Origin of the sequence: Mycobacterium lehmannii (assembly GCF_002245535.1) — a bacterium.
Lineage (GTDB): Bacteria > Actinomycetota > Actinomycetes > Mycobacteriales > Mycobacteriaceae > Mycobacterium > Mycobacterium lehmannii.
Window position 1 is genome coordinate 169,084 of sequence record NZ_NKCN01000007.1, and the last position, 43,926, is coordinate 213,009.

The 43,926-nt window shown below is 67.0% G+C and carries 42 protein-coding genes and 3 tRNA genes (1 of these 45 only partly in view); 23 read left to right on the top strand and 22 right to left on the bottom strand.

The annotated features are described in order from the left end of the window. On the bottom strand, positions 1-398 hold the beginning of the coding sequence (locus tag CEX87_RS10790) for a hypothetical protein (RefSeq protein ID WP_233151337.1). It extends 1,441 nt beyond the left edge of the window; 398 of the gene's 1,839 nt are visible here — the first part of the coding sequence; it begins with the start codon at positions 396-398; its stop codon lies off the left edge, out of view. Positions 399-589: 191 nt separating this feature from the next. Between CEX87_RS10790 and CEX87_RS10795 the strand changes: the two genes are divergently transcribed. From CEX87_RS10795 to CEX87_RS10805, 4 genes are all read left to right on the top strand, one after another. Beyond that, complete coding sequence (locus CEX87_RS10795; protein ID WP_094287084.1) at positions 590-2,011, top strand: Fis family transcriptional regulator; 1,422 nt, start codon at positions 590-592, stop codon at positions 2,009-2,011. Between the two features lie 23 nt (positions 2,012-2,034). Next, complete coding sequence (locus CEX87_RS10800; RefSeq protein ID WP_233151338.1) at positions 2,035-2,343, top strand: hypothetical protein; 309 nt, start codon at positions 2,035-2,037, stop codon at positions 2,341-2,343. After that, positions 2,340-2,483 (top strand): hypothetical protein, encoded by a 144-nt coding sequence (locus CEX87_RS27515; protein WP_233151339.1) that lies wholly within the window; start codon positions 2,340-2,342, stop codon positions 2,481-2,483. Before CEX87_RS10800 ends, CEX87_RS27515 begins: the two co-directional genes overlap by 4 nt. A 114-nt stretch (positions 2,484-2,597) precedes the next feature. After that, positions 2,598-3,194 carry a hypothetical protein gene (locus tag CEX87_RS10805; protein WP_099962229.1) on the top strand — a complete coding sequence of 199 codons (597 nt, stop codon included), beginning with the start codon at positions 2,598-2,600 and terminating at the stop codon, positions 3,192-3,194. 114 nt (positions 3,195-3,308) lie between these two features. Here CEX87_RS10805 and CEX87_RS10810 read toward each other — a convergent pair. After that, positions 3,309-3,391 (bottom strand) — tRNA-Leu (locus CEX87_RS10810). A gap of 249 nt (positions 3,392-3,640) precedes the next feature. Between CEX87_RS10810 and CEX87_RS10815 the strand changes: the two genes are divergently transcribed. The 7 genes from CEX87_RS10815 (at position 3,641) to pknB (ending at position 13,427) form a co-directional block, all read left to right on the top strand. Further along, complete coding sequence (locus tag CEX87_RS10815) at positions 3,641-5,110, top strand: FhaA domain-containing protein (protein ID WP_094287103.1); 1,470 nt, start codon at positions 3,641-3,643, stop codon at positions 5,108-5,110. A gap of 127 nt (positions 5,111-5,237) precedes the next feature. Continuing rightward, positions 5,238-5,705, top strand: coding sequence for an FHA domain-containing protein FhaB/FipA (locus CEX87_RS10820; RefSeq protein ID WP_064394676.1), 468 nt, complete (start codon positions 5,238-5,240; stop codon positions 5,703-5,705). Continuing rightward, positions 5,702-7,282 carry a PP2C family protein-serine/threonine phosphatase gene (locus CEX87_RS10825; protein WP_064424887.1) on the top strand — a complete coding sequence of 527 codons (1,581 nt, stop codon included), beginning with the start codon at positions 5,702-5,704 and terminating at the stop codon, positions 7,280-7,282. The genes CEX87_RS10820 and CEX87_RS10825 overlap by 4 nt, the downstream gene beginning before the upstream one ends. Then, positions 7,279-8,691 (top strand): FtsW/RodA/SpoVE family cell cycle protein, encoded by a 1,413-nt coding sequence (locus CEX87_RS10830; RefSeq protein ID WP_064417717.1) that lies wholly within the window; start codon positions 7,279-7,281, stop codon positions 8,689-8,691. The genes CEX87_RS10825 and CEX87_RS10830 overlap by 4 nt, the downstream gene beginning before the upstream one ends. After that, positions 8,688-10,163: a D,D-transpeptidase PbpA gene (gene pbpA, locus CEX87_RS10835; protein ID WP_064417718.1), complete on the top strand. Its 1,476-nt coding sequence runs from the start codon at positions 8,688-8,690 to the stop codon at positions 10,161-10,163. Before CEX87_RS10830 ends, pbpA begins: the two co-directional genes overlap by 4 nt. A gap of 46 nt (positions 10,164-10,209) precedes the next feature. Beyond that, a complete protein-coding gene (locus CEX87_RS10840; protein WP_094287086.1) occupies positions 10,210-11,553 on the top strand; it encodes a protein kinase domain-containing protein in 1,344 nt (447 codons plus the stop codon). Then, positions 11,550-13,427, top strand: a complete 1,878-nt coding sequence (gene pknB, locus CEX87_RS10845) for a Stk1 family PASTA domain-containing Ser/Thr kinase (RefSeq protein ID WP_064417720.1) — start codon at positions 11,550-11,552, stop codon at positions 13,425-13,427. The genes CEX87_RS10840 and pknB overlap by 4 nt, the downstream gene beginning before the upstream one ends. Here pknB and CEX87_RS10850 read toward each other — a convergent pair. Next, positions 13,405-14,091, bottom strand: a complete 687-nt coding sequence (locus CEX87_RS10850) for an aminodeoxychorismate/anthranilate synthase component II (protein WP_094287105.1) — start codon at positions 14,089-14,091, stop codon at positions 13,405-13,407. The genes pknB and CEX87_RS10850 overlap by 23 nt on opposite strands. A 76-nt stretch (positions 14,092-14,167) precedes the next feature. Further along, positions 14,168-14,953: a DUF881 domain-containing protein gene (locus tag CEX87_RS10855; protein ID WP_082693595.1), complete on the bottom strand. Its 786-nt coding sequence runs from the start codon at positions 14,951-14,953 to the stop codon at positions 14,168-14,170. 94 nt (positions 14,954-15,047) lie between these two features. On the opposite strand from CEX87_RS10855, the gene crgA reads away from it, so the two are divergent. Both crgA and CEX87_RS10865 read left to right on the top strand, forming a co-directional pair. Then, positions 15,048-15,311: a cell division protein CrgA gene (gene crgA / locus CEX87_RS10860; protein ID WP_064394683.1), complete on the top strand. Its 264-nt coding sequence runs from the start codon at positions 15,048-15,050 to the stop codon at positions 15,309-15,311. Positions 15,312-15,465: 154 nt separating this feature from the next. Beyond that, positions 15,466-15,891 (top strand): PH domain-containing protein, encoded by a 426-nt coding sequence (locus CEX87_RS10865; protein WP_064417721.1) that lies wholly within the window; start codon positions 15,466-15,468, stop codon positions 15,889-15,891. A gap of 96 nt (positions 15,892-15,987) precedes the next feature. Here CEX87_RS10865 and CEX87_RS10870 read toward each other — a convergent pair whose 3' ends face one another. Further along, positions 15,988-16,515, bottom strand: coding sequence for a peptidylprolyl isomerase (locus tag CEX87_RS10870; RefSeq protein WP_064346142.1), 528 nt, complete (start codon positions 16,513-16,515; stop codon positions 15,988-15,990). A gap of 106 nt (positions 16,516-16,621) precedes the next feature. Between CEX87_RS10870 and cwsA the strand changes: the two genes are divergently transcribed. After that, entirely contained in the window at positions 16,622-17,062 is a 441-nt protein-coding gene (gene cwsA, locus CEX87_RS10875; protein WP_064394685.1) for a cell wall synthesis protein CwsA, read from the top strand. A 28-nt stretch (positions 17,063-17,090) separates the two neighbouring features. On the opposite strand, the gene CEX87_RS10880 is transcribed toward cwsA, so the two are convergent. The 11 genes from CEX87_RS10880 to dnaA form a co-directional block, all read right to left on the bottom strand. After that, a tRNA-Ala gene (locus tag CEX87_RS10880) sits at positions 17,091-17,163 on the bottom strand. Then, complete coding sequence (locus tag CEX87_RS27830; protein ID WP_109395601.1) at positions 17,154-17,282, bottom strand: hypothetical protein; 129 nt, start codon at positions 17,280-17,282, stop codon at positions 17,154-17,156. Before CEX87_RS27830 ends, CEX87_RS10880 begins: the two co-directional genes overlap by 10 nt. 16 nt (positions 17,283-17,298) lie before the next feature. Further along, positions 17,299-17,372: transfer RNA gene (locus CEX87_RS10885), tRNA-Ile, on the bottom strand. A gap of 117 nt (positions 17,373-17,489) precedes the next feature. Further along, complete coding sequence (locus tag CEX87_RS10890; protein ID WP_064417735.1) at positions 17,490-18,395, bottom strand: DUF3566 domain-containing protein; 906 nt, start codon at positions 18,393-18,395, stop codon at positions 17,490-17,492. A 30-nt stretch (positions 18,396-18,425) separates the two neighbouring features. Next, complete coding sequence (gene gyrA, locus CEX87_RS10895) at positions 18,426-20,933, bottom strand: DNA gyrase subunit A (protein ID WP_094287087.1); 2,508 nt, start codon at positions 20,931-20,933, stop codon at positions 18,426-18,428. 45 nt (positions 20,934-20,978) lie between these two features. After that, positions 20,979-23,015: a DNA topoisomerase (ATP-hydrolyzing) subunit B gene (gyrB, locus tag CEX87_RS10900; RefSeq protein WP_064394688.1), complete on the bottom strand. Its 2,037-nt coding sequence runs from the start codon at positions 23,013-23,015 to the stop codon at positions 20,979-20,981. A gap of 233 nt (positions 23,016-23,248) precedes the next feature. Beyond that, positions 23,249-23,803, bottom strand: coding sequence for a DUF721 family protein (locus CEX87_RS10905; RefSeq protein ID WP_064394689.1), 555 nt, complete (start codon positions 23,801-23,803; stop codon positions 23,249-23,251). After that, complete coding sequence (gene recF, locus CEX87_RS10910; RefSeq protein ID WP_064424880.1) at positions 23,800-24,960, bottom strand: DNA replication/repair protein RecF; 1,161 nt, start codon at positions 24,958-24,960, stop codon at positions 23,800-23,802. Before recF ends, CEX87_RS10905 begins: the two co-directional genes overlap by 4 nt. An 11-nt stretch (positions 24,961-24,971) precedes the next feature. After that, positions 24,972-25,901, bottom strand: coding sequence for a phosphogluconate dehydrogenase (NAD(+)-dependent, decarboxylating) (gnd, locus tag CEX87_RS10915; RefSeq protein ID WP_269845538.1), 930 nt, complete (start codon positions 25,899-25,901; stop codon positions 24,972-24,974). 5 nt (positions 25,902-25,906) lie between these two features. After that, positions 25,907-27,106, bottom strand: coding sequence for a DNA polymerase III subunit beta (gene dnaN, locus CEX87_RS10920; RefSeq protein WP_064417739.1), 1,200 nt, complete (start codon positions 27,104-27,106; stop codon positions 25,907-25,909). 551 nt (positions 27,107-27,657) lie between these two features. Further along, positions 27,658-29,142 (bottom strand): chromosomal replication initiator protein DnaA, encoded by a 1,485-nt coding sequence (dnaA, locus tag CEX87_RS10925; protein ID WP_064394693.1) that lies wholly within the window; start codon positions 29,140-29,142, stop codon positions 27,658-27,660. A gap of 553 nt (positions 29,143-29,695) precedes the next feature. Here dnaA and rpmH point away from each other — a divergent pair. The 9 genes from rpmH (at position 29,696) to CEX87_RS10970 (ending at position 36,241) form a co-directional block, all read left to right on the top strand. Then, the gene (gene rpmH / locus CEX87_RS10930; RefSeq protein WP_064346175.1) at positions 29,696-29,839 is read left to right on the top strand and encodes a 50S ribosomal protein L34; all 144 of its coding nucleotides are present in this window, start codon (positions 29,696-29,698) and stop codon (positions 29,837-29,839) included. Between the two features lie 33 nt (positions 29,840-29,872). Further along, positions 29,873-30,232, top strand: coding sequence for a ribonuclease P protein component (gene rnpA, locus CEX87_RS10935; RefSeq protein ID WP_064394711.1), 360 nt, complete (start codon positions 29,873-29,875; stop codon positions 30,230-30,232). Next, positions 30,229-30,591: a membrane protein insertion efficiency factor YidD gene (gene yidD, locus CEX87_RS10940; RefSeq protein WP_082693593.1), complete on the top strand. Its 363-nt coding sequence runs from the start codon at positions 30,229-30,231 to the stop codon at positions 30,589-30,591. The genes rnpA and yidD overlap by 4 nt, the downstream gene beginning before the upstream one ends. Positions 30,592-30,634: 43 nt before the next feature. Beyond that, positions 30,635-31,690 carry a membrane protein insertase YidC gene (yidC, locus tag CEX87_RS10945; protein WP_416171901.1) on the top strand — a complete coding sequence of 352 codons (1,056 nt, stop codon included), beginning with the start codon at positions 30,635-30,637 and terminating at the stop codon, positions 31,688-31,690. Positions 31,691-31,724: 34 nt separating this feature from the next. Next, the gene (locus tag CEX87_RS10950; protein ID WP_064394695.1) at positions 31,725-32,270 is read left to right on the top strand and encodes a Jag family protein; all 546 of its coding nucleotides are present in this window, start codon (positions 31,725-31,727) and stop codon (positions 32,268-32,270) included. A 59-nt stretch (positions 32,271-32,329) separates the two neighbouring features. Beyond that, a complete protein-coding gene (gene rsmG, locus CEX87_RS10955) occupies positions 32,330-33,019 on the top strand; it encodes a 16S rRNA (guanine(527)-N(7))-methyltransferase RsmG (RefSeq protein ID WP_198957200.1) in 690 nt (229 codons plus the stop codon). Further along, positions 33,016-34,092 carry a ParA family protein gene (locus tag CEX87_RS10960; RefSeq protein ID WP_233151340.1) on the top strand — a complete coding sequence of 359 codons (1,077 nt, stop codon included), beginning with the start codon at positions 33,016-33,018 and terminating at the stop codon, positions 34,090-34,092. The genes rsmG and CEX87_RS10960 overlap by 4 nt, the downstream gene beginning before the upstream one ends. A 58-nt stretch (positions 34,093-34,150) precedes the next feature. After that, complete coding sequence (locus CEX87_RS10965; protein ID WP_064394697.1) at positions 34,151-35,134, top strand: ParB/RepB/Spo0J family partition protein; 984 nt, start codon at positions 34,151-34,153, stop codon at positions 35,132-35,134. A 207-nt stretch (positions 35,135-35,341) separates the two neighbouring features. Beyond that, positions 35,342-36,241: a hypothetical protein gene (locus tag CEX87_RS10970; RefSeq protein WP_064394698.1), complete on the top strand. Its 900-nt coding sequence runs from the start codon at positions 35,342-35,344 to the stop codon at positions 36,239-36,241. On the opposite strand, the gene CEX87_RS10975 is transcribed toward CEX87_RS10970, so the two are convergent. From CEX87_RS10975 to murJ, 6 genes are all read right to left on the bottom strand, one after another. Continuing rightward, a complete protein-coding gene (locus CEX87_RS10975; protein ID WP_064394699.1) occupies positions 36,136-37,332 on the bottom strand; it encodes an N-acetylmuramoyl-L-alanine amidase in 1,197 nt (398 codons plus the stop codon). The genes CEX87_RS10970 and CEX87_RS10975 overlap by 106 nt on opposite strands. Positions 37,333-37,486: 154 nt before the next feature. Further along, positions 37,487-37,822: a thioredoxin gene (trxA, locus tag CEX87_RS10980; protein WP_064394700.1), complete on the bottom strand. Its 336-nt coding sequence runs from the start codon at positions 37,820-37,822 to the stop codon at positions 37,487-37,489. A gap of 13 nt (positions 37,823-37,835) precedes the next feature. Further along, the gene (trxB, locus tag CEX87_RS10985) at positions 37,836-38,807 is read right to left on the bottom strand and encodes a thioredoxin-disulfide reductase (protein ID WP_064394701.1); all 972 of its coding nucleotides are present in this window, start codon (positions 38,805-38,807) and stop codon (positions 37,836-37,838) included. 90 nt (positions 38,808-38,897) lie between these two features. Next, positions 38,898-39,515 carry a hypothetical protein gene (locus tag CEX87_RS10990; protein ID WP_094287089.1) on the bottom strand — a complete coding sequence of 206 codons (618 nt, stop codon included), beginning with the start codon at positions 39,513-39,515 and terminating at the stop codon, positions 38,898-38,900. Positions 39,516-39,572: 57 nt separating this feature from the next. Beyond that, complete coding sequence (gene sigM / locus CEX87_RS10995; protein WP_094287090.1) at positions 39,573-40,145, bottom strand: RNA polymerase sigma factor SigM; 573 nt, start codon at positions 40,143-40,145, stop codon at positions 39,573-39,575. Between the two features lie 87 nt (positions 40,146-40,232). Beyond that, positions 40,233-43,862 carry a murein biosynthesis integral membrane protein MurJ gene (gene murJ / locus CEX87_RS11000; RefSeq protein ID WP_094287091.1) on the bottom strand — a complete coding sequence of 1,210 codons (3,630 nt, stop codon included), beginning with the start codon at positions 43,860-43,862 and terminating at the stop codon, positions 40,233-40,235. Positions 43,863-43,926 lie beyond the last annotated feature (64 nt).

Sequence of the window (43,926 nt, forward strand, 5' to 3'; positions counted from 1 at the left end):
TCGACGTACTCTAACGTCGCCGCGGCCGGCTCGATAGACTGGATCTCACTGCACACACAGCTGTCCTCCGGGTCGAACTCCGCGGCCAGCCGGGACCTGTCCGCCAGGGTGGTGCCGGCGAGTTCCGCCCCGGTGAGCGCGCGCCACGCCAGCAGCACGACAAGCACCTCGATGTCCACGTCATCGGGGACGGCGATGGCGGCGACGTCGTAGTCGGCGTCGGCGTTCTTGCCGCGGCCAGTGCGTTTGAGGTAGTCCACCACTTCGCCGGGTGCGAAGCGCTCAATGCCATCGATATGACCGACCGGGCTGGGAAACGGCACCCATTCGCCGCGAACGCGTGGGCGGTTACGCCACATGCTAACGACGGGGCGCTGTACGTTGGCGAGGTCGGCCAACGTCCTGCAACGTCAGCGAACGCATGGCTGGCCTCCCTTCATCCGGTCCCACGGTAGGCAATGGGTCCACGTCGAGCAATTGCGCTTACTGATAAGCGGCCTTATCAGTGATTCTCATTGTCGGCTTTCGGTCTGGCTGTGAATCTCGATGGCATCCGCCGCATCCGCGGCCCGACCTACAAGGAGCACCCATGACCGACCACAATGGCGCCCACCTGGGCCCCGACCAGAACACCCTCGTGATCCACCAGCTGACGGTCCAGGACAAGGACGTCGCCCGGGAGGCGCAGCGCTGGACCACCGGCGAGCGCGGCGACATCGTCGACGATCCGCAGGCTCTCGCTGATGCAGACCTGTCCAGCTTCGTCACCGAAGCCGTCAAGATTGGCGCCCACGCGCTGTCGGCCACCGGTCAGTCCCAGGACTCGCGCGCCATCGAGCGAATGATCAAGGAGGTCGGCGAGAAGACCGCGGCGACCTCGACCCAGACCGCCGAACTCACCGCGACCGCCGTCAAGGACGCCGGCAAAACCGTGACCAAAGCCGCCGAGGACGCCAAGAAGGCGATCATCGAAGCCGACCAGACCAGCCGCAAAGAGTTCACCGAGTCGGTCGCTGCCGCCAAGAACGCACTGACCGCCGAAGTGCGCAAGATCTTCGCCGGTGACAGCCCAGAGCTGCTGGAAAAGCTTGCGCCGCTGCTGGAGAAGTTCAGCACCGAACTCGACGCGAAGAGCTCCGCGAGCATCACCGAGGTCGTCACCAAGGCAGTCAAGCAGTTCGACCCCACCGACCCGACCTCACCGATGGCCAAGCACACCGCGGGCTTGGAACTCCGTCAGCAACAGCTGACCGAATTGATGGGCAAGAACCACGAATCGCTCATGCAGAAGATCGACGAGATTGGCACCGCGCTCAAAGTTCAGGAGGCCCGCACCACGTTGAGCAAGGTCACCCCGATCAAGGGCGACACCTTCGAAACCCAGGTCAATGCCGTGCTGTCCGGCATCGCTACCGGACTGGGCGATGAATACACCGACACCCGCGCGATCGTCGGGCACCTGCCACGCTCCAAGAAGGGCGACGGATTGCTCACGGTCGACGGTGGCACTGCCCGCGTGGTGATCGAAATGACGGACTCGGCCCGCGGGGGTTGGGCCGAGTACCTGGACGAGGCCGAGCGCAACCGCCACGCGGCGGCGTCGCTCGGCCTCGTCCGAACCCCCGAGCAGAACGCGGGTCAGTCGATTCGCGTCATCGGTTCACGACGCATCGTGCTTGCGTTCGACCCGACGACCGATGACGGCGACCTGATCCGCACCGTGCTCATGCTGCTGCGAGCCGCGGCGATTGCGGCGAGTACCCGCCGCGGTGCCGAGCAGCTGTCCACCGCCGAGGAGAAGATCTCCGAGGCCGTCGCGCAACTGGACCGCATCGATGACATCAAGAAGGCCGCCGGCTCCATCCACAAGAACGCCGAGAAGATCGAAACGGGCTGCACCGCAGTCACGTCCGGAATCAATCGGCTGCTCTCCGAGGCGCTGGCCGCGTTGGCCGACGCGCAAGCCGTCGGCGACGGTATCGCCGACACGTCCGGCGACACCGCCGCCTGATCCCCTCAACCCGAAGGATGAACATGACGCACATCGCACTGAAGGCTGTTCTCGTCGCTCCATTCCTCGCCGCCGGGCTCTCGGGCTGCGTTGCGCCCGACCAGGCCACCTCCACGCGAAGTAGCGGGTCGGCGGCGTCATGGCCCGAAGTCACGACGACGCCGCCTACATCGGTGGCGGCACCGCCCACCGCTGCCGACTTCATCATCGAGGTGATTGTGACCGAGCAGAAGTGCTTCGGGTCCGCCGGCTGTAACTATCGCTACACGGTCAATCCGCAGTACATCAGCGCCCAGCCGTTGCCGGAGAAGACCACCGTGGTTTCACCGTGACAGGTGGCGAACAGGATCAGGTCGGCAACTTCACCATCGACTCGGACGGCACAGCCACCTTCGATCGTGAGACCTCGATCTCCGGCGAAGAGAACGCCGACTTGCAGGCAGGCGTCACGCAAGTCATTCCCGGCCGATGACCGAAATTTTTGCGCGGGAAGAGATGCAAGGCGGGTACCCGCCGGCCGGCGTCGCCAACCCGTAAGTGACCCTCATGGGCGCCTTTGTCAGTGGTGGCATGGAGACTCAGGACCGTGAACGACCACATGCTCTTTCGACCACCGCCCGCGCCGGAGCTGACGGGAGACGAGCGCTTCAAAGGACTCGACCGCAGCGTGAGGGAGTTCTGGTCATACGCTGCCAGAGACCTTCGCTCCAACGTCCTTCGAGGCGTTCTTGCGGAATGGCTCGTAGCGAAAGCCGTCGGCGCGGCGGAACCCCGGCCTGAATGGGATGATTTCGACGTCCTCACTCCCGCCGGCACTCGCGTTGAAGTCAAGTCTTCGGCTTACCTCCAAGCGTGGACGCAGCGCCGGCTGTCGACCATCGCCTTCAGCGGCCTCAACGCCGCGAAGTGGGACGCAGAGCTGGGGCGTTCAGATCAGCGAACGTTCAATGCCGACGTGTACGTCTTCTGCGTCCAAACTGCGCGTTCACATGGTGCCTACGATCCGCTGGACGTTTCACAGTGGGACTTCTACGTCCTGCCGCGGTCCAGCGTTGAGTCGATTGGTCAAAGGAGCATCGGGTTGGCGCGGATCCAAAGTGAGGCGCAACAAGTCGCTTTCGACGGCCTTCGCAGCGCAATTGATGAGGCCGCGCAGGCCCCAATCCGGGACTTACGCGAGTAAATCCCGTCGCCGCTGGCTGCGCAGCCGTCATGACGAACAACCCACCAAACACAAAGGTCACGACCTCTTCGAGTTCGTGACCTTTATGCCTGCGGTTCGTAGAACCGCTCCTTGTGGGCGAAGGGGGACTTGAACCCCCACGTCCCGAAGGACACTGGCACCTGAAGCCAGCGCGTCTGCCATTCCGCCACTCGCCCCAACAACCGGGGGAGCCTATCACGCACAACACCCGGCTCCCCAACCGTACCGGCTGGCCCCCTGGTACGTTCGGTCGATCGTGATCGAGCGCGCTGAACTGCGGTGATTCGATTCTCAGAGTTCTGTTGGTCCCGCTGTCCAGCGCTCGGCCGATAACATGCACATGAACAATGTGGCCAGGCGACACGCTGGCTCCCGTCGCGGTGAGCAGGGCCGACGGACGACAACCGAGTGAGGCGGGCGGTGACATGGGTCTAGTCGACCGCTTCGAGCGCAAGCTCGAGTCAACGGTCGGCGATGCCTTCGCCCGGGTGTTCGGCGGTTCGATCGTCCCGCAGGAAGTCGAGGCGATGCTTCGGCGGGAGGCCGACACCGGCGGACGCGAAGTGCTCGGCGGTCAGGTTTTGGCACCAAACGACTACGTCATTACCCTCAGTGTGCCTGACTATCAGAAGGTGAGCGCCGACCCAGACCTCACGTCAGCGACTTTTGCCAAGCACTTGGAGGGATACATCCGTGAGCAGGGGTGGCAAACGTATGGTGATGTGGTCGTCAGGTTCGAACAATCACCCACCCTGCACACCGGACAGTTTCGCGCGCGTGGAGCGGTCAATCCCGACACGACCACTGGCGAACCCGCACCACCACACCATGTACGTGCGTCCAGCGCAGAATCAGGAGTACCACCGATGAGCGACAACCCGACCTACCGCGGCGGCCAGGGGCCGGGGAGGCCCGCCGACGAGTACTACGACCGTCCGCAAGACCGTCCGCAAGAACGTCCCCAAGACGATCGCTACGGCCGCCCGGACGACCGTGGCCCCTATCCCCCGCCCGAGCAGGGCGGCTACCCGCCGCAGGGCGATCCCTACGCCCCGCGCCAGGGCGGCTACCCCGACCAGGGCGGCTACCCGGATCAGGGCGGCTACCCGGACCAAGGTGGCTACCCTGACCAGGGCGGCTACCCCGACCAGGGCTACCCGCCGCCGTCATACGAGCAGCGCCCGCCCGCCGGTTACGGCCCGCCGCCGCAGGGCGGCTACCCGGACCAGGGTTACCGCCAGGCCCCGGGTGGCTACGGTCCCCTGCAGGGCGGCCAGCCCGGCTACGGCGCACCCGGGCCCGACTACGACTACGGGCGTCCCCCGGCTCCCGGCCGCCACGAGGAGGGCGGCTACGGCCGTCCCGCCTATCCGGATCAGGGCGGCTACCCGGACCAGGGTGGCTATCCCGACCACGGCGGCTACGGCGGACAGCCGTACGGGCGGCAGGACCAGGGCTACGGCGCTCCGCCGGACTACGGCCGCTACGGCGACGCCCCCGCAGGCGGCTACGCCGAACCGGGCTACTCCGAACCCGCAGGCGGCGGCTACGACTACGGTCAGCCGGCCGGCTACGGCGGCTACGGCCAGGCCGACTACGGCACGGGTGCCGCGACCGTCACGCTGCAGCTCGACGACGGCAGTGGTCGCACCTATCAGCTGCGCGAGGGCACCAACGTGATCGGCCGTGGCCAGGACGCACAGTTCCGGCTGCCCGACACCGGAGTGTCCCGGCGGCATCTGGAGATCCGTTGGGACGGTCAGGTCGCGCTGTTGTCCGACCTGAACTCCACCAACGGGACCACCGTCAACAACGCGCCCGTCCAGGAGTGGCAGCTCGCGGACGGCGACGTGATCCGGCTGGGCCACTCCGAGATCATCGTCCGCGTGCACTGAGCGCCCGCCGGGGCGGAGAAGCTGTCGCTTCCCCCTCATGTCGGTAACCGTCCAAGTATCGTGACGGTGCCGAGGCTGGCTGCGGTGCCGAGGCGGCTGAACGGGATGGAGACGGAGAGGACGTCAGATGCAGGGGTTGGTACTGCAACTGACGCGCGTCGGATTCCTGTTGCTGCTATGGCTGTTCATCTGGTCGGTGCTGCGAATCCTGCGGACGGATCTCTACGCCCCCACCGGGGCCGTCATGGTGCGGCGCGGGCTGCCGCTGCGCGCCTCGCTGCTACCCAACCGTGCCCGCCGTAACGTGGCCCGTCATCTGGTGGTCATCGAGGGTGCGCTGGCCGGCACCCGCATCACTCTCGGCAGTCAGCCGGTCCTGATCGGGCGGGCCGACGACTCGACGTTGGTCCTGACCGACGACTACGCCTCGACGCGCCACGCGAGGCTGTCGCCTCGAGGTTCGGAATGGTACGTCGAGGACCTAGGATCGACCAACGGCACATACCTCGACAGGGCGAAGGTGACGACGGCGGTACGCGTTCCGATAGGCACGCCGGTTCGGATCGGCAAGACGGTAATCGAGCTGCGCCCGTGACCCTGGTGCTTCGATATGCCGCGCGCAGCGACCGCGGCCTGGTTCGGGCGAACAACGAGGATTCGGTGTACGCCGGCGCCCGCCTGCTGGCGCTGGCCGACGGTATGGGTGGGCACGCCGCCGGCGAAGTGGCCTCTCAGCTGGTGATCGCCGCCCTGGCCCACCTCGACGATGACGAACCCGGCGGCGACCTGCTGAGCAAGCTCGACGCCGCGGTGCGCGAGGGCAACTCCGCGATCGCCGCGCACGTGGAGGCCGACCCCGAGCTCGAGGGCATGGGCACCACGTTGACCGCAATCCTGTTCGCGGGCAACCGGCTTGGCTTGGTGCACATCGGTGACTCGCGCGGCTACATGCTGCGCGACGGGGAGCTCACCCAGATCACCAAAGACGACACGTTCGTCCAGACGCTCGTCGACGAGGGCCGCATCACCGCCGAGGAGGCGCACAGCCATCCGCAGCGGTCGTTGATCATGCGCGCGCTGACCGGCCACGAGGTCGAGCCCACGCTCATCATGCGGGAGGCGCGCGCAGGCGACCGCTATCTGCTGTGCTCCGACGGCCTGTCTGACCCGGTCAGCCACGAGACCATCCTCGAAGCGCTGCAGATCTCCGATGTCGCCGAAAGTGCCGACCGGCTCATCGAATTGGCGCTGCGCGGCGGCGGTCCCGACAACGTCACCGTCGTGGTTGCCGATGTCATCGACAACAACGCCTACGACTACGGGCAGACCCAGCCGATCATCGCCGGTGCGGTATCGGGTGATGATGACCAACCACCACCCAACACCGCGGCCGGTCGCGCGTCGGCGTTCAACCCGCGACGCAACGAAGCCAAGCGCGCGCTACCGGAACCGGAGGAACCGCCGCGACCGCCCAAGTCGCGGCGGCGAATGTTCATCGCCGCCGCCCTCGTGGTACTGGTCGTTTTGGCCGGACTGGCCGTCGGTCGCGAGATCATCCGCAGCAACTTCTACGTCACCGCCCATGACGACGTCGTCTCGATCATGCGAGGTGTGCCCGGATCGATCCTCGGCTATCCGCTGCAGGAGCCGTACCGAAAGGGCTGCCTGACCGAACGCAACGGGCTGACCCTCATCAGTCCCGGCCAGGAACCGCGCGACTGTCAGCCATTTCGGGTCAGCGACCTCAAACCGTCCGAACAGCGGCAGGTCATCTCCGGTCTGCCGACCGGGTCGGAGGATCAGGCGATCACCCAGATCAACCAGTTGGCGCGCGATTCTCTGCTGCCGATCTGCACGCCGCCGCCACCACCGGCGCCGCGCACGACTGCGCCGCACAGTCCGGGGCCGCCGAATTCACCTGGCCTGCCGAACAATCCGCCCCCTCGTGGTGAGGATGGCACCCCGGCACCCGAGACCCCCCGAACGGTGACGCCGCCGCCTCCGACACCGAAACCGCCACCTGCGCCGGAGTCTCCGCGGGCCGAACCGGGCACACCGCCGCCGCCCGAATCTCCGGAGTCGCCGGCTCCCAAACCGCCGCCACCCCCGACCGTCACCGCGCTGCCGCCTCCGCCACCCGAGCCGGGAGTCAACTGCCGGGAAGTCTCATGACGACCCAACCGCAGTCCGCCGTCTCCGTCGCGCCTCCACTTCCCAACCGGCGCAACGCCGAACTGCTCCTGCTGGGTTTCGCCACCGTCATCACCACCCTTGCGCTCCTGCTCGTCGAGGCGAACCAGGAACAGGGACTGCATTGGGATCTCGCGCGCTACACCGTCGCGTACATGGCGCTCTTCAGCGGTGCACACCTTGCGATACGACGCTTCGCCCCGTACGCCGATCCGCTCTTGCTGCCGGTCGTCGCGCTGCTGAACGGCTTGGGGCTGGTGATGATTCACCGCCTCGACCTTGCCGCGGGCGAACTGTCCCAGGACGGCCTCGGCGGCACGGCGAACCAGCAGATGCTGTGGACCCTGCTCGGCGTCGTCGGGTTCTCGCTCATCGTGATCTTTCTTCGTGACCACCGCCTGCTGGCCCGCTACGGCTACGTGTGCGGGCTCAGCGGCCTGGTCCTGCTGGCCATCCCCGCCGTGCTGCCGCGCGCGTTGTCCGAACAGAACGGCGCCAAGATATGGATCAGGTTGCCGGGCTTCTCGATTCAGCCCGCCGAGTTCTCCAAGATTCTGTTGCTGATCTTCTTCGCCGCGGTCCTGGTTTCCAAGCGCAGTGTGTTCACCAGCGCCGGAAAACACGTCCTCGGCATGGATCTGCCCCGGCCCCGTGACCTCGCGCCACTGCTGGCCGCGTGGATCGCCTCGGTCGGCGTGATGATTTTCGAGAAGGACCTCGGCACTTCGCTGCTGCTGTACGCGTCGTTTCTGGTGCTGGTCTACGCGGCGACCGACCGGCTCAGCTGGGTCGTCATCGGGCTGGCCTTGTTCGCCGCGGGAAGCGTTGTGGCATATCACCTTTTCGACCACGTGCAGGTGCGGGTGCAGACGTGGCTCGACCCGTTCGCCGATCCCGACGGCGCGGGCTACCAGATGGTGCAGTCGTTGTTCAGCTTCGCCACCGGGGGCATCTTCGGCACCGGCCTCGGCAACGGTCAGCCCGGCACGGTTCCCGCCGCGTCGACCGACTTCATCATCGCCGCGGTCGGTGAGGAACTCGGTCTGGTCGGGCTGGCCGCGGTGCTCATGCTCTACACCATCGTGATCATCCGCGGCCTGCGCACCGCGATCGCCGTGCGGGACAGCTTCGGAAAGCTTCTCGCCGCGGGCCTGGCCTCGACGCTCGCGCTGCAGCTGTTCATCGTCGTCGGCGGTGTCACCAAACTCATTCCGCTGACCGGGCTGACCACGCCGTGGCTGTCCTACGGCGGCTCGTCGCTGCTGGCCAACTACGTGCTGCTGGCAATCCTGGTGCGCATCTCGCACGCCGCGCGGCGCCCGATCATCGCCGGACCACAGACACCCACCCCGATCGCGGCGGCCAGCACCGAGGTGATCGAAAAAGTATGAACACCTCGCTGCGCCGCATCGCCGTCACGGTCATGGCCTTGATCGTGCTGTTGTTGGGCAATGCCACGCTGACGCAGGTCTTGACGGCCGACGGGTTGCGCTCGGATCCGCGCAACCAGCGGGTGCTGCTCGACGAGTACTCCCGGCAGCGCGGGCAGATCTCCGCGGGCGGCCAGCTGCTGGCGTATTCGGTGTCCACCAACGGCCGGTTCCGCTTCCTGCGGGTGTATCCCAATCCGCTGGCCTACGCCCCGGTCACCGGCTTCTACTCGCTGCAGTACTCGAGCAGCGGGCTGGAACGCGCCGAGGACTCCATCCTCAACGGCTCTGACGAGCGCCTGTTCGGCCGCAGACTCGCCGACTTCTTCACCGGCCGCGATCCGCGCGGCGGAAACGTCGACACCACGATCAAGCCGCAGGTGCAGCAGGCGGCCTGGGACGCGCTGGAAGAGGGCTGCGACGGTCCGTGCAAGGGTTCGGTGGTGGCCATCGAGCCGTCGACCGGCAAGATCCTGGCGATGGTGTCGTCGCCGTCCTACGACCCGAATCTGCTGGCCACCCACGACATGGCCGCCCAGACCGAGGCGTGGCAGCGCCTGCGCGACGACGCCGAATCGCCGCTGCTGAACCGGGCGATCTCCGAGACCTACCCGCCGGGGTCGACCTTCAAGGTGATCACCACCGCGGCGGCGCTGCAGCGCGGCGCGACGGTGAACACGCAGCTCACCGCGGAACCGCGAATTCCGTTGCCGGACAGCACCGCAACGCTGGAGAACTTCGGCGGCTCGGCCTGCGGCGGCGGGCCCACCACGTCGCTGCGGGAGGCGTTCTCCCGGTCCTGCAACACCGCGTTCGTCGAACTGGGGATCGACACCGGCGCGGACGCACTGCGTTCGACGGCGCGCGGGTTCGGGCTCGACGCACCGGCGCCGACGATCCCGCTGCAGGTGGTCGAGTCCCGCGTCGGTCCCATCCCCGACGCCGCCGCCCTGGGCATGTCGAGCATCGGGCAGAAGGACGTCGCGCTCACACCCCTGCAGAACGCCCAGATCGCCGCGGCCATCGCCAACAATGGAGTGGCGATGAAGCCGTATCTGGTCGATAACCTGAAGGGACCGGACCTCGCGAACATCGCCACGACGGCGCCGCAGGAGCAGCGCCGGGCGGTGTCGGAGCAGGTCGCCGATACACTTACGGACTTGATGGTCGCCGCCGAGCAGGTGACTCAGCAGAAGGGAGCCATCGCCGGCGTGCAGATCGCATCCAAGACCGGCACAGCGGAGCACGGTACCGATCCACGTAACACCCCTCCGCATGCCTGGTACATCGCCTTCGCCCCGGCCCAGGCCCCCAAGGTGGCGGTCGCGGTTCTGGTCGAGAACGGCGGTAACCGGCTGTCGGCGACCGGCGGCGCGCTGGCCGCTCCGATCGGCCGGGCCACGATCGCCGCGGCCCTGCGGGAGGGCTCATGACAGCCCGGCAGCAAGCCGTCTGCGCGGCATGTGACCAGGGGGCCGTATGACGGCTCGCGTAGGAGTGACGCTGTCGGGGCGCTACCGGTTGAAGCGGTTGATCGCCACCGGCGGCATGGGACAGGTCTGGGAGGCCGTGGACTCGCGGCTGGGCCGCAGCGTCGCGGTGAAGGTGCTCAAGGCCGAGTACTCCACCGACCCCGAGTTCGTCGAACGGTTCCGCGCCGAGGCCCGCACCGTCGCCATGCTCAACCATCCCGGCATCGCCAGCGTGTACGACTACGGCGAGACCGATATGGACGGCGAGGGGCGCACCGCCTACCTGGTGATGGAGCTCGTCAACGGTGAACCGCTGAACTCGGTGCTCAAACGGACCGGCAGGTTGTCGCTGCGCCATGCGCTCGACATGCTCGAGCAGACGGGCCGGGCCCTGCAGGTCGCCCACACCGCGGGTTTGGTGCACCGCGACGTGAAGCCGGGCAACATCTTGATCACGCCGACGGGCCAGGTCAAGCTCACCGACTTCGGCATCGCCAAGGCCGTCGACGCCGCACCCGTCACGCAGACCGGCATGGTGATGGGCACCGCCCAGTACATCGCCCCCGAGCAGGCGCTGGGCCACGATGCCACCGCGGCCAGCGATGTCTACGCGCTGGGAGTCGTTGGCTACGAATCGGTTTCGGGTAAGCGGCCGTTCACCGGTGACGGTGCGCTGACGGTGGCGATGAAGCACATCAAGGAGACGCCGCCCCCGCTTCCCGCCGACCTGCCGCCCAACGTGCGCGAGCTGATCGAGATCACGCTCGTCAAGAACCCCGGCATGCGCTACCGCTCCGGTGGTGCGTTCGCCGACGCGGTGGCGGCGGTGCGCTCCGGACGGCGCCCGCCGCGGCCGAACGCCGCGCCCTCCATCGGACGGGCCGCGCCCACCGCCGTGCCGTCGGCCACGCAGGCCCGCGCCGCCGCCGATATGACCGGGCGCGCCCCGGCCACCGCCGCCCGCCAGCGCTCGGCGACGGGCAGCCATCGGCCTCCCCCGCCGCGGCGGACGTTCTCCTCCGGCCAGCGCGCGCTGTTGTGGGCCGCGGGCGTGTTGGGAGCGTTGGCGATCATCATCGCGATCCTGATCGTGCTCAACGCCCAGGACCGCCAGGACCGGCAAACCCCGCCGCCGACGATCACCAACACGATCACCGAGACCACCCCCTTCGCGGCACCGGAGGCGCTTCCGGACCGGACCGTCCGCGAAAGCGATGGCGGTGGTGATGGACAATCAGGGGTAACCACACCGCAGGCGATGGCGTCACCGGCAATGCCGCTGGTATCGCTGTCAGCCCCGGCACAGGAGCCCTACCAGCGGTATTCGGCTCCAGAACAGACATTGCAATGACGACCCCGCAACACCTGTCCGACCGCTATGAGCTCGGCGAGATCCTCGGCTTCGGCGGCATGTCCGAGGTCCACCTCGCGCGCGACGTACGGCTGCACCGCGACGTCGCGATCAAGGTGCTGCGCGCCGACCTCGCCCGCGACCCGAGCTTCTATCTGAGGTTCCGTCGCGAGGCCCAGAACGCCGCGGCGCTCAACCACCCGGCCATCGTCGCGGTCTACGACACCGGCGAGGCCGAGACCCCTCAAGGCCCGCTGCCCTACATCGTCATGGAGTACGTCGACGGCGTGACGCTGCGCGACATCGTCCACAACGACGGCCCGATGGAGGCGCGGCGGGCGATCGAGGTGATCGCCGACGCCTGCCAGGCGCTGAACTTCAGCCATCAGCACGGCATCATCCACCGCGACGTCAAACCGGCCAACATCATGATCAGCAAGACCGGTGCGGTGAAGGTGATGGACTTCGGCATCGCCCGGGCACTGGCCGACGCCAACAGCGTCACCCAGACCGCAGCGGTGATCGGCACCGCGCAGTACCTCTCGCCCGAACAGGCCCGCGGCGAAAAGGTAGACGCCCGCTCCGACGTCTACTCGCTGGGCTGCGTGCTCTACGAAATCCTCACCGGGGAGCCACCTTTCATCGGTGACTCGCCCGTGGCGGTGGCCTACCAGCACGTCCGTGAGGATCCGGTACCGCCGTCGCAGCGCAATCCCGCGATCGGCCCCGAACTGGACGCGGTGGTGCTCAAGTCGTTGGCCAAAAACCCCGACAACCGGTATCAGACCGCCGCCGAGATGCGTGCCGATCTGGTCCGGGTGCACAGCGGCGAACAACCGGAAGCGCCCAAGGTGTTCACCGACGCCGAACGCAGCTCGCTGCTGTCGGCGCCGACGGGCCACGAGCGCACCGAGCCGATCGACCCGATGCCACCGGTGCCGGCCCCCGACGACTCCGACCGCGACCGTCGCGGCTCGGTCGCCCGGTGGCTGGCAGCGGTCGCGGTGCTGGCCGTCCTCACGGTCGTGGTCACCGTCGCGATCAACATGTTCGGCGGAACCACCCGCAGCGTCGAAGTGCCCGACGTCAGCGGTCAGCCGTCGGCGGACGCGATCGCCGAGCTGCAGAACCGCGGCTTCAAGACCAGGACCCAACAGCGCCCGGACTCCACGGTGCCTCCCGACCACGTGATCGGCACCGACCCCAGCGCCGACTCGTCGGTCGAAGCGGGCGAGGAGATCACCATCAACGTCTCCACCGGCCCGGAGCAGCGCGAGGTCCCCGACGTCAAGAATCTGTCCTACACCCAGGCGACGGAGCGGCTGAAAGAGGCCGGCTTCGAGAAGTTCAAGTCGTCATCGTCGCCGTCGACACCCGAGCTGAAGGACAAGGTGCTGGGCACCAATCCCCCGGCCAACCAGACGTCCGCGATCACCAACGAGATCACGATCATCGTCGGTTCCGGTCCGCAGAGCCGTCCCGTGCCGAACGTCGAGAACCAGCCGGAGGCGCCGGCGCGCCAGATCCTGACCGCCGCCGGGTTCACCAACGTGGTGTCCGTCCAGGTCGACAGCCCCGAACCGTGCGGACAGGTCATCGGCACCCTGCCTGCGGCCGGCCAAGACACGGCGGTCGACGCGCCCATCCAGCTGCAGCTCTCGGCGTGCAACCAGTTCCTGATGCCCGACCTGCGGGGCATGTTCTGGACGGACGCGGAGCCGCGGCTACGAGCGCTGGGCTGGACGGGCTTCCTGGACAAGGGCGCCGACGTGCAGAACAGCGGTCAGCGCACCAACGCGGTGGTGACTCAGAGCCCGGCGCCCGGCAGCGGCGTCAACTTCGGGGACACGATCACGCTGAGCTTCGCGTCGTAGCCGCTTCGCGGCCCGCGGCGATGGCGCTGGTGACTTCGTCTTCCAGCTGCCGAACCAGGGACTCGGCAGGCGCTGCGCCGCAGTAGCCCAGCCAGTTCGCCAACATTCGGTGACCACCCTCGGTCAGGATCGACTCGGGGTGGAATTGCACGCCGTGGATCGGCAACCCGACATGGCGCACAGCCATGATGACGCCGCCTTCAGTGCGCGCGATGACCTCGAGTTCGTCGGGCACCGTGTCGGGCAGGATCGTCAGCGAGTGGTACCTGGTAGCGGTGAACGGATTCGGAAGCCCTTGCATCACACCGGAATTCGTGTGGTGGACGACGCTGGTCTTCCCGTGCAGCAGTTCGGGTGCACGGTCCACGGTGCCGCCGAACGCGACGCCGATCGCCTGATGCCCGAGGCAGACGCCCAGCAGCGGGGTACCGGCCGTGGCGCACGCCTTGACGAGCGGGATCGAGGCGCCCGCCCGCTCAGGCGTGCCTGGGCCGGGGGACAGCAGCACTCCGTCGAAATCAGCGGCGGCCTTGGCGATATCGGCATCGGTGGCCAGTCGGTCGTCGTCGTTGCGCCACACCTGAGCCTGCACCCCGAGCTGACCGAGGTATTGCACCAGGTTGAACACGAAGCTGTCGTAGTTGTCGACGACCAAGACCTGCATCAGCACAGGTTACTGGTTACGCATTCGGCCTATCGGATTGCGCAGGTGCGACGTGCCACACCGGCGCAGGCTCCGCTCAATATCCGATCGGGCCCGCGGGCTTGGCGAACTGCATCCGCAGCGGTTCCTTGTGGCCGACCAGTTCGACCGACGCCCGCGGATCTTCCGAATAACCCAGGCCGAACCGCACCACGTACTGGCGGTAGAGCGTGACCAGGGGAGCAGCGGCCAACGCCGCCTGCATCGCGGGCGCGTCGCCGATCGCGGTGATGACGTAGGGCGGACTGTACGTGCGCCCGTTGAGCAGCAGGGTGTTGCCGACGCATCTGGGCGCGGACGTGCCGATGATGCGCTGGTCCTGCATCTGAATGCCCTCGGCCCCCGCACTCCACAACGCGTTCAGCACAGCGTCGATGTCCTGCTGGTGCACCACGAGGTCGTCGGGGGTGGCGTCGCGGGGGAAGCGGCCCTCGGCGTCGCGTTGCGCGTCGTTGAGCGTGACGACCAGGCCTGGGCCACGCAGCGGTTCCAGGCCCGCCTCGGCGGCCAACCGCGCCGAGCGTGCGGTGATCGCGGTCAGTGCCGCATCCGCGCCCGGGCTGCCCCCATGGTGGCTGTCGACGGTCGACACCAGCGCATCGCGTTCTGCGCTGAGCCGGTCCACGGACTGCTGGGTCTCGCGGACCAGGTCGACCAGACGCGGAGCGTCGCTGCGGCGGATCTCGTCGCCGCCGGAGACACCGTGGGTGGCGGCGAGCAGCAGGCCGGCGAGCAGACACACCACCGGCACCCCGTACCGCCACGACGTCGACCGCCGACCGACCGCCTTCGGTGTCGGCTTCCGACGATGCGACCGCTGCAACTGGCTTCCCTGACTCTGGTGTGCCGGACCTACGTTAGGCTCGTAGGTACATCGTCGCACTCAAGTAGTTCCGAAGTAGTCCCGAAGGTCACCCATGCCCAAGTCCAAGGTCCGCAAGAAGAACGACTTCGCCGCCAACCCGGTGAGCCGTACGCCCGTCAAGGTCAAAGCCGGGCCGTCGAGCACCTGGTTCGTCGTGCTGTTCGTCAGCCTGATGCTGATCGGTTTGGTCTGGCTGCTGGTCTTTCAGCTGGCATCGTCGGCCATCCCGTTCCTCGCCGAGCTGGGCCCGTGGAACTACGCGATCGCCTTTGCCTTCATGATTACCGGGCTGTTGCTCACCATGCGGTGGCGCTGAGATTCTTCCCCCTCGAATGAATTCAACCTCGTCGCCTGGCGTTACCCTGCCAGCAACCGTCCGGTAATCGGATCACACTGATGTGATTCATCCCCATTGGGGATAGCACTTGTGGATAACCGCATACATCCCGGTGGAAGGGTGTGGAGAACGCGTGCAGCAAACTCAGTGGAGCCCACCCGTCGGTGGCATCGCCGCATGCGCCGTAGGCGGAATTATCTTGGCTACCGTCGCTGTGAGCCTGATCACAGACCCGCCGGGGCGTCTTCTCGGGGGCGTTGCCGGGGTGGGTTTGCTCGTGTTTGCAATCTTCTCGTGGCGCGCGCGACCCAAGCTGGCAATCAAAAATGACGTCCTCGTCAGCCGCGGGTGGTTCGGCACCAAGGTTTTGCCACGCGCCGAGATCAAACTGATCCGGATCACCGAGTTCCGCCGGTTGGCCCGCAAAGTCCGGCTACTCGAGATCGACACCCACAGCGGGGACCTGATCGTGTTCACCCGTTGGGATCTGGGCACCGACCCGCTGCACGTGCTCGACGCGCTGACCCAGGCCGGCTACGCCGCCCCCGCTCCTGACTAGCAGACGTACAGGCGCGCGAGACTACGGTTTCTGACACGTACGGCGCGAAATCCGTCAGAAACCGTCGTCTCGGCGACGCGTAGGCCGGTGTTTAAATCAGGCGATCGTGATCGAATCGACGACCACCGGGTCGGTCGGACGGTCGCTGCGGTCGGTCGCGGTGGTCGCGATGGCGTCGACGACCTTCTGCGATTCCGGGTCGACGACCTCGCCGAAGATCGTGTGCTTGCGATTGAGGTGCGGGGTCTTGGTCACCGTGATGAAGAACTGCGAGCCGTTGGTGCCGGGTCCTGCGTTGGCCATGGCCAGCAGGTAGGGCCGGTCGAACTGCAACTCGGGGTGGAACTCGTCTTCGAACTTGTAGCCCGGCCCGCCGCGACCCGTACCGGTGGGGTCGCCGCCCTGGATCATGAAGCCGTCGATGATGCGATGGAAGACCACGCCGTCGTAGAAGGGTCCGGACGTGCCGCCCGATGCGTTCTCACCGCTGTAGTCCTTGGTTCCCTGCGCAAGGCCGACGAAGTTGGCCACGGTCTTGGGCGCATGGTTACCGAAGAGTGCGATCTTGATGTCGCCGCGGTTGGTGTGCAGTGTCGCGGTCGCTGTCTGAATGGGGCTCGTCACGGGATGTCAGTGTGCCACGCCGCCTTCGGCGCCCTTCCGGCACCGTTGGGTTCCGGTAAATGGCAGGCTGTTGTGGTCGCACCCCGGCCGCGAGAAAGGCACGCCCATGAGCACCAGGACCGAGATCCGGTTGACCCCCGGCCAGCGGTTGAGCCGCGGCCTGAAGTACACGGCGGTCGGGCCGGTCGATGTCACACGCGGGGCTCTGGGTCTCGGGGTCAACGGTGCACAGTCCTCGGCGGCGTGGGTGGGGGACCGGTATCGCCGGGGCCGCATCAAGGCTCAGCTGAGCGAGGACCTGGCCGCCGCGCAACAGGCGATCGCGCAGGAGCTCGTCGCGGCGCAGGAAGCCGTTTCCCAGGTGTTGCAAGGAGCGGCCCCGGCGCGTGCGGCGAAGACCAGGCAGCGCAGGCGTCGGCTGGTGTTGGCGGCCGCCGGCGTCATCGCGGTCGCCGGGGGAGCGGTGGCGTTCTCGATCGTGCGCCGGTCGACGCAGCCGGAGCCCTCGCCGCTGCCGCCGAGTGTGGAAGTGACGCCGAAACCCTGAAGCGATCAGGGCCGGGCGGGAATCGAAGTGGAGCCTAGGAGAATCGAACTCCTGACATCTACCTTGCAAAGGTAGCGCTCTACCAACTGAGCTAAGGCCCCTGGTCTGCTGGCGGCGCATCGGGCGCCGCGTGCCACACCTCGATGCCGTGGCGCGAGCGCCAGACCGCGACGGAGACTGCCGCGACGATCGCCGTGGCGATCAGCAGCACCCGCCTCATGGTGTGAACCTTTCCGTGGGGCTAGGAGGACTCGAACCTCCGACCTCTTCGTTATCAGCGAAGCGCTCTAACCGCCTGAGCTATAGCCCCGTACCGCCTGCATGGCCGAGCGACGAGATTACCGCAATCGTGGGCTCGCGCCCAAACCGCGGTGTGCGCCTCAGTCCCGTCGGCGGGCCGACAATCAGTCCCGTCGGCGGGCCGACATCAATCCCGGTCGGCGAGCGTGACTTCCACGCCGCCGACCAGGTCCGTGGTCAGGTTGTAGATGAACGCGCCGATGGTCGCCATCGCGGTCAGCAGCACGATGTTGACCAACCCGATCAGCGTGGCACCGCCAAAGATGGTTCCGCTGGACACCAGCTCACCGCCGGAACCACCGCCCGCGCTGGTGAGCAGGTCGCCGACGTTGGTGTTCAGCTTGCTCCACACGCCCATCCCGCCGAGCACGAGGTACAGGAACGCGACGGCGATCATCCACACGAAGAACAGCGCGACCGACAGCACCGCCGACACCTTCAGCGTGCTCCACGGGTCGATCCGGCGGATCTGCATGCTGGCCCGCACCGGGCCCTTATGCCGCGCGCCGACCTGGACGCGGGCGGCGGACGGGGGCCGGCTTCCCGGTTCCTGGTGCGGGCGGTCGGCGGGTTTACGCTGCTGCGCCGGGCGCGGCATCGGCCCGGACAGGTCCGGTAGCTCGCTCGCGTATGCCTCAGGCCGTGGTGACGGTGACTCGGGCCGCTCGCTGCGCGCCGGCACCTCTTCAGTCGGTGTCGAACCGCCCACCATGAAGCGGTTCGGTCGGCCACCGACATTGGGGGAGTGGTTCGGATTGCCGCGCTGGTCCTCGGCTGTCCGCTCAGGTGGATGCCCGTCGTCGCCCTGGCCGCCCTCGCGCGGGCCCGGCCCAGGAGCCCGCCGCGGTGGCTCCGGAGGCCGCTGACCCGGCTGCGCGGTCCGCGCCGCGGGGCCGCGCTGCCATGGCGGCACCTCGGCGCGGTCGGGAACCTCGGACCGCGTGCCGAGGGCGTCCTGGTTGGTCGCGGAGCCGTTGGCGCCGCCTGGACTGTCGCCCCCGCGGGGGCGTCCCGGCTCGTTCGGTGAACTCACCTACGGCTCCTCACTGGTCCCGTCCCCGGATCAGGCACCGGGGTCGGTGTTGACCTCGTCGGTGCTGTCGCCTTCCTCCGCGTTGCGCGCGATGGCTATCAGTGTCGTGCCCTCACCCAGGTTCATCAACCGAACGCCCTTGGTTTGCCGCCCGGCCTTGCGAACCTGGCGAGCCGCCGTCCGGATGACGCCCCCACCGGAAGTGATGGCGTACAACTCTGTGTCGTCATCGACGATCAACGCACCCACAAGATTGCCACGGCGCTTGTCGAATTGGATCGTCAGTACCCCTTTACCGCCGCGGCCCTGCACCGGGTACTCCTCGATCGCGGTGCGCTTGGCGTACCCGCCGGAGGTGGCGACCAGCAGATATGTATCCGGCCGCACCACGTTCAGCGACAGCAGCTCGTCGTCGGTGTTGAACCGCATGCCCTGCACACCGGAGGTCGCCCGGCCCATCGGCCGCAGCGCCTCGTCGGTTGCCGAGAACCGGATGGACTGACCCTTGGCCGACACCAGCAACAGGTCGTCGTCGGCCGAGCACAGCACCGCACCCACCAGTTCGTCGCCGTCGCGCAGGTTGATCGCGACGATGCCGCCGGAGCGGTTGGAGTCGAAGTCCACCAGCCGCGACTTCTTCACCAGACCGTTGCGGGTGGCCAACACCAGGTACGGCGCATCCTCGTAGGTCTTGAGCTGGATGACCTGCGCAATCCGCTCTTCGGGCTGGAACGCCAGCAGGTTCGCCACATGCTGGCCCCGAGCGGTGCGCGACGCCTCGGGCAGTTCGTATGCCTTGGCGCGATAGACCCGGCCCTGAGTGGTGAAGAACAGGATCCAGTCGTGCGTCGAGCAGACAAAGAAGTGGTTGACGATGTCATCCTGCTTGAGCCCGGCGCCCTGCACGCCCTTGCCGCCGCGCTTCTGGCTGCGGTACAGGTCGGTCTTGGTGCGCTTGGCGTAGCCGGTCTCGGTGATCGTGACGACGACGTCCTCGCGGGCGATCAGATCCTCGTCGGCGACCTCACCGTCGGCGGCCACGATCCTGGTGCGCCGGTCGTCGCCGTACTTGTCGACGATCTCTTTGAGCTCGTCGCGCACGATCGCGCGCTGCCGCTCGGGCTTGGCCAGGATGTCCTCGAGGTCGGCGATCTCGGCCTCGATCTTGGCCAGGTCGTCGACGATGCGCTGCCGTTCCAGTGCGGCCAGGCGACGCAGCTGCATGTCCAGGATCGCCTGGGCCTGGATGTCGTCGATGTCGAGCAGCTCGATCAGGCCTTGGCGCGCCACGTCGACGGTCTCCGACGCCCGGATCAACGCGATCACCTCATCGAGCGCGTCGAGCGCCTTGACCAGCCCGCGCAGGATGTGGGCCCGCTCATTGGCCTTGCGCAACCGGTAGCGGGTGCGCCGCACGATCACGTCGAGTTGGTGATTCACGTAATGGCGGATCAGCTGGTCGAGGCGCAACGTCCGCGGAACGCCGTCGACGATGGACAGCATGTTGGCCCCGAAGCTGGTCTGCAGCTGGGTGTGCTTGTAGAGGTTGTTGAGCACCACCTTGGCGACCGCATCGCGTTTGATCTCGATGACGATGCGCAGCCCGATGCGGTCGCTGGACTGGTCCTCGATGTTGGAGATCCCGGCAAGCTTGCCGTCGCGGACCTGCTCGGCGACCGAGGTGATGAAGTTGTCGTGGTTGACCTGATACGGCAGCTCGGTGATGACGATGCCGGTGCGGCCGCGGCTGTCCTCCTCGATCTCGACGACGCCGCGCATGCGCACCGACCCACGGCCGGTGGTGTACATGTCGCTGATGCCCTGGGACCCCACGATCAGGCCCGAGGTGGGGAAGTCCGGGCCTTTGACGCGTTCGGTGACCGCGGCCAGCGTGGCTTCCTCGTCGGCGTCGAAGTTCTCCAGACACCAGTACACCGCGTCGGCCAGCTCACGCAGGTTATGCGGCGGAATGTTGGTGGCCATACCGACGGCGATACCGCCCGAGCCGTTGGCCAACAGGTTGGGGAACCGGCTCGGCAGTACCGTGGGCTCCTGCACCCGCCCGTCGTAGTTCGGGATGAAATCGACTGTCTCCTCGTCGATTTCGCGCAGCATCTCCATGGCCAGGGGAGTGAGCCGTGCTTCGGTGTAGCGCATGGCGGCTGGCGGGTCGTTGCCCGGCGAGCCGAAGTTGCCCTGCCCGTCGACCAGCGGGTAACGCAACGACCATGGCTGGGCCATCCGGACCAGCGTGTCGTAGATCGACGCGTCACCGTGCGGGTGGTAGTTACCCATCGTTTCGGCAACGGAGCGTGCGGATTTCGCGTGGCTGCGGTCGGGACGGAAGCCGGAGTCGAACATCGCGTAGAGCACCCGCCGGTGCACGGGCTTGAGGCCATCGCGCACCTCGGGCAGCGCGCGGCCGACGATCACGCTCATCGCGTAGTCGATGTAGCTGCGCTGCATCTCCTGCTGGATGTCGACCGGTTCGATGCGGTCGCCTGCTTCGTCGCCGGGCGGCAACGTCGTGTCAGTCATCAGTCAGCCTTAGTATCGGTTGAATTTGCGCCGGTCACGTCACCGCTAAACATCAAGGAAGCGAACGTCTTTGGCATTTCGGGTGATGAAACTGCGGCGAGCCTCGACGTCCTCGCCCATCAGGATCGAGAACAGCTCGTCGGCGGCCGCCGCATCGTCGAGCGTCACCTGCCGCAACACCCGCACCGACGGGTCCATCGTCGTCTCCCACAGCTCCTTGGCGTCCATCTCGCCAAGCCCCTTGTAGCGCTGGATGCCGTCGTCGGGGTTGATCTTCTTGCCCGCCTTGCGGCCCTCCTCGAGCAACCCGTCGCGCTCGCGGTCGGAGTAGGCAAATTCCGGCTCGCTACGCTGCCACTTGAGCTTGTACAGCGGCGGTTGGGCGAGAAACACGTGGCCGTTCTCGATGAGCGGCTTCATGAATCGGAACAACAGCGTCAGCAGCAGCGTCGAGATGTGCTGGCCGTCGACGTCGGCGTCGGCCATCAGAACAATTTTGTGATAGCGCAGTTTCGAGATGTCGAACTCGTCGTGGATGCCGGTGCCCAGCGCGGTGATGATCGCCTGGACCTCGGTGTTTTTGAGCACCCGGTCGATACGGGCCTTCTCGACGTTGATGATCTTGCCGCGCAGCGGCAGGATCGCCTGAAACATCGAGTCACGGCCGCTCTTGGCCGAGCCGCCCGCCGAATCACCCTCCACCACATACAGTTCGGACTTGCGCGGGTCGGTGGAGCGGCAGTCGGCGAGCTTGCCGGGCAGTCCGCCGATGTCGGTGGCGCTCTTGCGGCGCACCAGCTCCCGTGCCTTACGCGCGGCGATCCGGGCCTGCGCCGACGAAACCGCCTTGTTGACAACGGTCTTGGCCTCGGCGGGGTTGGCGTCGAACCAGTGCGTCAACTCCTCGTTGCAGATCTTCTGCACGAACGACTTGACCTCGGTGTTGCCCAGTTTCGTCTTGGTCTGGCCCTCGAACTGCGGTTCGGCGACCTTCACCGAGATCACCGCGGCCAGCCCCTCGCGGATGTCGTCGCCGGTGAGGTTCGGGTCCTTGTCCTTGAGGAGCTTCTTGTCCTTGGCGTACTTGTTGACCACCGACGTCAATGCGGCCCGAAACCCTTCCTCGTGGGTGCCGCCCTCGTGGGTGTTGATGGTGTTGGCGAAGGTGTGTACCGACTCGGAGTAGCCCGCGTTCCACTGCATCGCGATCTCGACCTCGTGGCCGGGACCCTTACCGTCGAAGTCGATGATGCTCTGCTGGATCGGGGTCTTGGTCCGGTTGATGTGCTTGACGAAGTCCACCAGGCCGCCGGGGTAGTGGAAGACACGGTGCTTGACCTTGTGCGGTTTCGAGTTCTCGGCGGCCTTCTCGTCGGCGGTCTTGGGCGCTTCGGCGGTGTCGCTGACCACCTCGTCGACGACCTCTTCGGCAGTCACCCGCTCGTCGGTCAACTCGATGGTGAGGCCCTTGTTGAGGAACGCCTGCTCCTGCAGCCGGCGAGCGACGGTTTCGAAGTCGTATTCGGTGGTCTCGAAGATGTCGGGGTCGGCCCAGAACCGCACCGTCGTTCCGGTCTCTTTGGTCTTGCCGCCCTGCTTGAGCTCGCCGGGCACGGAGCGGTCGTAGTACTGGAACCACTCGGAGCCGTCGCGCAGGATCGTGACCTCGACCCGACTGGACAGCGCGTTGACCACCGAGACGCCGACGCCGTGCAGACCGCCAGAAACCGCATAACCGCTGTTCTCGCCGCCGAACTTGCCTCCGGCGTGCAGTTGGGTCATGACCACGTCGACTGTCGGGATACCCGCCTGCTTGTGCTTCTCGACGGGGATGCCGCGCCCGTCATCGGTCACGCTGACGCTGCCGTCGGCGAGGATCTTCACGTCCACCCTGGTGGCGTAGCCGGCCATCGCCTCGTCGATGGCGTTGTCGACGACCTCCCAGATCAGGTGATGCAGACCCCGCTCGCCGGTGGACCCGATGTACATGCCCGGACGTTTGCGGACGGCTTCGAGACCCTCGAGAATGGTGATTGCATCGGCGCCGTACTCCTTGGGAGCACTCTTCTTCTGGGCAGCCACGTTGGACGGGTCTCCTTGGTCTCTTGCCGGGGAAGGCTGGCGAGGCGGTCGACCACCGCCTGCGGATCTGCTTCCATCCTACCGGCAGAGCTTGACAGCACCGACTCTGAGGCGGCGTTTCTGCACACCTATTTGGGCCGCCTGTGGAATTTCTCGATCTCGGGTGCCTGAGGACGCTTGAGAACTAGGATTGCGGCGTCCTCGCGCCATTCAGGCAACGGCGGTTCCCGCCGCTATCCATAGGTGTCGCGCGGTCCTCTGCCGGCGATGTGATAGCGGCCCTTTCGCCACGACGGCGCGACCGGTCCGACAATTTTGAGTGACTTCACGACGCCGTCGCCCACTGCGTCCGCGATCTTGGCCAGCACCTGCGCCTGCACCATCCGCAGTTGCGTCGCCCACGCGGTGGACTCCGCGGAGATGGTCAGCACACCGTCGTTGAGTGACGTCGGCGTCGCGTGCGCGGCGATGCCCTCACCGACAACGCCGGGCCAGCGACCGAACACCGCACCCTCGGCGACGCGGCCGGACCATCCGCGGTTGCGGGCCAGGTCACTGGCCGCAGGTCCGAACGGCTGGGGATCGCGTGAGTCCGGGCCGGGACCCGACCACCGCCGACGGCTGTTACCGGCGATCCTTCGAGGTGCCGCACCGCGCCCGCGCCCGACCTCCTTACCTTGGCTGCGCGCCGCACCGCGCGCTTCCTCGAGCGTGCGCCGGACCAGATCCATACCGCGCAGGTTGGCCAGGTGCTCGGGCGGCTTCACTTCATCCTCGGGCGACGTCATGGCTCCACCACCGAGATTCGTCCGGAATCGTCGTCGCGCATCGTGACTCCAATCCTGCGCGCATCCCAGTCGGCCGGGACATCCTCTGAGACCGCCGCGGTGACCAGGACCTGCTCGGCCGAGCCCGCGACGGCTGCCAGTGCCTGCCTGCGCGCCTTGTCCAGTTCGGCGAACACATCGTCGAGCAATAACACCGGATCGCTCCCTTCGGCGCGTAGTAGTTCGTAGGCGGCCAGCCTCAGCGACAACGCCATCGACCATGATTCGCCATGGCTGGCAAAGCCTTTGGCGATCTGATCGCCCAACCGCAGTTCGAGATCGTCGCGGTGGGGCCCCACCAGGCACACGCCGCGTTCCAATTCGGCGTCGCGCCGACGCGCCAACGCATCGAGTAGGGCGGCCTCGAACATCTCCGCGTCAGCGGTGCCCGCCGCCGCCTCTGCTTCCACCACGTCCACCCCGCTGCGGTAGCGAATTCCCGCCGGCCGCGACGACGGCGCCAGCAGTTGATATGCCTTCTCCACCTCCGGTGCCAGTTGGTTGACCAGATCTACCCGCGCCGCGATGAGCTTTGCGCCCTTCTCGGCGAGGTGGCCGTCCCACACCTCGAGGGTGTCGAAAACGCCTCGGTCGCCGCGGAATCGAGCACCGGATGCCGTCTTCAGCAGCGCGGTCCGCTGGCGCAGCACCTTGTCGTAGTCCGCGCGGATCGCGGCGACCTGCGGACGCCGGGTGGTGGCGAGTTCGTCGAGATAGCGGCGCCGCTCACCGGGGTCTCCGCGCACCAGCGCCAAGTCCTCCGGTGCGAACAGCACGGCCCGCAGCACGCCGAGAATCTCGCGGGCGGAGCGAACGGGGGAGCGGTTGATACGTGCCTTATTGGCACGCCCGGCCGTGATCTCCAGGTCCACCGACAGTTCCCGGCCTTCGTTGACGACGATGGTCGACACCACCGCGCGTTCGGCGCCGGTCCGGATCAGGGGGCCGTCGGTGGCGACCCGGTGTGATCCGAGCGTCGACGAATACCACAGCGCCTCAATGATATTCGTCTTCCCGAAGCCGTTAGGGCCGACGAACACAGTTCGGCCTGGTTCGAGATCCAGTTCGAGGCGCGGCCACGATCGAAAGTCGGTCAACGCCAGGCGGCGGACGTACACGACGCGACCGCCTACCCCGACTCGCTGACCCGCTTGACCGCGTGCCCACCGAACTGGTTGCGCAGAGCAGAGACCGCCTTCATCGCTGGCGAGTCCTCCTGCCGCGAAGCGAACCGTGCGAACAGCGAAGCCGCGATCACCGGCATCGGCACCCGGTGGCTGATCGCTTCCTCGACGGTCCACCGGCCCTCACCGGAATCCTCGGTGTAGCCGCTGATCTCACCGAATTCCGGGTCTTCCTTCAGCGCCTTGGCCAGCAGCTGCTGCAGCCAGGACCGTACGACGGTGCCGTTGCTCCATGCCTGGATGACGGCCTGGGTGTCGGTGATCAGTTCTTCGGCCGCCAACAGCTCATAACCCTCGGCGTAGGCCATCATCAAGCCGTACTCGATGCCGTTGTGCACCATCTTCGCGTAGTGGCCCGCACCGACCGGCCCAGCGTGCACGAACCCGTCTTCGCGCGGCCCCGGGGGTCGCAGCGTGTCGAAGATCGGCATCGCGCGTTCGACGTCGGCGTCGCTGCCGCCGACCATCAACCCGTAACCTTCCGTCAGACCCCACACGCCGCCGGAAACGCCGGCATCGATGAAGGTTATTCCCTTCTCGCCCAACAGTTTTGCGTGCGGTCCGTCCTCGGTGTAGCGGGAATTGCCACCGTCGATGACCAGGTCACCTTCACTGAGCTCCTCGGCCAGGGCGGTGATGGTGTCGTGGGTGATCGGTCCCGAGGGCACCATGACCCACACCACCCGCGGGGCGTCGAGGGCCTCGGCCAGGGCCGCGAGCGTGGGCACGTCGGTCACTTCCGGTCTCGGGTCGTAACCGACGACCTCATGGCCTCCTTCGCGCAGGCGCTCGCGCATGTTGAAGCCCATTTTGCCGAGACCGACCAGGCCGAGTTGCATGTGTGCGCCCCTTCTCCGGCGTTTTCTGGCGTCCAGCCCGGTCAGCCAGGTAGGCGCACCGGCATCAGCAGGTAGACGTAGTCGGTCTGTTGGGCGGGGAACGGTCCCGTCGCATCGACATCTGCGTCGTCGTCATTGGCCGGACGCAACACCGCGGGACGGCTGGGCGTCGTGAAACCGAAGGTGACCCGCTCGGAATGCAACGAGCTCAGGCCGTCGGTCAGATACGTGGGGTTGAACGCGATGGTCAGCGGGTCGCCGGAGAAGCTGACCGGAAGATCCTCCTCCGCGCGGCCCACGTCGTCGGCGCCGGCCGACAGGTGCAGCGAGTCCTCGGAGAATTCCATCCGCACCTGGGCGCCGCGGTCAGCCACCAGCGCCACACGCTTGATGGCCTCGGTGAGTTCACCGACACCGATCGTGGCCATCGCGGTGTGCTCGGTGGGCAGCAGCTGCCGGAATTTCGGGAACTCCGCATCGAGCAGACGCGTGGTGCTGCGCTTGCCCCCGCTGCTGATACCGAGCAACCCCTCCTTGCCGACTGCCGATCCGGCGCCCAGCGACAGATGCACGTCGCCGCCGTCGGAGCCGGCTTTGGCCGCTTCCGAAAGTGTCTTGGCGGGCACGAGCACGGCGGCTTCCAGGTCAGGCCCGGCGGTCGACCACGTCAACTCGCGGACCGCCAGCCGGAACCGGTCGGTGGCGGCCAAAACGACCTTCTCCCCGGCGATTTCGACGCGGATGCCGGTCAGCATCGGCAGCGTGTCATCGCGGCCGGCCGCGACGGCTACCTGGCCGATCGCTTCGGAGAACAGTTCGGCGGATACGACGCCGGTCTCGTCGGGCAGGGTGGGCAGCGTTGGGTAGTCCTCAACGGCCATCGTCGGCAGCGAGAAGCGCGAACTACCGCACGTCAGCGCCACCCGTGTCCCGTCGACGCTGACGTCGATCGGTTTGGCGGGTAACGCCCGGGTGATGTCGGACAACAGTCGACCGGAAACCAAAACGCTGCCGGGTGAAGCGATCTCGGCGGGCACCCGCACCTCGGCGGAAACCTCGTAGTCGAATCCGGAGATTGTCAATCCGTCCTCGGAGCCGGTCAGCAGGACGCCGGCGAGCACTGGCACCGTGGGCCTGGAGGGCAGATTGCGGGCCACCCATGCCACGGCTTCGGCGAAGTCTTCACGTACCAGACGGAACTTCAGATCGGTGACACCAACCGTTGTCGTCGCCACGTCCATAGGGTCCCTTCGATCACAATCACGACAAGCCTCGAACAGCGGTTTCCCGGTGTCTCACCACGCGTCTCAACGATGCGTCCCCGACGACGGTAACGGCTGTGCTGAATCACCGTAGAGCTTTCCGCCCCAACTTGAAAGCTAATCGATCGGGGTGACATCGAGGCCCTCCGGCCGGTGGGACCGTCGATGGTTCCGTGCTTCCCCAAGCGCCTTCTTCGAAGGAGATTCTTGAGAGATATACAAGCAACAGTATTAGGGCCTGTGGAGACTGGGGATGAATACATGTCAACGCTGCGTACGGGCGTAGGCGGCTGTGAGGTAACTGTGGATGACCGCGGCGCCGGGCGGGACAGACTGTGGAGACGCTGGAGGGTGTGTAGCAATCGGCTGGTGGTTCGGCGGTTGATCCCAGGTTCTCCACACCGGTGTGCACAACGCCGCGCTGTGACTGGTGATGCCGGCGGTACAGAAGATTTTTGACGAAATTTCTGTCGAAACGGATCCAGCCGGACGCGAACGAGCGCGACGGGTGGGAGGGGGAGCGATGTGAGTCAGCGCTTGGAGCGTTGACGGATGCGCGTCGTGAGTTCTTTGACGTGATCGAAGACCTCACGCCGCTCGGCCATCTCGCCGCGAATCTTCTTCTCCGCGTACATCACGGTGGTGTGGTCACGGCCGAACGCCTGCCCGATCTTGGGCAGGGACAGGTCGGTCAGCTCGCGGCACAGATACATGGCGATCTGCCGGGATTGCGCGAGCGCGCGGGTCTTACCGGGGCCGCGTAACTCCTCGACGGTTGTCTCGAAGTACTCGGCGGTGGCGGCCATGATCGTCGCGGTGCTGATCTGCATGGTGCTGGCATCCGAGATCAGATCGCGCAGCACGATCTCGGCCAGCGACTTGTCGATCGCGGTCTTGTTCAACGACGCGAATGCGGTGACCCGGATCAGGGCGCCTTCGAGTTCGCGGATGTTGCGCTCGATGCTGCTGGCGATGAGCTCGAGGACGTCATCGGGCACGTCGAGACGGTCCATCTGGGCCTTCTTGCGCAGGATTGCGATGCGCGTCTCTAGCTCCGGGGGTTGGACGTCGGTGATCAGTCCCCACTCGAACCGGGTGCGCAACCGGTCCTCGAGGGTGGCCAACTGCTTGGGGGGCCGGTCCGACGAGATCACGATCTGCTTGTTGGCGTTGTGCAGCGTGTTGAAGGTATGGAAGAACTCCTCCTGGATACCTTCCTTGCCCTCGATGAACTGGATGTCGTCGACCAACAACACGTCGATGTCGCGGTAGCTGCGCTTGAACGAGGCCTTGCGGTCGTCTCGCAGCGAGTTGATGAAGTCGTTGGTGAATTCCTCGGTCGACACGTACTTGACGCGCATCCCCGGAAACAGCCGCTGGGCGTAGTTGCCCGCTGCGTGCAGCAGGTGGGTCTTGCCCAGCCCGGACTCACCCCAGATGAACAACGGGTTGTACGCGCGCGCGGGTGCCTCGGCGATCGCGAGCGTCGCCGCGTGAGCAAACCGATTCGAGGCGCCGATGACGAACGTGTCGAAGGTGTAGCGCCGGTTGAGGTTGACCGCCGTCGGGTCGTCGGTCAGCGTGTTCGGCGGCCGGCTGGTGAAGTAGGTTGGCCAACTTTCCTCGGCGCTCGCCCTGGCTTCGAAATCCTCGTCGACTTCGTCGGGTTCACCGACGGCCGAGAGTCCGCCGAGCGGGCCGTCGGTGTCGTCGGGTCCGGGGTCGGCGATACGCACACCGAGTTCGACGCGCTGTCCGAGCTGACGGCTCAGCGCGGTGATGATCGGCTCCCGCAGATGACGTTCGATCTCGTTCTGCACAAATGGGGTGGGCACCGACAGCAGGGCAAAGCCCTCGGTGATCACAAGGGGTTTGACCAGCTTCAACCAGGCTCTTTGCTGAGGAGTGAGGCCCGGGCCCGCCATGTCGCCACCCGCACCTGCGGGGCTGCCGTTGAGTTCGGCGACCACCGTGTTCCATACGGCCACAAATGGGGGGTCGGGGTCAGCTGTCAACGACGACTACCCCCTTGCGGCCGGCCCAGAGACGACCAAAGGAACGATGACGATCTGTCCACAAAGTTATCCACAGGCTGTGGAGACTGGACAGTCGTCGTCGTTCTGTTTTCTACCGGCGGGGAGGCCGCGGGTCGGGCCACATCACAGATGTGAGGCATCCTGTGGGCTCACGACTGGTCGGGCATCCTCGCTTCGTTGTCCGTCGCCGTTTCGTTATCGAAGCGGCATTGGCAGAAGCTAACAGTTTTCTTCGCGGGTGCCAACCGTTCTGCAACATTGCATGGACGGATATTTTCCGCTGTTGGTCGGCGGTGACGCGTGTTGCAAATGTGGCTGTCCACACTGAGATTCGGCCAGGTTTGACCCAGCGAAAACTCCTCAGTACCCTCGAACAGTCGCCCGTACGAGGCGATACGGCTGCGACCCGGGCATCGACCGGGGACCGCGCCGGCTAGCAAGATGGACGAGCTTACCAACGGCAACTGCGTCCAAACCGATTCGTACGTCGTCGGTGGGGGCTGCGGGTGCCAGACGCAACAAGGAGACAGCCGTGGCCAAGGGCAAGCGGACCTTCCAGCCGAACAACCGGCGCCGGGCGCGCGTGCATGGCTTCCGGCTGCGGATGCGCACCCGGGCAGGCCGTGCGATCGTCACGAACCGCCGGAGCAAGGGTCGGCGCAAGCTGACTGCGTGACTCCCACGTGACTTCGAGCGGGAGTTGACGCTGGTGCTTCCGGCGCGGTACCGCATGACGCGGTCAACGGAGTTCGGGAACACGGTCAGCCGAGGGGTGCGCGCTGTGCAGCCCGATCTCGTCGTGCACGCCCTGCGGTCCGATGAGCGCTCAGAGCCCGGACCCCGGATCGGTCTGGTCGTCTCCAAAGCGGTCGGCACGGCGGTGCAACGCCATCGCGTCTCGCGGCGGCTGCGCCACGTCGCGCGATCCCTCGTCGATGAGCTGGACCCCGCCGATCGCGTCGTGATCCGCGCCCTGCCCAGCAGCCGGCATGCGATATCGGCGCGGCTCGAACAAGAACTGCGCACAGCCCTTCGCCGAGTCAGACCCAAGTCCGAGGCCGCCCTGTGAGGTCGGCGCGGACGGCACGCGCCGTCATCTTCGTGATTCAGCTGTACCGGCACACCATCTCGCCGTTGCGGCTGCCGACGTGTCGATTCACCCCGACCTGTAGCCAGTACGCCGTCGACGCATTGACCGAGTACGGGCTGGTGCGCGGCGGTTGGCTCGCGACGGTACGGCTGTTGAAATGCGGGCCGTGGCATAGGGGAGGATGGGACCCGATCCCAGAGCGCCCGGCAGCCGGGGGACACGGCGACCAAGACGTGGCGGGCGCTCCCGCGAACGAGTCTTCAGAGGATCGGAACACCACTGCCGACGTCAGCGGTAGCCATCCAGCATTGCGAGCAGGAAGCGAGACGCGTGTTTAACTGGTTCAGCCTCGACATCATCTACTACCCGGTGTCGGCGATCATGTGGGTCTGGTACAAGCTGTTCGCCTTCCTGCTGGGTCCATCGAACTTTTTCGCGTGGGCGCTTTCGGTGATGTTCCTGGTGTTCACCCTGCGCGCGATTCTCTACAAGCCGTTCGTGAAGCAGATCCGGACGACGCGCCAAATGCAGGAGCTGCAGCCGCAGATCAAGGCGCTGCAGAAGAAGTACGGCAAGGACCGTCAGCGTATGGCGCTGGAAATGCAGAAACTGCAGAAGGAACACGGGTTCAACCCGATCCTCGGCTGTCTGCCGATGCTCGCTCAGATTCCGGTGTTCATCGGGCTGTTCCACGTGCTGCGGTCGTTCAACCGCACCGGCGGCTACGGTATCGGGGCCCAGCACCTGGATCCGGTGACGAACCGGTCGCTGCCCAACTACGTGTTCAGCGCCACCGACGTCGGGCACTTCCTGGACGCCCATCTGTTCGGCGCGCCGATCGGTGGGTGGATGATCCAGACGACCGGCCTGGACGCGTTCAAGGAGTTCAACCGGGCATCGGTGATCGCCGTCGGTGTGCCGATCATGATCCTGGCCGGCGTCGCGACGTACTTCAACAGCCGGGCCTCGGTGGCGCGGCAGAGCCCCGAGGCGGCAGCCAATCCGCAGACCGCGTTGATGAACAAGCTGGCGCTGTATGTGTTCCCGTTCGGCGTCGTCGCCGGTGGGCCGTTCCTGCCGCTGGCCATCATCATGTACTGGCTCGCGAACAACATCTGGACCTTCGGTCAGCAGCACTATGTGTTCGGCAAGATCGAGAAGGAAGAAGAGGCGCAGAAGCTCGAGGCGCAGGAGCGGCAGGCGAAGAACGCACCACCGCCGGGAGCCAAGCCGAAACGCACCCGTAAGAGTCAGGCGGGGAAGACCTCCGAGGTTTCCGAGCCGGTGTCGAGCGACGAGTCCGAAAGTAGCGAGGCCGCGTCGGAGAACGGCGCGGCGGACAAGAAGCCGACGGGCAGCAGCCCGGGCAAGGCAGCCAGCGGCGCAGCGAACCGTACGCCGCGACCCGGCGCGCGGCCCAAGAAACGTAAACGGTGACCGGACGATCCCGGTGGAATGAGGAGAGAAGGACATGACTGACGCCGAGACGACCGAGCGCGACGAACTCGTCGATGAGGACGGCAATGCCTCCGCGCCGGTAGCCGAGGACGATCTGGAGGAGAAGTTGGTCGCCGAGGGCGAGATCGCGGGCGACTATCTCGAGGAGTTGTTGGACCTGCTCGACTTCGACGGCGACATCGATCTCGACGTCGAGGGGGACCGCGCGGTCGTGAGCATCGACGGCGGCGCCGACCTGAACAAGTTGGTGGGTCGCAAGGGCGAAGTGCTCGACGCGTTGCAGGAACTCACGCGGCTGGCCGTGCACCAGAAGACGGGGGAGCGCAGCCGTCTGATGCTCGACATCGCGCGCTGGCGGCGCCGGCGCCGCGACGAGTTGGCCGCGCTCGGCGACAAGGTGGCGCGCCGCGTGCTCGAGACCGGCGAACGTGAAGAGCTGGCCCCGATGACGCCATTCGAGCGCAAGATTGTGCACGACGCGGTGGCGGCCGTCGACGGCGTCCACAGCGAGAGCGAGGGCGTCGAGCCGTCGCGGCGCGTGGTCGTCCTCGCCGACTGACCCAGAGTTGCAACCGTGTAGTTCATTGGCGCCGTCGGTCCGACGCGACGATCCGGAGGATGTTTCACGTGAAACATGGGGAGGTGTCGGCGCCGCCGGACGCGGCCGCCTCCTTGTTCGAGGAGCGCCTCGACCGAATCCAGCGCTACGCCGCGACGCTTGCGGGTGCGGGCGTCGAACGCGGGCTGATCGGTCCGCGCGAAGTCGAGCGAATCTGGGAGCGCCACATCCTCAACAGTGTGGCGCTGTCCGAACTCGTCGAGCCGGATCAGAGAGTCGCCGACATTGGTAGTGGCGCGGGTCTTCCCGGGATACCGTTGGCGTTGGCCCGACCCGACCTACACGTGACGCTCATCGAGCCACTGCTGCGCCGCAGCGAGTTCCTGCGCGAGATGGTCGACGAACTCGGGATCGACGTGACGGTCGTTCGCGGACGGGCCGAGGAGCCGGGGGTGAGGAAGCAGTTGGGGGAGACGGATGTAGTGGTGTCCAGGGCGGTGGCCTCCCTGGACAAGCTGACTCGATGGAGCATGCCGCTCCTTCGCGTCGACGGCCACATGCTCGCCCTCAAAGGCGAGCGTGCCGAAGAGGAGATCCGCGACCATCGGCGTGTGATGGCGTCGCTCGGCGCGGCCGATGTAAGGGTGATGAGGTGTGGCGCGAACTACTTGGATCCACCCGCGACCGTCGTCGTGGCACGGCGGGAGAAGCCGGTAACGCACCGACCAACGGGCAGGAGACGAGGATGACGGCGTCGCGGAACGGGGTGCAACCACCCGCGGAATCCGTGGATCAGGCCGCGAATGTTTCACGTGAAACCGATGCCGTCGCAGTCGGCCTGGCAACGGGAACGGCCGATGTTTCACGTGAAACCTCGCCGCGTACCACTGACACCCAAAAGGAGAAGTGGCCGGAGAGGGCGGAGCAGGACCGCTGGGAGGATCCCGTCGGTCTCGATACACCGATCGGCGCCGAGGCCGAGCGTGCGGTGCGGCTGCTCCACGCCGCGTCGAAGGGCAGCCTTCCGCGGCCCGATCGGCAGCGCGTGTTCACGATCGCCAATCAGAAGGGCGGGGTCGGCAAGACGACCACGGCCGTCAACATCGCGGCGGCGCTCGCCCTGCAGGGACTGCAGACGCTCGTCATCGACCTCGACCCGCAGGGCAACGCGAGCACGGCACTGGGCATCGAGCACCGGCCGGGCACGCCGTCGTCGTACGAAGTGTTGATCGGAGAGATCCCGCTGCGCGACGCCCTGCAGCGCAGCCCCCACAACGAGCGGCTCTACTGTGTGCCCGCGACCATCGACCTGGCCGGCGCCGAGATCGAGTTGGTGAGCATGGTGGCCCGCGAGGGCCGCCTGCGCACGGCACTGGCGTCGCTCACGGAGTTCAACTTCGACTACGTGTTCATCGACTGTCCGCCGTCGCTCGGCCTGCTGACCATCAACGCGTTCGTCGCGGCGCCCGAGGTGCTGATCCCGATTCAGTGCGAGTACTACGCACTGGAAGGTGTCGGCCAGCTGATGCGGACCATCGAAATGGTCAAGGCACACCTCAATCCGCAACTCGACGTGACCACGGTGATCTTGACGATGTACGACGGCCGAACCAAGCTCGCCGACCAGGTGGCCTCCGATGTGCGGGCCCACTTCGGCGACAAGGTTCTACGCACCGTCATCCCGCGCAGCGTCAAAGTGTCCGAGGCGCCCGGTTACGGGATGACGATCCTCGGCTACGACCCGGGCTCGCGCGGAGCGATGAGTTATCTGGACGCGAGCCGCGAGATCGCCGATCGCGGTCAGAATCGAAACAACCGATGAGCGTTTGCGGAGAAAGGCAGAACGTACCGATGAGCGCTTACGCGAAGAGGAGCAGACGATGAGCCAACCCACACGCAAGCGCAGCGGTCTCGGCCGCGGCCTGGCTTCGCTCATCCCCACCGGCCCAGCGGACGGCGACCAGTCCGGGCTCGGTCCGCGGATGGGTGACGCGGCCGCCGATGTCGTGATCGGCGGGCCGTCCAACGGCGTGGTGAACGAGGTCGGCGCGGTGTACCGCGAGATCGATCCCGCATCGATCGAGCCGAACCCGCGGCAGCCGCGCCAGGTCTTTGACGAGGAGGCGCTGGCCGAGCTCGTCCACTCGATCCGCGAGTTCGGTCTCATGCAGCCGATCGTCGTGCGCGCGCTTCCGCAGCCCGAACCGGGAGGCGCCCGCTTCCAACTCGTGATGGGGGAGCGGCGCTGGCGCGCCGCCCAAGAGGCCGGCCTCGGGACCATCCCGGCGATCGTCCGCGAGACCACCGACGACAGCATGCTGCGCGACGCGTTGTTGGAGAACATCCACCGCGTGCAGCTGAACCCGTTGGAGGAGGCGGCCGCCTATCAGCAGCTCCTCGACGAGTTCGAGGTCACCCACGATGAACTTGCGTCGCGGATCGGGCGCTCGCGTCCGGTGATCACGAACATGATCCGGTTGCTGCGCCTGCCCATCGCCGTACAGCGCCGGGTCGCCGCCGGGGTGCTCTCCGCCGGACATGCGCGCGCGCTCCTGTCGCTGGAAGGCGGACCGGAGAAGCAAGAGGAGCTCGCCGCGCGGATCGTCGCCGAGGGGCTGTCCGTGCGAGCGACCGAGGAAGCCGTCACGCTGGCCAACAGTGCGGGTCCGGCCGCACCGGCGGCGCCGAAGCGCAAGCCGATCAACATGCCGGGCCTCCAGGACGTTGCCGAGCGGCTGTCGACGGCGTTCGATACCCGCGTCACGGTCAGCCTCGGCAAACGCAAAGGCAAGATCGTGGTCGAATTCGGGTCGGTCGATGATTTGCAGCGCATAGTCGAACTGATGAGCGCATCCGAACGGTGACCTACCACACCGGGTAATTACGTCACTGTGACACAACCCGGGTCTCATCGGCGTGACTGCCGCCCTTCGAAGGAAACCACCTGTGACACAACGCGTTTCGCCGCTCCGCGCGAGAGGCACCCGAATCGGAGCGTCGAGGTGTCCGCACCCTTCTATTCTGGAGTGGCAGCTGTGTACCTCTGCACCGCGTAGGACTCGGGGACTTTAGTGTCGGCACGCATCACGCCTCTACGGCTCGAAGCGTTCGAGCAGTTGCCCAAGCATGCCCGCCGCTGCGTGTACTGGGAGGTCGATCCTTCGACCCTCGGGCGGGATGCGACCGGCGCCGCGGTTCCCGGCGTCGACGATCACCTGTCGGATCCCGAATTCGAGAAAGAGGCATGGCTGTCGATGGTCATGCTCGAATGGGGATCGTGCGGTCAGGTCGCGGTGCAGTGCGCCGACGGCGAGACCGACGACGGGCCCGTCCCGCTGCGCGGAGACGAGGCGTGCCTGGGATACGCGTTCTACGCGCCGCCCGGGGCCGTCCCGCGCGCACACCGGTTCCCGACCGCGCCCGTCAGCGCCGACGCCGTCCTACTCACGTCGCTGGGTATCGAATCCGGTGAGGACGCCGAGGGTTTGTCGCGGGCGCTGATCTCGGCGGTGGTGGGTGACCTGGTTCGGCGCGGCGCCCGTGCGCTCGAAGCGTTCGCGCACACCACCGAAGTCCGCGAGCTCGCCGAACCGGGGGCGGTGACGCCGTCGCTGCGCCCGGTCGTCGAAGTCCTCGGCGACTGCTCGGTCGAACAGTGCGTGCTCGACGCGGACCTACTTCTGGACGCGGGCTTCGTCGTTGTCGCCCAGCACCGGTACTTCCCGCGACTGCGCCTCGAGTTGGAGCAGGGGCTGGGCTGGAAGGCCGATGTCGAAGCGGCGTTGGAGCGCCTGTTCGAGTTCGCGCAGATACGCCAGCCGGTTGGGGCGGGCGCGAGTTCGGTGTCCTTGACCGCGATCGGCGGTCAGGACGGGCTGACGCGTCCGGCCTGTTCGACCGAGAGCTCGTGGGCGAGCAGTTCGGCGAACGTGAAAGTGCCTGTGGGACGGTCATTTTTGCCGAGCAGGTAGAGCCGCTTGACGGCGGCGAGCATGCCCTCGGCGATGGCGTCGCGGGCCTGCGAGGACACCAGCATGGCCCGGTCGTGCGGGTTGGTGATGTAGCCGACGTCGACCTGCACCGTGGGCATCCGGGTCAGACGCAACAGGTCCCACGTCCGCCCATGGGTGCGGCAATCGCGTAATCCGGTGCGTGCCACGACTTCTCGTTGGATGAAGTCGGCGAGATTGCGGCCGATGGTCGACACCGAGCCGTGTGAGTTCCCGAAGTGGAACGAGGCGACGCCGTTGGCTCCGGGGCTGGGCTGGGTGGCGCAGCGCAGGCTGATCATGAGGTCGGCGCCGACGGCGTTCGCGGTCGCGGCGCGTTCGGCGTCCGAGGGGGCACGGTTGGCCGGCCGCGACAGGAAGGTCTCCATACCGATCGCGGTCATCCGGCCCTCGAGCCGACTCGCCAAATCCCACAGGATGTCTGACTCGCTGATCGGCCCGCTCGGGCCCTGCATGATCTGACCGTGGTCGTCACCGCCGCGGCCCGGGTCGATGATGATGCGCTTACCCGAGAGCCGGGGACCGGAGCGGCGGACGAGCTCCTCCTCGCGGATCGCGTGCGGAGAGCCGCCGGTGACGCGTGATCCCAGAAAGTACAAGGAGCGCAACGTCTCCGGGCCGCAGATCCCGTCGGGGTACAGGCCGTACTCGCGCTGATACGACATCAATGCGTTGTGCGTGCTCAGACCGAAATGTCCGTCGACGAGGCCGGTGTAGAAGCCGAGGTCTTGGAGTCGGGCCTGCAGTGTGGCGACGTCGTCGCCGAACATCGGGGCGCCGAACTGGTGGCTGAGCGTGCGCGCGCCGAGCCGGTACGACGCCTCTTTGAGCGCACGGTACGTCGCTTCGCCGACGATCCCGTCGACCAGCAGACCTCGATGCTGCTGGAAGGCCCGCACGGCATGGTCGAGTTCGGCGTCGAACAAGTCCAGCGCGATATGCCTGCCGGTGGTGATCTCCTCGTCGGAGTTGTCGAGCATGCCCAGCGCCGTCAGTGCAGCCCTGATCTCGGTGACCGCGGACCCGCGGTCACCGCGACGCAGACTGGACATATGCGGCCTTTCAGTCACGGTTGTCAGCTGCGCGAGGGCGCCGACCAAGTTGACGGGCTAGGCACGATTGTCGCAGACACTTCGCCGATTCAAGAAAACCCCAGGCGGGTGTCCGTGCCCCGGATTGTGGCGCCGGACGACGGCTAGAGCGCGGCTAGAGCACGTCGCTGAGTTCGCGCAGCAGCGCTGCCTTGCCTTTTGCGCCGACGATCCGCTTCACCGGGGAGCCGTCTTTGAACACGATGAGCGTCGGGATCGACACCACCTGGAAATCGCGGGCCGTGACGGGGTTGGCGTCGACGTCGAGTTTGGCGACGGTCAGCGCGCCCGCCTTTTCGGTGGCGATCTCCTCGAGCACCGGGGCGATCATCTTGCAGGGACCGCACCAGGTCGCCCAGAAGTCCACCAGCACCGGTGTGCTGCTGGACAACACGTCCTGGGAGAACGAGTCGTCGGTCACCGCTACCGTGGATCCGGTGCTCTCAGTCATCGGGGTACTCCTATCAGACGGGTGTTTCGATGGTTTCATCGCTTGGGCCAGAACCGATTTCGGCGAGCCAGCGTTCGGCGTCGATGGACGCCGAGCAGCCGGTGCCCGCAGCGGTGATGGCCTGGCGGTAGGTGCGGTCGACGAGATCGCCTGCGGCGAAGACACCTTCGATCGATGTGCTGGTCGACCCCTGCTGCGTCAGGACGTAACCGTCCTCGTCGAGGTCGACCTGGCCGCGGATCAGATCCGAACGCGGGTCGTGGCCGATCGCGACGAACACACCGGTGACGGCCAGCTTCGACTCCTCGCCGGTCACCTTGTTGCGCAACCGGACTCCGCTGACCTTGGGGCTGCCTTCGATCTCGAGGACGTCGGTGTTGGTCAGGAACGTGATCTTCTCGTTTGCGCGGGCGCGGTCCAGCATGATCCGCGAGGCGCGGAACTCGTCGCGGCGGTGCACCAGGGTGACGCTGCGCGCGAACTTGGTCAGGAAGATCGCCTCCTCCATCGCCGAGTCGCCGCCGCCGACGACGATGATGTCCTCTTCGCGGAAGAAGAACCCGTCACAGGTCGCGCAGGTGCTCACGCCCATGCCCATCAGGGCCTCCTCGCCAGGCACGCCGAGGTGCCGCGCCGCAGCGCCCATCGCGAGGATGATCGCCCGCGCCCGGTAGGTGTCGTCGCCCACGGTGACGGTCTTGACCGGACCTTCGAGCGAGACAGCGTCGACATCCTCCATGCGCAGGTCCGCGCCGAAGCGCAACGCCTGTTCGCGCATCTCGTCCATCAATTCGGGACCCGTGATGCCGTTGCGAAAGCCGGGATAGTTCTCCACCTCGGTGGTGGTCATCAACGCACCGCCGAACTGGACGCCTTCGAACACCAGGGGCTTCAACTGCGCACGCGCTGCGTAGATCGCTGCGGTGTAGCCGGCCGGACCGGATCCGATGATGATCAGATCGTGAACCGTGGATGTGGTGGTCATGAGCGCCTTTCTGCCACTTTCGCGGCACCGGTATAACACCAGCGTAGGCGGTGGTGTTCCCGGAGTTTCCGAACAACCTCGGGGGACAGACTACGGTCGTGCGACCACGGTTTCGGCCAGCAGCCCACCGTGAGCCGCATGGCACGCAGCATCCACGGCCACGGCAAGGATGTCGGCATCCGTGCCCGCGGGCAGAAGCAGCACGACAGCCGGGCGCCCAGTCAGCTCAACCGGAAGCGCCCCGAGGACGGGCGTGGTCGCTGGGTGCCCCAGTCCCTCGAGGCAGGCGGTGCGGCGGCGCGGATCGGACAGCGGCCCGTAATCGGGCGGTGCCGAGAGCAGGCCGGTGAGCTGGGGACCGGTTAGCGGGAAGGCGGGCGGCCGGCGCGGCACGGTGATGCGCTCGGCGGTGGGCCCGGGCTGGGAGAACCGTGGTGCGGGATCGCGCACCAGCGTCGACGTGCCGATGATGACCCCGGCGGTCACGGCGGCCAGGCCGGCGACCAGCCCGAGAACGTGGATTCGGCGCAGCCGCGGCCGTGCGACGGCGTGACGGGGTGCACCGGCGGCCCGTAACGCGGCACCAATGCGTGCGGCGACGTCCGCGGGCACGTCCGGCGCGGAGTCCTCGTCGTGCGCCAACTCGGCCAGGCCGCGGCGCACCCGCTCAACCGCCGGATCCGAGTCGTCGTCCGTTCCGGTCTGCATCGCTAGCCAGTCTCCACCACGACACGTAAGACGCGGCGGATGTGCCCGCGGTTCCGCTCAGTCGGTGCGAGCGGCGGTTTCCGCGTCGAAGTACTCGAGTGCCTCGGCCAGCTTGGCCCGGGCGCGGGAGCATCGGCTCTTGACGGTGCCTTCGGGCACGCCGAGGATGCGGGCGGTCTCGGCGACCGAGTAGCCCTGCATGTCGACGGCCACCACCGCGGCGCGCTGTTCGACGGGCAACCGCATCAGCGCCCGCTCGACGACGATCGCGGTGTCCACGCGCGAGGCCGGGTCACCGATGTGGCCCTGATCGTCGGACAGCGTTTCAGCGACGCGGGTTTTGTTGCGCCGCAACCGGTCCAGACACGAGTTCACCACGATGCGGTACAGCCAGCTGCTCACCGCCGAGTCGTAGCGGAAGGCGGGCGCCCGCCGGTGCGCCTTGAGCATCGCGTCCTGCAGCGCGTCGGCGGCGTCGTCGGCATTGCGGCTGATGATGCGCGCGATCCGGTACAGCTGCCGGTGGTGGCGGTAGAACAACTCCTCGAACGCGTAGCGGTCACCGGCGACGTGCGCGGCGAGCAACTCCGCGTCGCTGCGGTCCCCGGCCGTCCCCCCGAAGCTCCCCACAGCCGAACACTAAACGGCTACGCGGGTGTCTCCCGACACATCTTTGCCGGGCTGGGGATGAATCCCGTCAGGACGCCGACCGTGCGGTCAGGACGTCGACCTGACCGTGACCTCGGCGATGTCCGACCGGCTCTCGCCGTTGACCTGGCCTAGCGTCGACACCCAGACCAGCAGGTTGGAGGTGGGCGAGGCGTTCTCGACCTTGATGGTGTTGGAGCCCGGTTTGAGCTGGGTGGCCGGGGTCAGCACGGTGGTGTCGGCAAGTGACGACGGTGTCGGGGACTGCGCGGAGCGGATCTCGACGGCCGTGCCGGTGCTGTTGAGGTCGATGTCGACCTCGCCGACCGTGGTCGACTGCGGCAGCTGCAGCATCAGCCCGACGCCGTTCTTGAAGTTCGGGAACGGCACCGGGTCGGTGTAGGTGTCGATCGGCCACACCGTGGACTTGTCACCGTCGATCGCCTTCGGCGCATCGGACGGCGCATCGGCCTCACCCTCGGGTGAAAAGACCGACACCGCAGTCGGTTTGACGACATTGCCGCTGTCGGTGCTGCCTTCGGCCGACTCTGTGGTGGTCGGGTCGTTGAGCCCGAGCCGGTCGCCGCCGAGGCCGTCGCCGACATCGCCGAAGATCCGGCTCAGCACCGTCGCCAGCACCACGAGCGCGACCACGACGATGGCGCCGCCGACGCCGAGCCCGATCATCAGGGCCTTGCGACGCCGCGCCTCGGTCTCCGGGTCGGTAGCGCCGGCAACACCCGGGGCCACCGAGCGGTCGGCTTCATCGACCGGGGAGATCAGCTCGGTGCGATCGGCGATCGCCGTCGCCTGCTGGAGCAGATTCAGCAGGGTCGGCGCGCTTCGGATGCCGCCGCCTTCCTGCACGGCCCGCGCTGCCGCGGCCGAGATCTGGAACGGGATCTGGCGATCGACTGCGCGCGGTTCGATCGGTTGTCCGGCCGAGTCGAGGTCGGCGGGGGCCAACCCGCTGCGCACGCCGTGCTCAGGCAGTGGCCACCGATTGATCAGCAGCGCGTACAGCGCCGCCCCGATCCCGCGGATGTCGTCCTCGGGTGTCGCGTCGGGCAGCGTCGCCGGGAAGGCCAGCGCGACGTCACCCTCGATGCTGACCCGGACCCGCCCCGGGTGATCGAGCGAGAGCGCGACTCCCGCACGGTGCGCGGCCTCGGCGGCCGCCGCCAGCGACTGCATCGCCCTGGCGCCACCGATCGGGGACGGCGACGTGTCGGCGACCTCGGTCAACGAGCCGCCCCGGATCCACTCCGACACGACCAGCCCACCGGATCCGGTGTTGACCACGTCGAGCACCCTGGCGATGCCGGGCATGTCGATGCTGCTCAGCTTGCGGGTGCGCGCCAGAATCTCGCGCAGCGCCTCGTCGGACAGGGTGTTGTCCGGGTCGACGAAGGTGAGCGCCACCTGGCGGTCCAGCGCTGTGTCGAGTGCCTGCCAGAACTGCAGCGTGGGCGGGCCGCCGTGGAACACCAGCAGGCGGTAGCGGCCGCCGCCGACCATTGCGCCCGGGATGAGGTGGACGTCCTCGTCGGAGGTGGCGGCCTCGATGGCCGGTTCGCGCGGCGGGTCGAATGCGAGGGGTTCGCGGGTGGGATCACCGCCGTAGTCCGAGGGCGGCCGGCCCGAGACCGGTAGCCGGGTCGTGCCGTTCTCGGCGGCGAACTCGGTGGTCTGACCGGGATCGGGCACGTCGGGCCGCAGGTCGTCGGCGACGACGTCGGACTGACCGGTCGGAATCTTGCTGGTCGCGGAATCGGGTGCGGGCGCGGAGCCGCCTGCGGGTTCGTCGCTCACCGCTGGTCCTTTCCGCGTCCGGTCCCCGGCAACGGGGTCAGGTGGTCCGCGTCGGACGGCCGGCGGGCTGTGCCGACGCCCCGGTGCGGACGAATTCCTCTGTTCAGGGTACGGGAGAGGGGTGCGCGTCCGTGGCCGGTCGGCGGCCCCGACAGCTACCCCGCCGCCCCTGGAGCCGGGTCGGGCACCAGCGCCGAGTCGTCGCCGGACCGCCTCGAGGGCCGCCTGGGCATCCGGCACGCGCGCACCGAGGAGGACGCCGACGATGACCGGCACCATGACCACGCCGAGCACGACCAGTCGCAGCAGTGAGCCGGCACCGCCCCAGCTCCGCGTCAGCGACTCCAGGCCGAACAGCTTGTCGGCGACCTGGCCGGCCATCGCGGCGAGCAGCGAGGCGGCGATCGTGACCAGCACCGAGCGCACGACTTGCAGGTTGATGAGCCGGCCGCCCGGCGGGTCGAGATTGGCGCGCAGCAGGAAGTAACCGACCACCGCGCCCGCGACGAAGCCCAGCCCGTTGGCAGCTCCGAGGTAGCCGGCGACCAGATCGGGGTCGTCGGTGAGGTAGGGCGCAATCAGCGAGGCGATGATCTTGACGGTCGTGATCACGACGATCAGCAGGATCGGCGTCCACGGTTGTTGTCGCGCATAGAACACCCGAAGTTGAAGCAGCACAAGCGCATAGGGGACCAGCGTGAACGCTGACAGCGTGATCGCCATACCCAGGTAGTTCGCGTCGACCTCACCGAAATTGCCGTAGGCGAACAGCGCGCTGCCGATCGCGGGCCCGCCGACCGTCATCAGCGCGACGATGGGGATGAGCGTCACCATCGTCAGCCGGGTGGCCAGCGAGAGGTCGGCGAGCACCGCGCGTTGATCGTTTGAGGCGGCGTTGCGACTCAACCGTGGCATCACGACGGTCAGTACCGTCACCCCGATCATGCCGAACGGCAACTGCAGCACCAGCCACGTGTAGTTGTAGATCGCTGGCCCGGAAGCCGCGGCGCCGCTGGCGATTCGGTTGCCGACGATCAACCCGACCTGGCTGATCAACACGTACAGCACCATCGCCGAGGCCATTGCGCCGAACTGCTTCATCCGCTCATCGATGCCCCACAGCGGGCGAAGGCTGATGCGTTCGCGGCGGATCGCGGCCAACAGCACCAGGACCTGCGTCACCGTTCCGAGCGTCATCCCGATACCGAGCACGAGGAGCTTCGCGTTGCCCATCCGCACCGGGTCGACCGAGAGTTCGCCGGGGACAACGAGATACAAACCCAGCGTCACGATCGCGACGATGTTGTTGCATACCGGTGCCCAGGCGGGTGGCCCGAACACGTTGCGGGTATTCAGGATTGCCATGAACACCGACGACAACCCGTAGAACAGCACCTGCGGCAGCAGCAGGTAGGCGAACGCGGTGGTGAGGTCGCGGTTGACTTCGGGGTCGCTGCCGAGCATGAGGTCGACGAGCATCGGCGCCGAGGCCACCGACAGCGCGGTGATGATCAGCAGCAGCGTCGTCGTCAGCGTGACCAGGCGGCGGATGAACGCCGTGCCGTTGTCGGGATCGTCGCGCTCGGCGCGCGCCAGCACCGGCACGAAGATCGCGGTGAACGTCGCCTCGAGTACAAGCGCCGCGATCAAGTTGGGCAGCTGGTAGGCCACCGAGAACGCGCTGGTGAGTGCGGCGCCGAGGATCGTCGCCAGCAGCACGATGCGGGCGAACCCCGTGAGCCGGCTGACCAGCGTCGCAACCGCCATGCCCCACGAACGCGACACCACCGCCGCGTCGGAGAGCTGTCCCTTACACACATCTGACGCCGCCCACGAAGGCCTAGGTGTAGGTCTCGGTGGTAGCCGTGTTCGTAACAAAACAAACATAACTATCGATCTGTCCGATACCTCCCCGCGAGCGAGCAAATGGCAGAACCACAATCACAGCCGA

Coding starts and splice junctions, on each gene's coding strand:
- rsmG (WP_198957200.1), top strand. CDS start 32,330: ATGTTTCACGTGAAACATGGGGAGGTGTCGGCGCCGCCGGACGCGGCC.
- pbpA (WP_064417718.1), top strand. CDS start 8,688: ATGAACACCTCGCTGCGCCGCATCGCCGTCACGGTCATGGCCTTGATC.
- CEX87_RS10800 (WP_233151338.1), top strand. CDS start 2,035: ATGACGCACATCGCACTGAAGGCTGTTCTCGTCGCTCCATTCCTCGCC.
- CEX87_RS10950 (WP_064394695.1), top strand. CDS start 31,725: ATGACTGACGCCGAGACGACCGAGCGCGACGAACTCGTCGATGAGGAC.
- pknB (WP_064417720.1), top strand. CDS start 11,550: ATGACGACCCCGCAACACCTGTCCGACCGCTATGAGCTCGGCGAGATC.
- CEX87_RS10815 (WP_094287103.1), top strand. CDS start 3,641: ATGGGTCTAGTCGACCGCTTCGAGCGCAAGCTCGAGTCAACGGTCGGC.
- CEX87_RS10905 (WP_064394689.1), bottom strand. CDS start 23,803: ATGACGTCGCCCGAGGATGAAGTGAAGCCGCCCGAGCACCTGGCCAAC.
- CEX87_RS10990 (WP_094287089.1), bottom strand. CDS start 39,515: ATGCAGACCGGAACGGACGACGACTCGGATCCGGCGGTTGAGCGGGTG.
- CEX87_RS27830 (WP_109395601.1), bottom strand. CDS start 17,282: ATGAGGCGGGTGCTGCTGATCGCCACGGCGATCGTCGCGGCAGTCTCC.
- CEX87_RS10840 (WP_094287086.1), top strand. CDS start 10,210: ATGACGGCTCGCGTAGGAGTGACGCTGTCGGGGCGCTACCGGTTGAAG.
- CEX87_RS10820 (WP_064394676.1), top strand. CDS start 5,238: ATGCAGGGGTTGGTACTGCAACTGACGCGCGTCGGATTCCTGTTGCTG.
- yidC (WP_416171901.1), top strand. CDS start 30,635: ATGTGGGTCTGGTACAAGCTGTTCGCCTTCCTGCTGGGTCCATCGAAC.
- CEX87_RS10830 (WP_064417717.1), top strand. CDS start 7,279: ATGACGACCCAACCGCAGTCCGCCGTCTCCGTCGCGCCTCCACTTCCC.
- CEX87_RS10960 (WP_233151340.1), top strand. CDS start 33,016: ATGACGGCGTCGCGGAACGGGGTGCAACCACCCGCGGAATCCGTGGAT.
- CEX87_RS10975 (WP_064394699.1), bottom strand. CDS start 37,332: ATGTCCAGTCTGCGTCGCGGTGACCGCGGGTCCGCGGTCACCGAGATC.
- CEX87_RS10795 (WP_094287084.1), top strand. CDS start 590: ATGACCGACCACAATGGCGCCCACCTGGGCCCCGACCAGAACACCCTC.
- dnaN (WP_064417739.1), bottom strand. CDS start 27,106: ATGGACGTGGCGACGACAACGGTTGGTGTCACCGATCTGAAGTTCCGT.
- cwsA (WP_064394685.1), top strand. CDS start 16,622: ATGAGCACCAGGACCGAGATCCGGTTGACCCCCGGCCAGCGGTTGAGC.
- murJ (WP_094287091.1), bottom strand. CDS start 43,862: ATGTTTGTTTTGTTACGAACACGGCTACCACCGAGACCTACACCTAGG.
- gyrA (WP_094287087.1), bottom strand. CDS start 20,933: ATGACTGACACGACGTTGCCGCCCGGCGACGAAGCAGGCGACCGCATC.
- crgA (WP_064394683.1), top strand. CDS start 15,048: ATGCCCAAGTCCAAGGTCCGCAAGAAGAACGACTTCGCCGCCAACCCG.
- CEX87_RS10965 (WP_064394697.1), top strand. CDS start 34,151: ATGAGCCAACCCACACGCAAGCGCAGCGGTCTCGGCCGCGGCCTGGCT.
- trxB (WP_064394701.1), bottom strand. CDS start 38,807: ATGACCACCACATCCACGGTTCACGATCTGATCATCATCGGATCCGGT.
- trxA (WP_064394700.1), bottom strand. CDS start 37,822: ATGACTGAGAGCACCGGATCCACGGTAGCGGTGACCGACGACTCGTTC.
- CEX87_RS10850 (WP_094287105.1), bottom strand. CDS start 14,091: ATGCAGGTCTTGGTCGTCGACAACTACGACAGCTTCGTGTTCAACCTG.